Genomic DNA, 44,962 nt, shown 5'->3' on the forward strand with positions numbered 1-44,962 from the left:
GACGCCGCAGGATCCCCCACCAACAGGGACTCCACGCTCAACGGTGAATAGCCGGCTATGCCTTCTCGACCTGACACCACGACTGTTTCAAGCTCAGAGATCACCGGGGCGCTGTCCAGGGCGTGGTGATACGTCTCTGCCGACCAGTTCGTCAGTCCCAATACTCGCAGCCCTGTGGCGTGCAGTTCTCGGATGATCCCTGCGACGCCATGGACAGGCCCGGTCAGAGAGTCTTGGAAATGCTCGTAATAGTGCCGGATGAGTACGCCGTGCTGCAGGTTCTGCTCTTCGGCACGTTCAATGACGTCGTTGAGGGGAACACCGTGATCGGCCATCGTGTTGAGCCCGGCGAAATCTGCCTCCCGGATGAATTCCTGCCACTGAGTCCTGCTCATTCGGTCAGTGAAGGGGAGGTACGGATCCCAGCCCACCACGACGTTGCCGAGGTCGAAGATCACTGCGCTGATCGTTGATTCATCGGCTGCCGTCAATGCTGCGTTCCTTACCGAGGCTGTCATAGATTTGTGGAGCCTACGCTACCGGCTGACGTCTGGAGCTCAGGAGATCCGTCCCCCTCGGCCGCCGAGGCACTGTGCTGTCGCTGGCCCACCCTGGGCCGGGCTCCCGGCCCAGGGTTCAGGTTGCGGGGTCAGAGGGCGACGACAGCTTGGACGACGACGATCTTCACGATCATCCCCAGCGCAAAGACTGCCGAGTACCCTGAGCCGGCCCGGCTGTCGGCCAGCTGTGAGTTGACATGGGCGATGAGCACCGGCTGGCCGACGAATCCGGCCATCGCACCGGCTGTGCGGGCCGTTGAGAGTCCCAGCCCCCGGGCGCTAAGCCACAGCATCGGAAGGATCAGCAGCAATGTGGCGGCTGCAGTGAGTAGCACGAGCACCCCGGTCATCGTGAAGGCGGTCTGGGTGAACGCCTGCCCGCTGGAGAGCCCGACGGCGGCGAGGAACACGATGAGCCCGAGCTGACGGATGATGAGGTTCGCCGCCGTCGGCATCTTCCATACCAGCGGGCCGGTGCGTTCCATGCGTCCCAAGATCAGCCCGACGACCAACGGGCCCGCTGCCGCACCCAAGGCTACGCTTGCGCCCCCGACCGGCACACTGATCAGCCCCGCGGCCACGCCGAGGGCCAGGCCCAGACCCACCGGCAGGAAGTTCACCTGGGTGACCTCATTCTCGGAATCACCGACGGCGCTGCTGATCTCTTCGACACGTTCACGGGGGTAGACGATACGCAGACGATCCCCCAGCTGCAGGATGGATTCCCGCTGGGCGAGGAAATCATCGTCACCACGCCGGATACGGGTGACCAGCGCGCCGAACCGATCATGGAGGCCGAGCTCACCGATGCTGCGTCCGGCGGCGCTCCGGGCAGAGACTGTGAAACGCCGAAAGTCCACCACAGAACGATCATGGGCCAGGTGTCGGTCGATGCGCTCACCGAGGAACTCTGCGGCCTCTTCCACCGCCTCGGGGACTCCCACCAGGACCACTTGGTCTCCCTCGACCAGCCGCCCGGTCGGTGAGGCGACGGTGACCTCACCTTTGTGCAGCAGGTAGGAGACCCGCACAGTGCCGCCGGTGCCGCCAGTCTCGCCGTCGTCGCCGGTGGGGGAGGCGACACCGGGGATCTCGGCGATCGCGACGTCCCGATGGACCAGGACGCTGAAGTCCACCAGTCCCGAGGCGCTGACCGGGTCCGGATCCCGGTGTCCGGGGGAGGAGGTGCGGGTGACGTAGGTGAGCATGACCATAGTGAGGATCACACCCACCGGGTAGGCGATGGCGTAGCCGACCGCAGGCGTGGAGGAGCCGCCGAGTGCATCGCTGGCCGCGGCCAGCGCGGGCGTGGCGGTCAGTACACCGGCGAAGATGCCGCCACCGATGCCATGCTCGAGGTCCAAGAAGTGCTCAGCGAGGATGATGAGACCGCCGAAGAGGAGCAGCAGCACAGTGGCGATGATCATCAGCGGATACTGTCGGCGCAGATCGCCGAAGAACGTGGCACCGGCGGAGAGGCCGATCGTGTAGACGAACAGGGCGAGCCCCAGCGACTGCACCAGCTCCAGGCCTTCGCCGAGCCCCGGGTCCAGCGCGCCGACGGCGAGGCCGACGAACAGGGCGCCGGCCGGGCCGAACCGCAGCGGACCGAAGGGGACCACGCCCAGGGCCGCCCCGAGGGTGATGACCAGTGAGAGGGTCAGCAGCGGAGAGGACAACAGCACCTCGACCATGGATCCACGATAATCGGAACCGAGCCCGGGGTGAGGATAATGTGGTGCTATGCATATCAACACGGGCGCATCGGACGAGCAGCAGGCACGCCGAGGGGGCGTGCTGCTGAAAGCGGTGGGGGTCACAGTGGGAGTCACCGCGGTGGCGCAGCTGGTCGTCGCTGGGTCGCTCATCGCCCTGGACGCGGTGAAGAAGAAGGAACGGAAGCACCGTGAGGCCCCGCGTCCGGGGACGTTCCACACGGCGGTCGAAGACTCGCATCTGAGCATCTACACCTTAGGGGCTGAGCTCTATGACGATATGATCCTGGCCATCGATTCCGCGGAGCGTACGATCCAGATGGAAACCTTCATCTGGAAGGATGACGCGGTCGGTCGGCGGTTCATGGACGCGATCAACCGCGCGGCCGAACGCGGAGTGACCGTCCATGTGCTCTATGACGGTTTCGCCAATCTCGTCGTACCGCACAGCTTCTACCGCGGGTTCTCCGAGAAGGTCAACGTCTTCCGTATGCCGGTGCTCGGACGTCGCTTTTGGAAGGGACCGATCCGGCACAACGGGTTCAACCATTCCAAGATCCTCGTCGTCGATGAGACCGTTGGTTTCGTCGGTGGGTACAACATCGGTGAGACCTATGCGCGGCAGTGGCGGGACACCCACGTCCGCGAAGTGGGTCCGGCAGTGTGGGGGCTGCGGCATTCGGTGAAGCGGGTCTGGAACGACGTGTTCGAACGGGGAGAGAAGATTCCGTGGGTCGAGCCGGCGAACTGGGATCCGGAGGTGCAGGTCTCAGCGAATCTGCCCGTCCAGCTGGTGTACCCGATTCGGCAGATGTACCTCAACGCCATCGAGCGCGCCAGCGATCATATCTGGATCACCACCCCGTACTTCATCCCTGACCAGCAGATCCTCAAGGCTCTGCTGGCCGCGTCTGAACGTGGCGTCGATGTCCGAGTGATGGTGCCCAAAGACTCCAACCACATCGTCGCCGACTGGGTCTCTCGCGGTTTCTACGGTCAGATGCTCGATTCCGGGGTGACGATCCTGCTGTATTCGGCCTCGATGATCCACGCGAAGACCGCCACGATCGATGGTGTCTGGTCCACCGTCGGTACCGCGAATATCGACCGTCTCTCACTGTCGTTCAACTATGAGACGAATATCGAAATCATCGATGAGGGTTTCGCCACGGAGATGGAGAAGGTGTTCCGTTCTGATCTGCAGCACTGTGACGTGCTGACCTCACCGGAATGGCGTGACCGTAACCCCCTGGCCCGGGTTGCCGAGGTGATCCTGGTGCCGCTGCGATCCTTCCTGTGAATCCGGCGGTAAGCCCAGTGCAGAAACGAGCAGAGAGTGTCTGAGTACATGCGTGCGATGGTGATGGAGTCCATCCGGGGACCATTGAGTGTTCAGTCTGTGCCGGCTCCGGAGTCGCCGTCGGCCGGTGTGGTGATCGAAGTGCAGGCCACCGGCCTGTGCGGCAGTGATTGGCATGCCTGGGCCGGTCATGAGGACATCGCGTTGCCGCATGTGCCGGGACACGAGTTGGCGGGAGTCATCGCGGCTGTCGGTGAGGGAGTGCGCGAGTGGTCCGTGGGGGACCGGGTGACTGTACCTTTCGTCTGCGGGTGCGGTCAGTGCCGGTGGTGCCTGGCTGGGGAAGCTCAAGTGTGTCCGGATCAGCAGCAGCCCGGGTTTACCCACTGGGGCTCCTTCGCTGAGTACGTGCCGATCCACGCGGCTGACACGAACCTGGTGGCTGTCCCCGAGGGCGTGTCGGCTGAGGCGGCGGCTGCTCTGGGCTGTCGGTTCGCCACCGCTTATCGGGCCCTGACCGCCCGGGCGGGATTGGCGCGGGGGCAGTGGCTGACCGTGGTGGGGGCCGGCGGTCTGGGGCTGAGTTTGGTGATGATCGCCCGTGCCCTGGGAGCCCGGGTGATCGCTGTGGATCGGAGTGCCCAGGCGTTGTCCGCAGCCGAGCGGCTGGGTGCGGAGCACACGATTCTCGCGGACGGCGCAGACGTGCCCGCGGAGGTCCATCGATTGACCGGCGAGGGCAGCGATGTGGCAGTCGACGCCGTGGGCAGCGCACAGACCTGTGCGGACTCGGTGATGAGCCTGCGGCGGCGTGGCCGGCATGTACAGATCGGCTTGCTGCCCACTGAATCAGGGCTCTCGCCGGTGCCGATGGCTCGTGCCATCGCCTGGGAGCTGGATCTGCTGGGCAGCCACGGGATGGCTGCGGCCGATTACCCCGGCATGCTGGAGCTGATCCGGACCGGAGCGCTGCAGCCTGAGGCGTTGATCGAGCGGGTCGTCGGCCTGGAGGAGGCTGCCGAGCTGCTGCCTCATGCCTCCGGCGGTGCCGCCGGTGGCATGACGATGATCCGGCCGAGTTCATACCTGAGTCTGGAGGCTCTGCTCTATAGTTGAGCGCATGCCGCCGACTGCGTGTGATCCCTGCCACATATCCTGTGGAGGATTCTCATGACATGCCGGGTTTTCCACCGAACGGCCGCCGTCGTCGCGGTGGCCTCGGCGCTGTGCCATCTGCTGATGCTGGGACATGGGAACGTCCTGTGGGGTCTGCTGATGGCAGCGATGGCGGTGGTGTGCTTCCCCTGTGCCGGGCATCTGTGGCGACGCCCAACGATCAGCCTGTGGGTGGTGCTGGGGCTGATGAATGCGGCCATGGTGGCTGTCCACGCGATGCTCTGGCGGATGGGGGATGGCGGGCATGTCCACACCGCCGCCGGAGAAGCCGGGCCTCACGCGCCGGGTGTCTCGGGGGTGACGCACCAAGGGCACGAAGGGTTCGAGATTTCCGGGATCGTCAGCATGGATACGGTGTTCGTGTTCGCGACGGCTCTCGCCGTCCTGGAAGTTCTTCTCGCCGCAGCGGCTCTTGTGGTACTCACGCGCAGAACAAGCTCCGTGCCGCACGAGCATCACCATCGGCTTCGGTCAGCTCGACAACTTCAATAGGCTGAGTATCTCGCTGCCGCTCACTTGTGCTGACGCCATCGACCAGGCCAGCAGACAACGAAGTGGGAACAAGTCACGTCCGCTGATGCCGACTGTTCCGAGCACGAACATTGGGTGGGCCCTACCGGGATCGAACCGATGACACTCGCGGTGTAAACGCGATGCTCTACCAGCTGAGCTAAAGGCCCTCAGCGCGGGAAACTACTAGCGTCTCGTGCGCCAGCACAGCACTCTATCACCGTGGCGGGTCAGACATGCAGCCGAACCAGCGCGGCGATGCCTTCCCGATTCTGCCGCAGATCAGTCGACTGCGCCGTCGGCAAGAGCCTGTGAAGCGGCCTCCTGCTCCGCAGCGAAGAGCGCGGCCCCGACGATCCCGGCGTTGTTGCGCAGCGTCGCCGTCACCACCGGGGCACGTGTGTCGGTCACATAGGGGAGGAAGTCCTCGCTGCGCTTCGACACCCCACCGCCGATGATGAAAAGCCGCGGCGCGGTCAGCCGTTCCACGTGGAGGAGGAATCGGTTCAGCAGCTTTCCGTATTCATCCCAGGGCATGTCTGCGGCCTTCCGCGCCGCTGCCGAGGCCTTATGCTCGGCTACCTCGCCTTCGAACTCCAGGTGCCCCAGCTCCATATTCGGCACCAGCACTCCGTCATGGACGATCGCTGAACCGATCCCTGTGCCCAGGGTGATGGTCATGACCGACCCGCCCTGCCCCACACCGGCACCGAACCGGGCCTCGCCCAATCCCGCTCCGTCGGCATCGTTGAGGGTGCGTACGCGCCCGGGAAGATCGGAGAGCAGCGCGTCAAGATCGGTGTTCATCCAGGAGGGGTCGATATTCGCCGCCGAGTGGACCACTCCATCGACGACCACCCCGGGGATCAGCACTCCGACGCCGAGCGACTCCCGTTCGGGCGCCTCCTCGCGGGAGAGCAGCTCGTCGACGATCTCGGCGATGACGTCCCGCACGGCCGCCGGGGTTGCGGGCTTCGGCGTCTCGATGCGGAACCGTTCACCGATCAGCTCACCCTTCTCGAGATCCACGATGCCGCCCTTGATCCCGGTGCCCCCGACGTCGACGCCCAAGGCACGCCGAGGCAGACGATTCAGAGTCTCCCGGGAGATCCCGGCCGGACGGTGGGGCGAGGTGCTGTGGTCAGTCACGATGGGATGTCCTCTCAGGATGCCGGGTCATTCGCCGGTGGTCTCAGCGCTCGGCAGGGTCAGGATCTCAGCACCGGCGTCGGTGACGACCAATGTGTGCTCGAACTGCGCGGTGCGTTTGCGGTCCCGAGTCACGGCGGTCCAGCCGTCGGACCACATATCGAAGTGCCGGGTGCCCAAGGTCAGCATCGGCTCGATGGTGAAGACCATGCCCGGCTCCATCGGCTGCGAATAGTCAGGGGCGGCGTCATAGTGGGGGATGACCAGCCCGGTGTGGAAGGCCTTGCCGACTCCGTGGCCGATGAACTCCTGGACCACCCCGTAGTCGAAGCGTCTGGCGTAGGACTCGATCGCCCGGCCGATCACATTGATGGGGCGCCCGGGCTTGACCACTTTGATGCCCCGCATCATGGCCTCGTGCGTGCGCTCCACCAGCAGCCGTGACTCCTCATCCACCTCACCGACGAAGAAGGTGCGATTGTGATCGCCGTGGACGCCGTCCAGGTACGCAGTGATGTCCAAGTTCACGATGTCCCCGTCGTTCAGGACCGTCGAATCAGGAATTCCGTGACAGATGACTTCATTGATCGAGGTGCAGATCGCTTTGGGGAAACCGCGGTACCCCAAGCAGGAGGGGTAGGCGCCACGCGAGGTCAGATAGTCATGAGCGAAGGCATCGAGCTCATCAGTGGTCACACCAGGGCGGATGAGCTCAGCGGTGGCCACCATGCAGTCCGCGGCGAGCTGACCGGCCCGGCGGATCCGGGCAACCGTCTCGGCGTCGTAGGCGTCCTCGCCGGTGTATTTCGGCGGAGCCTCGAGCCCCACATAGTTCGGACGCTCGATCTCAGCCGGGACGGGCCTCTGCGGGGAAACGGTTCCTTTGGTGAGCGTGCCGATCGGGGCGTGGGAGGCAACAGCAGACATGCTGGTCATGGTAGTCAGCCCCATGCCCAGAGGGCCACCTCAGCATGAGCCATTCTCATCACCGCACCATCCGGACGAGAGATCACGCCGACGAGTCAGCGCGAGACTTGTGCTTCAGCACCGAGGCCAACCCGGTGATGGCGGTAACTGCCGTGAAGGCCACTGGAAGTGACGTCCAGGCGGCGAGCAGCACTCCCGTGGCGGCCGGCTAGACCCCGTGGGTGGCGACCCAGGCAATCACTCAGACGATCACTTAGACAGGAGGGGAGTCGCGCGGGTGAGCACCGGGACATCACCCTGGTCTGGGTCGACGTTCCGGCCTGAGTAGGATTGACCAGGCAAGCTGACGGCCGCCACATCAGAGGCAGGCCGACAACGCAAGCAGGGTGAGAGCGTAAGCAGGCCGAGAACGCAAGGAGGAGCTGTTATGGCTGAGTACTGGTACAACCTGCAGACCGGTGAAGTGGAGGAGGGCCAGCAGTCGAGTTGGTCGAAGCTGCTGGGACCGTACTCGACCCGCGAGGAGGCCTCCCGGGCGATGCAGCGCGTCGACGCCAACAACGAGGCCTGGGACGAGGCCGACGAGGACGCCTGACCCCGGAGTATCAGCCGCCGCCTTAGTAGCTGTGCTCCTGCGCCGGGAACGCCCCGGAGCGCACCTCATCGCGGTAGGTGCGCACTGCCTCCGACATCGTGGCGCGCAGTTCGGCGTACTGGCGGACGAAGCGCGGCACGCGCCCGGCGTTGAGCCCCAGCATGTCCTGCCACACCAGCACCTGGCCCGTCGTCGCAGCCCCGGCACCGATGCCCACAGTCGGTACCCGCAGCGCCGCATCGACCTCCGCGGCCACATCGGCCGGGACCATCTCCAGCAGCACACAGAAGGCCCCGGCCTCCTGCAGCGCCAGGGCATCGTTCATCACCGTCTGAGCAGCCTCACCCCGGCCCTGGATGCGGTATCCGCCCAGGGCGTGCTCCGACTGCGGGGTGAAGCCCACATGAGCCATGACAGGGATGCCAGCCGAGACCATGGCCCGGACGTGATCGGCCATGCTGGCGTCGGCCTCCACCTTCACCGCGTGGGCCCCGGACTTCTTCATCAGCCGGACCCCGCAGTGCACGGCCTGCTCCGCCGAGGCCTCATAGGTGCCGAAGGGTGCGTCCACCACGACCATCGCCCGCGACGCGGCCCGGGTGACCGCCGAGGCGAAGACCACCATCTCCTCCAGAGAGATCCGCAGTGTGGACTCCTGTCCCAGTACCACGTTCGCCGCAGAATCACCGACCAGCAGCACCTCGATGCCGGCCTCATCGAAGATCTGAGTGGTCATCGCGTCATACGAGGTCAGCATGGAGAACCGCTCACCGCGATCCTTGAACTGCTGCAGATGCACTGTGCGCACCCGCGAAGGCGTCAGCGCTGGCCTCTGAGCAGAGGGCTGGGAGGTCCCGGAGCTGGTACCCCCGTAGGGGGCTGGCTGGTCACTGGACATACCCTCAGGGTACCTGTGCTTCTCGTGCGTGCCGAAGGTGCCGGATGGGTAGAGTGGAGCCGACACGGCACGCGCGAGAAGGCATGACCGGAAGGCGGCATCAGCATGGACCGACAGCAGGAATTCGTACTGCGCACCATCGAGGAACGCGATGTGCGCTTCGTCCGGCTCTGGTTCACCGATGTGGTCGGGGCCCTGAAATCTGTGGCCCTGGCACCTGCTGAAGTCGAGGGGGTCTTCAGTGAGGGCCTCGGGTTCGACGGCTCCTCGATCGAGGGATTCTCCCGTGTGTTCGAGTCCGATATGCTCCTGCGCCCGGACCCCAGCACCTTCCAGATCCTGCCCTGGCGCAGTGAGGACGAACCGACCTCACGGATGTTCTGCGACATCCTCACTCCGGACCAGGAGATCTCCGCGGCCGACCCGCGCGCGGTGCTGCGCCGTCAGCTGGACCGCGCCGCTGACATGGGCTTCACCTGCTACACCCACCCGGAGATCGAGTTCTATCTCCTCGATTCGGAGAGGGCCGAGGGCGGCGTCCCCGTCCCGGTGGATCAGGCCGGATACTTCGATCACGTCACCGGCAGTGTGAGCCAGGATTTCCGCCGTCACGTGGTTTCCATGCTCGAGTCTGTGGGCATCTCCGTGGAGTTCAGCCATCATGAGGCCGGGCCCGGTCAGAATGAGATCGATCTGCGCTACGCAGACGCGCTGACCACCGCGGACAACATCATGACCTTCCGCACCGTGATCAAAGAGGTCGCGGTGATGCAGGGCAAATACGCCACCTTCATGCCTAAGCCGTTCACCGAGCATCCCGGCTCCGGCATGCACACCCACTTCGGGCTGTTCGAGGGTGATGCCAATGCGTTCTACGCGCCCAACGCTGAATACAACCTCTCGAAGATCGCCCGGCAGTTCATCGCCGGGGTGCTCGCCCACGCCGCGGAGTTCACCGCGGTGACCAATCAGTTCGTCAATTCCTATAAGCGGCTCTGGGGTGGCGGCGAGGCGCCCTCACACATCTCCTGGGGCCACAACAACCGCTCCGCACTGATGCGCGTGCCGCTGTATAAGCCCACGAAGGGTGGCTCCGCGCGGGTGGAGTTCCGCGGAGTGGACTCCGCAGCGAACCCCTACCTGGCCTACGCCATGGTGATTGGCGCCGGGCTGAAAGGTATCCAGGAGGAGTATGAGCTGCCCGAAGCTATCACTGAAGATGTGTGGTCGCTGACCACCGCTGAGCGCAAGGCAATGGGCATCAAGCCGCTTCCGGGTACCCTCCATGACGCGATCCGTCAGATGGAGGAATCCGAGCTGGTCGCCGAGGTCCTGGGCGAACAGGTCTTTGAGAACCTGCTGCGCAATAAGCAGGCCGAATGGGACGACTACCGGGTCAACGTCTCGCCGTTTGAGATCCAGCGGTATCTCGGCCAGATCTGAGGCAGCGATGGCGCAGAGCAGCGAGACCTCCCGCCGTGCCCTGATCTCTGCTGGCTTCCAGGAGCTGGAGCGAGCCGATGCGTTCCTGCAGGATCGCCAGCTCGCGGGTCTCGATACTGAGCGTCTGCTGGGTACGTTCCGTCAGGCGGCCAACCCCGACCAAGCCCTGCTGCTGCTGATCCGGCTGATCGAACGGGCCGAATCGGCACGCGAGGTTTTCAGCGATGCGGGGGAGCGGCATTACCAGGATGCGGTACCGCTGGTGCGTCTTTTGGGGGCTTCGCAGGCGTTGGGTGAGTTCCTGATCCGCCGCCCCGAGCACATCGACCTCATCACTCACGCCGACCCTCGCGCTCATGTCTCTGTGGTCGAGGACGGACATACCTATCGGATTCCAGAGTCGCTTGACGCCGAGGAACTGCGTCATCGGCTGCTGGACGCCGTTCGGGCTGAGCCTGCTGACGACGACCAGAGACCACCGCTGGCGAACCTCGACGGCGACTTCACCGTCAAGGACGCCACCGTCGCGCTGCGTATCGCCTACCGACGCGAACTCACCGCTCTGGCGCTGCGTGATCTCTGCGCGGAGGATCCGTTGATCTATCAGCCGGTGGTCTCCCGTCAGCTCTCGGATCTCGCGGCCGCCGCACTGGATGCCGCACTGGCTGTGGCCCGCGCCGAACGGCGTGACAAGGAATGCCACGGTACAGAACGCCACGGTACAGAACGCCATGGGATGGGACGCCATGGTACGGAACGTCACGGCGCGGAGACTGAGACTCTGACCCCGGCTGAGCAGGTTGAATTGGCCGTTATCGGAATGGGCAAATGCGGGGCCCGAGAGCTGAACTACATCTCCGACGTCGACGTCATCTACGTCCACCGGGCGCCCGAGGAACTCGACAGCAGCATCGCCTCCGAGACGGCCATCGCCTTGGCCGGAGGGCTCACCAGGATCATCGGCTCCGCAGCCCCTGAACCGGGGCTCTGGGAGGTCGATGCGAATCTGCGCCCCGAAGGCAAGGACGGCGCGCTGTCCCGGACTCTGGACTCACATCGGGAGTACTACCGTCGATGGGCACACGGCTGGGAGTTCCAGGCCTTGCTCAAGGCCCGGCCGGTGGCCGGAAGTCGCAGCCTGGGTGCCGACTATGTCGAGGCGATCTGGCCGCAGGTCTGGACCTCCTCCCAGCAGGAGGGATTCGTCGAGAACGTCCAGCGGATGCGGCAGCGGGTCTTCGCGCATATCCCGGACAGCGAGGTCGATCGGGAGATCAAACTGGGCTCCGGGGGGCTGCGGGACATCGAGTTCACCGTCCAGCTGCTCCAGCTGGTCCACGGCCGGATCGATGAGTCCTTACGGGTCCGGGACACACTCACCGCAGTGGAGGCGCTGGCCCGCGGAGAATATATGGCCACTAAGGATCAGCAGGCCATGTCAGCCTGTTACCGGCAGTTGCGGCTGTGGGAGCATCGGGTGCAGATGTCGCAGATGCGCCGCACACACCTGTTCCCGCAGCGGGAGAACGACCTTCGTGCGCTCGCGCTGGCCGCACAGCCTCCGGCCGTGCCGCGGCGCCCCTCGGCGGAGGACCTGCAGAAGGAATGGAAGCGGGTGCGCCGTGACGTCGCCTCCTTCCACGAGCAGATCTTCTACCGGCCGCTGCTCTCGACCACTGCCGTGCTCTCCGATGACGAGGTCCGGCTGTCCTCGGAGGCGGCTCAGGACCGGCTCGCAGCCCTCGGCTACGCCGATACCCGTTCGGCGATGCGTCATATCGAATCTCTGACCTCGGGGGTGACCCGCCGGGCCACGGTGCGCCGGAGGATCCTGCCGATGATGCTCGGCTGGTTCGCCGACGGCGTGGACCCCGACGCCGGCCTGTTGGCGTTCCGGAGGCTGAGCGAGTCACTGGGGAAGAGCCCGTGGTACCTGACCATGCTGCGGGATTCGGCGGTGGCCGCCCAACGGCTGTCCCATATCCTCTCCAGCTCCCGGTTCATCTCGGACCTGTTGGAGCACTCCCCGGAGTCAGCGCGGTGGCTCGGTGAGGACGCGGCGCTGACCCCGCGCAGCTTCGAACAGCTGTGGCAGGAGATCTCATCTCAGCTGGACCGGCATGAGAAGGACGATGCGCAGAACGCCATCCGTCTGACGCGGCTGGTCCGTCAGCGCGAGATCCTCCGGGTGGCGATCGCTGACGCCTCGGGCCTGCTGGATCAGAAGCAGGTCGGTGCCGCGTTGGCCGATATCGACCGCGCCGCTACTTTGGGAGCGTTGCGCGTGGCCGAGAACGAGATCTTCGCGCAGACAGGCCGTCTGATCGACTTCCTGGTGGTGGCGATGGGACGCCAGGGCGGAGCCGAGATCTCCTACGGCTCCGATATGGATGCCCTGTTCGTCCATCGTGCCCTCGAGGACACAGACGCCTCAGCCGCCGATGAGCAGGCCCAGAAGCTGGCCGCCCGGCTCACCGCCTTACTGCAACGGCCCACCAAACCGGCGGTGAAGGCCGAATATCCGCTGCAGGTCGATGCGGACCTGCGCCCCGAGGGCAAGCAGGGACCGTTGTCCCGGTCCTTGGAGTCCTACCGCGAGTACTACCGGCGCTGGATGGAGATCTGGGAGCGTCAGGCGTTGCTGCGCGCCCGCCCGGTGGCCGGCTCGGATGACCTGGCTGAGGAGTTCATGCGCACCGTCAACGAAGTGCGCTACGGGCCGGCCCCCACTGCCGGGCAGATCCGAGAGATCCGGCGGATCAAGGCCCGTGTCGAATCCGAACGTCTGCCCCGGGGAGCGGACCCGGCCCGGCATGTGAAGCTCGGACGCGGGGCGCTCTCCGACGTCGAATGGCTGGTCCAGCTCATCCAGCTGGAAGAGGCCTCACAGTACACGGAGCTGCACACCCCCTCGACGCTGCCGGCACTGGAGGCGATGGTGCAGATGGAGCTGCTCGCCGCCGAGGACGCACAGACACTCGCCGAGGCGTGGAGTCTGTGCACCCGGGTGCGCAGCGCGATCAAGATCTGGACCGGCCGATCCGCTGATGTGCTGCCGTCCTCTCGCCGCGATCTCGAGGCCATCGCCCGCTGGTGTGGCTTCGGCGCCGGGGGCGCCTCCGCCTTCGAGGAGCACTATCTGCGCACTACCCGCCGCAGCCGTCAGGTCTATGAGCGTCTCTTCTACGGCGAGGTCGACTGAGCCGGCTCGATCAGCCCGCCGAGCCGGAGGTGGGCCACGGGGCCAGCAGCTCCAAGGTTCGGTGCTTGGCGTCTTCTTCGGGCGCCAGGTTCACCAGCATCAGCTCGTCGGCCTCGACGCGGTCACCGAAACTGTCCAGCCAGTCGACGACCTGATCGGCGGTGCCGGCCACTGTCTCCGAGAGCATGCTCAGCACCTGCTGACCGGCAGGGTGGTCACGCAGGGCGGTGACGTCATCGTCGGTGAGGTGGCGTCCTCGGCCGAGCATGGCGCGGATCCAGCTGTTCTCAGCGAGATGCCGCTGCTGACGTGCGGTGGATTCCTCGTCGGCTGCAATGACATTGGCCGCGGCGATGAAATGCGGTTGGGCCTCCGGGCCGAGCAGGCTCTGTGCGGCGTCGAAATGCGCCCGGTAGGTCTGGGCGGCCTCGCCGAGCATCTGCGGAGCGAAGTGCGAGGCGAAGGCATAGGGAAGTCCCAGCTGGGCGGCGAGCTGGGCGCCGAAGAGTGAGGATCCCAGGATGTAGAGCGGCACATCGGTGCGGTAGCCGGGGTAGGCGTTGACGCCGGGGATCCGCGAGTAGCCGCGGAGGTAGCCGTTGAGTTCCAGGACGTCCTGCCGGAAGTGCTCTGCTTCTGAGCCGTCACGGCGCAGCGCGCGCATCGTATTCGGATCCGTCCCCGGGGCCCGGCCGAGACCGAGGTCGATCCGGTCGGGGAAGAGGGTCTCCAGAGTGCCGAACTGTTCGGCGATCGTCAGCGGCGCGTGGTTCGGCAGCATGATCCCGCCGGCGCCGACCCGCAGGTTCTCCGTGGCGGCGGCGATGTGCTGGATCATGACTGCCGTGGCCGAGGAAGCGATATGGGGCATGTTGTGGTGTTCGGCGAACCAGAGCCTGGTGTAGCCGAGCCCGTCAGCGGTCTGCGCGAGGCGGCGGCTGCGGGCGATGGCCTCAGCGATAGTGTCCTCAGAACGCACAGTGGCCAGGTCCAGCAGGGACAGCGGGCGGGATGCCGACACGGGGGATCACACTCCAGAACGAGCACGGGACGCCGTGGGCCGGCGTCGGGACTCTCCGTGCAACAGGCCGATGGCGTCGCTCATTCCGCAGCGGTGATGTACCTTGATGTGCCTTTGCCCAGCCGAGGTCCTGCCAACGCGCCTACCCTCTCACTGTAGAGTCACAGGTATGAGACGAGTGCGGCCGTTCGCTATTTCAGGTCTCATCACCGCAGTAGTCATGGCGGCGCTCTCATTCGTCATCGAAGATGCCGACCAGTCGAAGAGCACGTTGGTGGTGGGGCTGATCGCCGCGGTCACCATCACTGCGATACCGATTTACGGCATCAACTCGTGGTCTCTTGCGAAACGCTCGCTCGTACATTTTCTTGTGATGCTCGCGACGACATTTCCCCTGCTGCTCTACAGCGGATGGTTCACCCTGCCAGTGGCCATCGGTGTGTTTGTGCTGTTCGGAATCCTCGGCTGGACAATCGGTTACGTCGTCTACCGAGTCCAGGAGAGGAACCAACCCACGGTCACTCAGCGCCGAATGTCTCAGGGTTGACCGGTCGTTCGGCGGTGGGGAGCCCGGCGACGACGAGACAGTAGGAGTCGGTGACGAGTTCCTCGACGAGCTGCCGCTCCGTCGAATCTCCCGGAGCCACAGTGATCCAGTGCCGCTTATTCATGTGATAGCCGTGGCTGATCCCCGGATGCGAGGCACGCAGCGCCTCGGCGTCCTCCGGAGGCGTCTTCAGGACCAGCACCGGCTGACCCCGGGAGGAGGCCGTCACGCCGAAACCGGTGCTCGCCTCGGGAACCCGGGTCATGAGCATGAAGACCCTATTGCGTACCGAGGCGACCTCATAGTCGGGGCCGAAACGGAAATCGAAGCTACTTCCGGGAAGTGCCTCTGCACGTCTTCGCGCAGTGCTGTGCAGCTGTTCGCCGTCCATCATGTCTCCCTGAAAAGTCGCATCGAAAGTCGCATCACAGCAGACGACGGCATCGCCCGCCGATCATCCCACGAGGGTGGAGAGGATCGGCGGGCGATGCCGTGATGCTGCGTCAGTTCGGGTGCCGTGTCAGCTCGAGTGGATCAGAGTGAATCAGATTGAGTAGTAGAGCTCGAACTCGTAGGGGTTCGGGCGCAGGTTCAGCGGAAGGATCTCTTCCTCGCGCTTGTACTCGATCCAGGTGCGGATCAGGTCCTCGGTGAAGACGTCGCCTTCGAGGAGGAACTCGTAGTCGTTCTCCAGCGCCTCCAGCGCCTCATCCAGTGTGCCCGGAGCCTTCTGGATGTCAGCGGCCTCCTCCGGAGGCAGTTCGTAGAGGTCCTTATCGATCGGCTCCGCCGGCTCGATCCGATTGCGGATACCGTCCAGACCAGCCATCAGCTGTGCCGCGAAGGCCAGGTAGGGGTTGGAGGAGGGGTCCGGGGCGCGGAACTCCAGGCGCTTGGCCTTCGGGTTGGAGCCGGTGATCGGGATGCGGATCGCCGCCGAGCGGTTGCCCTGCGAGTACACCATGTTCACCGGGGCCTCGAAGCCCTTGACCAGGCGACGGTAGGAGTTCACGGTCGGGTTGGTGAAGGCCAGCACGGCGGAGGCGTGCTTGAGCAGACCGCCGATGTACCAGCGGGCGGTGTCGGAGAGGTTGGCGTAGCCCTTCTCATCGAAGAACAGCGGCTCGCCGTCGTTCCACAACGACTGGTGGCAGTGCATACCCGAGCCGTTGTCCCCGAAGACCGGCTTGGGCATGAAGGTGGCCGACTTGCCGTACTGCAGCGCGGTGTTCTTCACCACGTACTTGAACTTCTGCAGGTCATCCGCGGAGTGGACCAGAGTGTTGAACGTGTAGTTGATCTCCTGCTGGCCCGGCGCACCCACCTCGTGGTGCGAGCGCTCGACCTCCAAACCGGCACGGTCCAGAGCCATGCAGATCGCATCGCGGACCTCGGAGGACTTGTCCTGTGGGCTGACCGGGAAGTATCCGCCCTTGACGGCGAGCTTGTGACCCAGCCCCTGACCGGTCAGCTCCTCCTCCGGGGCGCCCTGGGTCTCCACGGAGCCGATCGAGTAGTAGGACTCCTGCGGCGAGGACTTCCACTGGATGTCGTCAAAGAGGAAGAACTCCGCCTCAGGCGCGAAGAAGGCGGTGTCGGCGATGCCGGAGGCTGCCAGGTACTCCTCGGCCTTCTGGGCCACACCGCGCGGGTCGCGGCGGTAGGGCTCGCCGGTGCGGGGGTTCACGATGGAGAAGTTCATCGCCAGAGTCTTCTCGGCCCGGTACTCGTCGACGAAGGCGGTGGCCACGTCCGGGATCAGCTGCATATCGGACTCGGCGATGCCCTGGAAACCGCGGATGGAAGAGCCGTCGAAGAGCTGTCCGTTCTCGAAGAAGTCCTCATCCACCGTCTTGGCGGGAACGTTGAAGTGGTGCTGGCTGCCGGGAAGGTCGGTGAACCGGACGTCCACGAACTTCACGTCTTCTTCCTGGATGAACGCCAGGACTTCCTCAGGGCTGCTGAACATGTGTTCTGCTCCTCGTATGCTCGTCATATCAGGCCGGTGTCTGTTCAAGCCCCGGCCGCTGCGCTTCAGCCTATCGAGAATCTGGTTTCGCAACGGTGACGTTCATGTTTCAGGCGTGTAACACCGCCTACTCACACCTCACCTCCGACGCCCAGTAGGGTGTAGTGCTGTGGCAGATCGTCAGGACAATGCGGGAGACCAGGGAGACACCGGCGGAGACCTCGGTGACGCCTGGCCAGGTCAGCGGCTCGGGCTTCCGCAGCAGGGGCCCGGAAGCATCGCCGGATTCGGGCGACGGGTGCTCGCCCTGCTCTTCGACTGGGGGATCGCCATGCTCATCTCCGCAGGCTTCTTCGGCGGCGACCCGTTGGCCACATTGATCCTGTTCGTCGCCATGCACGTCATCCTCATCGGTCTGCTCGGCATCACCATCGGCAAACGTCTGCTGCGGATCCAGGTGGTGCGCGGACATTCGGTGCCAGGCCCGCTCTGGGCGGCCGTGCGGACCGGACTGCTGCTGCTGGTCATCCCCGCGATCATCGCCGGCCCCGATGGCCGGTGCCTCCACGACCGGGCGGCGGGGACCGTGCAGATTCGCATGTGAGCGGCTGATCTGCGGTGCTGGGCACCCTGAGGGGGAGTGATTACACTCACATCCCATGAGATGCCGATCGGCGCGCAGCCCCGTGATCCCAGCGACGACGGCGGTGATGCTGCTCGCCCTGACGGCCTGCAGCGATGAGCCCTCCGGCCCGCCTGAGGGCGCGTCATCGTCTTCCTCGGAATCGGCGACGGACCAGAACGGAGGGTCCGGTGACACCTCTGAGGCGGCTGATGACGCGGATTCGGAACAGGGCGCCGACACGGAACAGGGCAGCGGCTCGGAGGAGGGTGCTGACCGGCCAGCTTCCGCCACCACAGAGATGGTGCACGTCGAGACGATCACCGGTGATATCAGCCCCAAGTCGGTCGTTGCCAGCGGTGAGGGACTCGTCCTGGCGAATAATATGATGTACCGGCACACGGTCACCTTCTACGATGCTGAGACCCATGAGCTGGTGCAGACCCTGGATGACACCGTCGACGCCGAGGCTCACGGACTCCAAGGCCAGTCCGGTGAGATCAGCGGAGCCCCCGTGGAGGCGGTCTGGACCAGTGATGGCCAGTACGCCTACGTCTCGCAGTACCAGCTCACCGACATCGGAGCCACGGCCGAGGACGACTGCGCCGCCGGCGAGGCCATCGCCGAGTCTGTGGTCTACCGGTATTCAGTAGCCGAAGAGGACTGGGACCAGGTGATCGAGGTTGGCCGAGTGCCGAAGTATGTGGCGCTGAGCCCTGACGATTCGACTCTGCTCGTCTCCAACTGGTGTGATCGTTCGCTGTCCGTAGTGGACACCGAAACGGCCGAGGAGAACGAACAGATCCCGCTGAACTCGATGCCGCGCGGGATCGTCGTCCTGCCCGATGGAGAGACCGCCTACGTCACCGCCATGTACTCCAACGAGGTCTACCGCGTGGACCTCAGCACCGGCGAGAGCGAGGTAGCCTTCACCACCGGAGCCCGCCCCCGGCACCTCGTGCTCGACGATGCCGGGGAGGCGATGTACCTCACCGTGGCCGGGGCTGATCAGCTGCTGAAGATCGACCCGGAATCCGGGGAGGTCATCGACGAGGTCACCACGGGTCAGGAACCGAGGTCCATGGCGATCTCCGAAGACGGCACGGCGCTCTACGTGGTCAACTACGACGAGAATACGGTTTCGAAATTCGACGCCGAGACCTTGGAAGAGCTGCAGCGCGAACCGACCGGCGGGATGCCGGTGGGCGTGACCTATGAGCCGAGTACCGGCTCAGTGTGGGTGGCCGACTACGCCGGAAGCCTCACCGTCTTCGACGATTCCGGTCAGTGACTGGCTTCAGCGGCTGGCTTCAGTGACTGGCCTCTGGGACTGGCCTCCGCCGCCCAACCCGAGGGTGACGTATCGGCTGCAGTACCGGTCCCAGACCAGTGTCGCGGTGATGATGACCAGTGCTGAGCCGAGCATGTGCAGCCACACCAGCAGCAGCGGCAGCCCGGTGAAGTGCTGGATATACCCCAGCGCCCCCTGAGCCAGCACGGCGGCCACGGTCAGCCAGACGGCTCTGCGCTGGCGGCCCGAGGTCTTCAGCCGCGTCTGGCGCAGCAGCAGCACCACCAGCGCGGCGCAGAGCACCCAGACCGGCACCACGTGCAGCCGGGTGACCAGTTCCGGGGCGAAGGCATGCCGGGGAGCGATCGGGTCCCCGGCATGCGGGCCGGTGCCGGTGACGATCGTTCCCAACACCACGGCCAGAGCGGCGGTGACCAGCACGGCGGTCGCCATCACACGGGAGAGCTCGTCGGTCTGCCCGTCGACGAGCCGGACACCGGTCCGGCCCTGCTCGCGCAGTTCCACGCTGATCCGCGCCCACAGCATAGTGGCGATCATCACCAATGCCGCGGAGGCGATGAAATGCAGCCCGACCACCCAGGGGTTGAGGTCCGTCCACACGGTGACACCGCCGATGAGCGCCTGGAGCGGAATCCCCGCGGCCACCAGCAGCGTCATCACCACTAGGCTGCGGTGGCTGGACCACAGCCGGACCACGGCGAGGAACATCAGCACAGAGATGACCACCAGGACGAAGGTCAGCATCCGGTTGCCGAATTCGATGGCGCCGTGCATGCCCATCTCCTGGGTGGAGGTCCACGAGTCCGGAGTGCAGCGAGGCCATTCCGGGCACCCCAGACCGGAGGCGGTGAGCCGCACGGCACCTCCGGTGAGGATGATGCCGGTGTTGCTGATCAGGGTCAGCAGCGCCATCAACCGTGCCCAGGGGGTGATCCGATCCGGCATCACCAGCTCCTGGAGCTGCTGAAGCCTCCCAGGCAACGTCCGGTCAGCCAGCGAGGCGCCGCCGGGGCTGGAGTCATCTAAGGTGCGGCGCCGGTCGGACGTCGATGCGGGATCAGGCGTGGAGTTCATCGCCATCGGAACCACCTTCGTGCAGCGAGGACGGCGAGCAGCGTCCAGCCCGCCAGGATGAGCAGAGGGATCAGGGCAGGCAACCCGGTCAGTGACGCCTGCCGCAGCGATTCGCCGAGTGCGGCGGAGGGCAGCAGCAGAAGCAGTGCGCCGGGCCCGTCATGGGAGAGCGGGAACACGCTTCCCCCGGCGGCCCCCAAGAGGACCCAGACCACATTGGTCACCGCCAGCGTGGCCTCGGCGCGGACTGTTCCGGCCAGCAGCAGACCCAGCGCGGTGAAAGCGGCCGCTCCGATGAGCACACCTAGCAGCAGCCAGGGCAATCCGGCGGGCTGGGGTGACCAGCCCAGGCTGAGACCCACGGCACCGATGACCAGCAGCTGGATGACCACCACCCCCATCACCGCCACCGCTTTGCCCAGGATCAGCCCGGCCGGGCCCAGAGGCGTGGTCGAGAGATAGGCCAGCACTCCGTACTGACGTTCGAAGCCGGTGGCGATGCCCTGTCCGGTGAAGGCCGAGGCCATCACCGCCAGCGCCAACACCCCGGGGGTGATGACGTCGATGCCGGGTACGCCGGTCCCGGAGAGCAGCTCGAGCCGATGTGCGCCGATGAGCACCAGCACCGGCAGGATGAGCGAGACCAGCAGCTGTTCCCCGTTGCGCAGAACGTTGCCGGTCTCATAGAGACCGTGGGCGAGGACGCGACGGGCAAGGGAAGCGGGGTAGGAGTGGGTAGGGCTGCTCATGAGGAGGACACCTCCCAGAACACGTCTTCGAGGGAGCGCGACTCGAAGCTGACCTCACCGGGCATCATGCCGATCTGCTCCCACCACCGGGCGATCGCGGAGAGGTCCTCGGGCGTTGCGACGTCATCGACGCTCCACCGCGCACCCGGGCGATTGCCGCCCTCGTGCGTCAGCGGCGTCGGCGCGCAGTCGAGCTCCTGGGTCGTCAACGTCCGCGGAGCGACGAAAATCAGGCGGCGGCCGTGCTCGTCCTCGGTCAGTTCGGCCACTGTGCCGCTGCGCACCACTCGGCCGTCTTTGAGGATGTGCACCGCATCGGCGAGCCGCTGGGCCTCTTCGAGCAGATGGGTGGTCAGGACGATCCCCAGTCCGCGGCGTCGCAGCTCGTCGACCAGGTCGAAGACGGTCTGGCGGGACTGGACATCCAGCCCGGCGGAGGGCTCGTCGAGGAAGACGACCTCAGGGTTGCCCACCAGGCTGGCGGCCAACGCGACGCGCTGACGCTGGCCGCCGGAGAGACGACGCGGTGCGGTGTCGACGAAGGAACCCATATCGAGTCGGTCGATGAGGTCATCCACCGGCCAGGGGTCCCGGTGCAGCCGCGCGACATGCCGCAGCAGAGTCCGCGGCCGGACGGACTGGGGGAGACCGCCGTCCTGAAGCATCACCCCCACCCGGGCGCGCAGCTCGGCCCCGCAGCGAAACGGCTCCTGGCCCAGCAGGCGCACCGTCCCCTGTGAGGGCTTCACCAGCCCCTGCGCGCAGCTCAGCGTGGTGGTCTTACCCGCCCCATTGGGCCCCAGCAGGACCGTCACCTCACCGGGGTGAGCCAGAAGGTCCACACCGCGGAGGATCTCCCGCACCCCGGAGGTGCCGCTTCCCATGGCATCGGAGGTGCCGCTTCCCACCGCATAACGCACGTCACGCATGCTCAGGCAGGGTGGAGTCAGGGGGTTCATGGGCACCGGCCCATCCTACATTTTAGGGCTGGACCCCCGGGCGCAGGGCAGGTGAACCTTACTAGTCACCCCCTGTGGGATTAGGACATCATGGAGTCATGTATTCGAGCGGTGCGGCCTCCACGGTGCGTTCAGGGTCTGAGGAGCCTGACCGGCAGCCGGACCGCGGTGAGACCTCCCGCGAGACCGAGCAGAGCACCCGGGAGCGCGTGCTCCAGCTCGTCGTCGAAGAGGGGCCGATTAGTGCGGCGGCCTTGGGACGGCGTCTGAGCATCACCGCAGCAGCGGTGCGGCGCCACCTCGACGCGATGACCCAGGAAGGCATCGTGGAGGTCAAGCAGGTCTCCTCTCGCAGCCGGGGGGCTGGCCGTCCCTCCCGCCGCTATGTCATCTCCCAGCGCGGCCAGGACGCCTTCGGCGATGACTACCTGGCCCTCGCCCGCAGTGCGCTGAAGCTGCTGGTCGGCAGCGGGTCCGGTGATGCACAGCCGGCAGACACCACGGCAGCGGATGTGCGCAACACGCCGCCAGGTCCCGCTGAGGACCATGCCGACGGCGCCGCCGTCGATCCCGGGGCGCGTCGGCTCGCCGAAGCCTATTTCGCGGACTTCGAAGCCACCCACGCTGAGAAGCTCCACGCGGTGGCCGATCTCGACGAGCGCACCGAGCTGTTGGCCGCACTGCTCGCTGAGGCCGGTTTCGCCGGCTTCACCCGGCAGGTCGGCCGCGATGCCCCGCAGTTGGCCATGCATTCCACCCAGCTGTGCCAGGGCCACTGCCCGATCCGAGAAATAGCAGAGGACCATCCGGTGTTCTGCGAGGTGGAGACCGAGATGCTGGCACGTCTGCTCGACGTCGACGTCAGGCGGCTCTCCACTCAGGCCGGTGGTGCCCACGTCTGCACCACACACGTGCCGGTGGGCCGCGAACGGCTCGCCGCCGAACAGCGGGAACGCCATGACAGCGGCGAACCTGCCGCATCAAAAGACCGCCGTGCCGGACTGGGCCGCCTGTCCGGCACCGGACGCCGACGAATCGTCATCTCCCCGCGTCAACAAGAGAGGTTGTCATGACCGAACAGATTCCGCGCACCGAGGATCCGGGCGTGATCTCAGAGATTCTGGAGAAGAACCCTGAGCTCAACGCCATCGGTGCCTATGAGTACGGCTGGCACGACAGCGACGAGGCCGGTTCCCAGGCCCAGCGCGGCCTGAACACCGACGTCGTCGAAGACATCTCCGGTAAGAAGGACGAGCCGGAGTGGATGCTGAAGATGCGCAAGAAGGGGCTGAAGTACTTCGAGCGCAAGCCGATGCCGACCTGGGGTGCTGACCTCTCCGACATCGACTTCGACAACATCAAGTACTTCGTCCGCTCCACTGAGGGGCAGGCCCGGACTTGGGAGGACCTGCCCGAGGACATCCGCAACACCTACGAGAAGCTGGGCATCCCGGAGGCCGAGCGCGAACGGCTGGTTGCCGGTGTAGCCGCCCAGTACGAGTCTGAGGTCGTCTACCACCAGATCCGCGAGGACCTGGAGGCCCAGGGCGTCATCTTCATGGACACCGACACTGCGCTGAAGGAGCACCCCGAGTTCTTCGAGGAGTACTTCGGCTCGGTGATCCCGGTCGGTGACAATAAGTTCGCCGCACTGAACACCGCGGTGTGGTCCGGCGGCTCCTTCGTCTACGTCCCCAAGGGCGTGCACGTGGAGATCCCCCTGCAGGCCTACTTCCGCATCAACACCGAGAACATGGGGCAGTTCGAGCGGACACTGATCATCGCCGATGAGGACTCCTACGTCCACTACATCGAAGGATGCACCGCCCCGATCTACGACTCCGACTCGCTGCACTCCGCGGTGGTGGAGATCGTGGTCAAGAAGAACGCCCGCGTGCGCTACACGACCATCCAGAACTGGTCCACCAACGTGTACAACCTGGTGACCAAGCGGGCCGTGGTCGACGCCGGCGGCACGATGGAGTGGATCGACGGAAACATCGGCTCCAAGGTCACCATGAAGTACCCGGCGGTCTACCTGACCGGCGAGCACGCCAAGGGCGAGACCCTCTCGGTGGCCTTCGCCGGGGCCGATCAGCACCAGGACACCGGTTCAAAGATGGTGCACATGGCTCCGCACACCTCCAGCTCCATCGTCTCCAAGTCCGTGGCACGCTCCGGCGGGCGGGCCTCCTACCGCGGGTTGGTGCAGGTCAACGAGAACGCTCCGGGCTCGGCGAACTCCGTGGTCTGTGACGCGCTGCTGGTGGACACCATCTCCAAGACCGACACCTACCCGTACATCGACATCCGTGAGGACGACGTCACCCTCGGCCACGAGGCCACGGTCTCCAAGGTCTCCGAGGAGCAGCTGTTCTACCTGATGTCGCGTGGCATGGCCGAGGACGAGGCCATGGCGATGATCGTGCGCGGCTTCATTGAGCCGATCGCCCGTGAGCTGCCCATGGAGTACGCCGTGGAGCTCAACCGGCTCATCGAACTGCAGATGGAAGGCTCCGTCGGCTGAGCCACCTCAGATCACGTGGTGCGCAGACCAGCAAGGGTCTGCGCACCACGTCTGAGCCTGGCCGGCGCCGTCAGTCTCCATAGGTCAGCACTGTTTCCATAGGCCAGCACTGTTTCCATAGGCCAGCACTGTTTCCATGGGCCAGCACTGTTTCCATAGGCCAGCACTGTCGAATGACTACGAACAGGGAAGAGAACATCACGATGACCGATACTCCGTCCACGGAGGAAGTCGCCGGGGTCGAGGTGGGCGAGAGCCGCATCTCCATCCCCGGGTTCACAGAAGAGGGCGAGAACCTCGCGGCCGAGATGAACACCGCGGCCGAGCACAGCCACGGAGGTCTCGGAGAGAGCGGGGAGCTCACCGCCGGAGCCGGCTCACGGGCGAACCGGCACACCGGATTCGACCTCGCCGGTTTCCCCGAGCCCACCGGCACGGAGGAGGAGTGGCGGTTCACTCCGCTGAAGAAGCTCAGCGCAGCGCTCAGTGATGAGCCCACCGACAGTGCAGACGGTGAGCCGGTGGCCTACCAGGTCTCCGAGGGCGTGGAGGGCCTGGAGGTCTCGACGCTCGCCGATGGCCAGGCGCCCCGGGGCACAGTCCTGCAGCCGGCCGACCGTGCCGCAGCAGTGGCCTACCGACACGTCGACGAGGCCCTGCACCTGAAGGTGGCCCAGGGTGTGGAGCTCTCGGAGCCGGTGCGCATCGACATCACCGGCACCCGCGCCGGTGCTCGGGTGAACAGCCACATCGTGCTGGAGGCTGAGCCGAACGCTCGCGCGGTGTTCGTCATCGAGCACCGAGGATCCGCGGCGTTCAACGGCAACGTGGAGACGAAGGTCGCCGACGGCGCCTCGGTGAGCGTGATCTCGCTGCAGCGCTGGGACGACGACGCCGTCCACCTGGGCCAGCACGACGCCGAAGTCGGCAAGGACGCCAGCTATAAGCACATCAGCGTGTCCCTCGGCGGTGAGGTGGTGCGGCTGAACACCAACTTCCGCTACGCCGCTGAGGGTGCTGAGGCCGAGATGTATGGCCTGTACTTCGCCGACTCCGGCCAGCACATCGAGCACCGCACCTTCGTTGACCACAACGCCCCGCGCAACACCTCGAACGTGCTGTACAAGGGCGCCCTCCAGGGAGAGACGGCTCGCACGGTGTGGGTCGGTGATGTGCTGATCCGCAAGGAGGCAGAGGGCACCGACTCCTATGAGAAGAACCAGAACCTGGTGCTCACCGACGGCGCGCGGGCCGACTCCGTGCCGAACCTGGAGATCGAGACCGGCCTCATCGAAGGCGCCGGCCACGCCTCATCCACGGGCCGGTTTGACGAGAACCACCTCTTCTATCTCATGGCTCGTGGCATCCCCGAGAAGCAGGCCCGCCAGCTGGTGGTCCGTGGCTTCCTCAATGAGATCGTCCAGAAGATCGCAGTGGAGTCCATCGAGGACTCGCTCACCGAGGCGCTGGAGGCCGAGCTGGAGATCTCCGGCCACTGAGCCGCCGCCCCGAGCAGCCCACAGACGCGCCGAGAAGCCGGCGCAGACGCTACGCATCAGCACTTCGCCATCAGCAAAGGATTCGACACAGACATGTCTACGCTTGAGATCAAGGACCTGCACGCGCAGATCGAGACCGAGAACGGCCCCAAGGAGATCCTCAAGGGCGTCTCACTGACCATCAACTCCGGTGAGATCCACGCCATCATGGGTCCCAACGGCTCCGGAAAGTCCACACTGGCCTCCACCATCGCCGGACATCCCGCCTACGAGGTGACCTCCGGGTCCATCACCCTCGACGGTGAGGACGTGCTGGAGATGGAGGTCGACGAGCGGGCCCGCGCCGGGCTCTTCCTGGCCATGCAGTACCCCGTCGAGGTACCGGGAGTGACCATGACGAACTTCCTGCGCACCGCCAAGACCGCCATCGACGGTGAGGCGCCGAAGCTGCGCACCTGGACCAAGGAGGTCCGGGAAGCCATGGAGAAGCTGAAGATCGACGCGGAGTTCGCCAACCGCAACGTCAACGAGGGCTTCTCCGGCGGTGAGAAGAAGCGCGTGGAGATCCTGCAGATGGAGCTCTTCAAGCCGAAGGTCGCCGTCCTTGACGAGACGGACTCCGGCCTGGACATCGATGCGCTGCGCGTGGTCTCCGAGGGTGTCAACCGTGCCCATGAGGCCAACGGAATGGGCACTCTGCTCATCACTCATTACACGCGCATCCTCAACTACATCAAGCCCGATGTGGTGCACGTCTTCGTCGACGGTCAGGTGGCCGAGCAGGGCGGTCCCGAGCTGGCTGACGAGCTCGAGGCCGACGGCTACGATCGTTTCCTGAACGCGGTGCGCGCCTGAGCCGGCCGCTGCCACCGGCTGCGGGCATATCCGCGGCCGATGTGCTGTTGTGCCGAGCAGGCAGGAAGGAGAGTCACTGATGACCGATGCGACCACGGCGGAGCAGACTCCGCTCGAAGACATCGAAGAGGCCCTCAAAGACGTGATCGACCCTGAGCTGGGGATCAATATCGTCGATCTCGGGCTGCTCTACGGGCTGAACTATTCCGAGGACGGGGCGCTCATCATCGATATGACGCTCACCACGGCAGCCTGCCCGCTGACTGACGTGCTCGAGGACCAGGTCGGCCAGCAGGTCGGGACCATGGTCGATGAGTGGCGTCTGAACTGGGTCTGGATGCCGCCCTGGGGGCCGGAGAAGATCACCGAGGACGGCCGCGAACAGATGCGAGCCCTCGGCTTCAACATCTGAGGTCCCTGACCGACGTTCATAGATCGAGCCTCGTCTCGGTCACCGGGGTCTCCCCCCGCCATCGCTAAGAGGTCCGGAAGCCTGTGTCAGGCTTCCGGACCTCTCCTGTGCCGCGTGCTGCCCACACCTACTGACCGGTACGTGTCAGGCTGAGGAAATACCTGTTACACTTTGTCATGAATGCAACTCTCCTCTCGGATGAAGGCTGTTGAGTGATGGACGCTTCTCATAAGTCGTCAAAATGTCTCTGGTTCGTCAGCTGAGGAGTTGTATCGGATGCCCTCTCGAGATGCGCTCATCGCTCGTGATGGCCTAGTGGCCTCTCTGCGACGCACCGCCGAGGAAGTCTCCGCGCGCCGCACACCACAGTGGGTGCTCCTGGAAGGTGCCATGGGAGTGGGCAAGACGGCGCTGCTGAATCAGATCGGCGGCGAGCTCGACTCTTGGCTGAGGTCCGGGATCTACCTGCAGGAACCCGACCAGTTCACCAAGGGCTTCCTCCTGACGGAGTTCTTCCGGCTCGACGGCGGCAGCCCTCCGGCGATGTCGGATGAGACGGAGTTCGTCGAGCAGCTGCTTCAGTGCCTCCGTCAGGCGCAGCGCCCCGCGGTCATCCTCATCGACGATCTCCACTGGGCCGATCCGTTCTCAGTGGAGATCCTCTTCCGTGCCATACGCAGCATCCAGAGCGGAGCGGTGCTCGGAATCGCCACGATGCAGGGCCGAAGCCGACCGGACCTGCGCAGGATGAGGCAGTTCCTCGACACGTCACTGGCCGGTCAGGTCTACCGGGTGAAGGCTCTGAGCGGAAAGGAGATCCAGCAGCACCTTCAGGGCCGGCTCGGGATCCCGGTGGAATACGCCATCGCTGAGATCATCCGTGAGGCCACCGACGGGCTGCCGCATTTCGTCTCCTTCGTCAGCGATCAGCTCACCCGCCACCCCGGAAGCTGGGGGAACCGGCTCTCCGATGCCTTGGGTGCCTTAGTCTCCCACTATGGTCCCGGTGCTGCCCATACGGAGTCTCTGCGTCAGATGCTGACGAGGTTCTCCCCTCAGGTGCGCGACGCGGTGGCGCTGGCGGTCAAGGCCCGTCAGCCTGTGTCTGTCGAACAGATCCGTGAGGCGCTGGGCCACGGAGAGCTTGAGGTGGAGGAGCTGCTGGACACTGGGCTTCTCGAATGGCACTCCGAATCAGGGCGGCTCAGCCTGGAGTACCCCGTCACGACGACTGCGGCGGCGACCTCGGCGCCGTCAGTGCTGTCCGGTGACCCACAGATCTCTGACTCACAGGTCTCGGGGACGGAGGTTTCTGGCCCGCACTTCCCCGGGGCGCCGGCGTCTGAGGGCCCTGAGGTCACCTCCGATATCAGGCGCGGCGTATGGGGCGGCAGCGCATCGATCTGGTCCCACACCCACGACCATCGCCTAGCACTGGGTACGCAGAACCCTTCACTGGTGGCCGAGGAACTGATGCACGGCGCCCAGCAGTATCTGCGCGAGGCAGACCCGGACCGGGCGCTGGCTCTGGCCCGGACGGCCTGCCACGTGAACCCGACCACTGAGCTGGCTGAGCAGTTCGCCTACCTGGCGCTATCGGTGCGGAACACGCCGATGATCCGGAGCCTCTCGGTGCTGCTGCCGCATCTGCGTGATGGCCTGCTCCGGCAGGCTGTCCGTGTGCACCAGGCGATGGCGATCGGAGACCTTAAAGGCGCGCGGGACATCCTGGCAGCGACTGAGGGTGCGGAGCAGGCCACGCCGAAGGCTCTGCTGGTCTTCGCCGAGGTGACCTCCGCAGTGGCGGCGGCGTATTCGATGTGCGGCATCGGCGACGACCTCTGCGATGTCCTCCGACCCGTGATCCAGGCGTTGGACTGTTCAGCGCAACGGTTACCTCACCCTGCCGGAGACGGTGAGGAGAGCACTGCGAAAGCCGAGTCCGCTCCGGACGACCGCCCGAACCAGGCGGGCGCTGCTGCCTGCTGTATCGACAGTCCCGTAGCACTGGCGCGCGACGGGCTCTTCCTGCGCAGCCTGCTGCAGATGTGGGATCTGCTCAGCCGTGTCGAGTCCAGAGACTTCGGCCAGACCCAGCAAGACCTGGACGACCTCATCCACGGGCTGCTCGGTATCCCGGGCAGCGACTACCCCCGGGCCATCATGCTGAACATGAAGAGCGTCGCCCTGTGCCGCGCGGGGGATCTGGCCAGCGGCTATCGCCTCGCCGAGGAGGTCCTTCGGCTTCCGCTACCTGCAGGTGCGGGAGTGTTCACTGCCTCGCGTGTGTGGATGGTCTACGCACTCTTCCACGCTGGCCGATGGGATGAGGCCCGCGATATGGCGCTGACAGCGGCCTCGAACAGCCTCACCCTCGGCCATGAACTCGACCTCCAGCTGCGTCACGCGGTGAACCTGGTGCCCGCCGCACGGGGCGAGGTCGTGGAGGACTCCGCCTGGTGTGCTGTTCCCGCCGAACCGGCTGAACCGGCTGAATCCGCTGAGGGTGCCCGGTGCCCGGAGTCGTTCCGGCTCTCGGAGGTCTCTCGCGCCTACGCTCAGGCGTGGTCGGCTATCGCTGAGGACGATCATGACCAGACGGCAGCGCTGCTGCTGAGAGTTCGGGGAGGCGGCGACCGGTGGACCGGTGGGATCTGGAGCACAATCCTGCTCGGGCGCGCCTATCTCTACAGTGGCCGGGGCTACCTCATCGGACCGCTGCTGGAGGAGGTGGCGCAGGACTCCAAGAGCCCTGAGTGGGTGACCCAGTGTGTCACTGAGGCGCTGCGCGGCCTGTGGTCACGAGCCTCCGGCGAGCTCCACCGGAGTTTCGCCTCCCTGCGCAGGGCATGGACGATGCTTGTGCCTACATCCACACCTGACGTCGGCGCCGACAGCGCTGGCGAGGCTGAGGGCGCCGCGGCTGCGGACAACGCTCCTGATGAACAGGACCGGAACTGGCCGCATCGGATCTACGCCGCCCTGATCGGCGTGGAGATGGCGCGGCTGGTCCTCTCCGGGGACTTCTCCGGTGATCCGCAGGATCGTGCCATCGCCGAATACGCCGCAGGCTGGGCTGCTTCGCTGTTCCATCTGTGCGGAGCGCAGCTGCTCTTCCGCCAGGCAGATGAACTCGCCCAGCGGCTCGCCCGCCCGACGGCGGCCCACCGGCGTCGACCGCAGTCGGCAGCACCGGGCACCCCTGGGACATCGGGTATCCCTGGGACACTGGGCGCGCTGGGTGCCGCGAGGGCCGGGCCTCCCGAGCCCGGCGGGCATCTTGTCGGCGTCCCCAGCGAACTTGCGGCCTCAGATGATGAGTCATTGACGGTACTGACTCCGAGGGAGAGGCAGATCGCCCTGCTGCTCCATCGCGGTGACAGTAACCGGGAGATCGCCGCTGAGCTGACGGTCTCGGTCCGCACCGTCGAATTCCACGTCGCCAACATCCTCTCCAAACTGCATCTGTCCTCCCGGCACGATCTGCGCGGCCGGTTTCGGCAGGGCTGAGAGCCGATGCCTCGGCAGCGCGTTCGGGCTGCCGAGGCCGGGCGGGTAGACTCATGGGCTGATCAACCCCGGGATACCGGGATGCCCCCGAGGCCCGGAAAGGCACGGCCCCACTGTGATCAGCGTTTCTGCCCTTGAGCTGCGCATCGGCGCGCGACTGCTCATGGACGAGGTGAGCTTCCGCGTAGACGCCGGCGATAAGATCGGTCTCGTCGGCCGCAACGGCGCCGGGAAGACGACGATGACCAAGATCCTCGCCGGCTACGGTCAGCCCACCGCCGGACATATCGAACGTACCGGTGCCATCGGCTACCTGCCTCAGGATCCGCGCGTCGAGGACATGACCCAACTGGCGCGCGATCGGATCCTCTCTGCCCGCGGACTCGATGACGTCATCACCAAGATGCGCACCGCCGAGGACGAGATGACCTCAGCAGACGACGCCGTCCGTGACCGGGCGATGCGGCGCTACTCCACCCTAGAGGCCCGCTTCCAGGCCAACGGCGGATACGCCGCCGAATCCGAGGCTGCCACCATCTGCGCCAACCTGGACCTTCCCGAACGGATCCTCGCCCAGCCGCTGGAGACGCTCTCCGGTGGTCAGCGGCGCCGCGTCGAGTTGGCTCGGATCCTGTTCTCCGATGCTCAGACACTGCTGCTCGACGAGCCCACCAACCACCTCGACCAAGACTCGATCGTATGGCTGCGGGACTACCTGCAACACTTCTCCGGCGGCTTCATCGTCATCTCCCACGACGTCGAGCTGGTGGAACGCACGGTCAACAAGGTGCTCTATCTGGACGCCAATCGGCAGTGCGTCGACGTCTACAACATGGGCTGGAAGCAGTATCTGGCCCAGCGCGATCAGGACGAAGCGCGGCGCCGTCGTGAGTACGCCAACGCGGAGAAGAAGGCCTCCGCGTTACGGGCCCAGGCAGAGAAGATGCGGGCTAAGGCCACGAAGGCCGTCGCTGCACAGAACATGCTCAAACGCGCGGACCGGATGATGCGCGGGTTGGAGGGGGAGCGGCAGACGGACCGGGTCGCCAACATCCGCTTCCCGGAGCCGGCACCGTGCGGAAAGACACCTCTGACAGCTCAGGGGCTCTCCAAGTCCTACGGCTCTCTGGAGATCTTCCGGGGCGTGGACTTGGCCGTGGACCGTGGCTCGCGCGTCGTCGTGTTGGGATACAACGGTGCAGGGAAGACGACGCTGCTGCGGATGCTGGCCGGCGTCGGCGAACCGGACTCCGGGCAGGTGCATGCCGGCCACGGCCTGAAGCTGGGTTACTACGCCCAGGAGCATGACACGCTGGACACCAGCCGCTCCGTGCTGGCGAACATGAAGTCCGCCGCCCCCGACCTCAGTGACACCGACCAGCGCAAAATCCTCGGCTCCTTCCTGTTCTCCGGCGACGACGTCGACAAGCCCGCCGCAGTGCTCTCCGGCGGAGAGAAGACTCGCTTGGCCCTGGCGACTCTGGTGGCCTCCAGCGCGAACGTGCTGCTGCTCGACGAGCCGACCAACAACCTCGACCCCGCCTCTCGTGAGGAGATCCTGTCCGCGCTGCGCACCTACCAGGGCGCGGTCGTGCTGGTGACCCATGACGAGGGGGCCGTCGAGGCCCTGGACCCTGAGCGCGTGGTTCTGCTGCCCGACGGCGTCGAAGACCTCTACACGGCCGAATACCAGGATCTGGTCACCCTGGCCTGAACCCAGCGGGCCTTGAGGGCTCAGCCGTCTGCTCACGGCGGCTCATCCCAGTACGGGGATCTACGGGGGAGCCCACCAGGATCTACGGGGATCTGCCCGTAGTTGCCGCGGGGATCGCCCGCACCACAGTTACCCCGCACCCCTGCGCCTTCCTACCATTCGATTCGCATCGCCATGACTGGCGATCGCGTCTCGACCCAGGGAGTATGCAGCCTCAGATGAGTAGTGACCTCAGATCCTCCGCGCCTGACCACCCGGAACTGGCCATCTTCGGCACTGCGGAGCCGCCGGAGCGACGAACCCTGGTGGATATCCTGCAGGCGACGATCGAGGAACACCGTGACGTCCTCGCCATCGATGCCGACGCGGCCCCGGCAGAACCCAGCGCAGCCTCCAGCGCTGTTGCCGGGCAGTCAGGGGGTTCAACCGTTGACACCGTGACCTACGGTGAGTTAGAGGAGCTCATCGAAGAGCATGTGCAACGGTTGTGGGACCTGGGGATCGGCCGTGGTGACCGGGTCGGTGTGCGGGTGCCCTCCGGCACGGTCGATCTCTACGTCGCGGTGCTGGCCACGCTGTTCGCGGGTGCGGCCTATGTGCCGGTGGACTGGGACGATCCCGATTCCCGGGCCGAGACGGTCTGGGCCGAAGCTGGAGCCGCCGCCGTCTTCGGAGAGAGCCTTCAGCTCACCGTCCGTGACGGGGTGGAACCCGGCGGAGACCTCAGCACCCCCGGTACGGCCGACGACGCGTGGATCATCTTCACCTCCGGCTCGACGGGGACGCCGAAGGGCGTGGCCATCACCCACCGCTCGGCAGCGGCGTTGGTGGACGCTGAAGCCGATCTGTATCTCACACGGCGGCCGCCGGGCCCCGGCGACCGTGTGATGGCCGGGCTTTCTGTGGCATTCGACGCCTCCTGCGAAGAGATGTGGCTGGCCTGGCGCTATGGCGCCACACTCATCCCGGCGCCGCGGGATGTGGTGCGTTCCGGCCCGGAGCTGGGCCGATGGATCGTGGACCACGCGATCACCGTGGTCTCCACAGTTCCCACGCTGGCCTCACTGTGGCCGGCCCAGGCGCTGGAATCGGTGCGGCTGCTGATCTTCGGCGGGGAGGCCTGTCCACAGGAGCTCGCTGCCCGGCTGGTCCGTCCGGGGAGAGAGGTGTGGAACACCTACGGGCCCACTGAGACCACGGTGATCGCCACCGGCCACCTGCTCACATCCGATCCGCCGGTCCGCATCGGCCGCCCGGTCCGTGGATGGGCCCTGGCCGTGGTGGACGGTGACGGAGCACCGGTGCGCTGGGGAGAGACCGGTGAGCTCGTCATCGGCGGTGTGGGCCTGGGCCGCTATCTGGATGCGCAGAAGGACCGGGAGAAATACGCGCCGCTGCCCAGTCTGGGATGGGATCGGGCCTACCGCACCGGAGATATGGTCCGCGCTGAACCGGAGGGCCTGATCTTCGGCGGCCGGGCCGATGACCAGATCAAACTCGGCGGTCGACGTCTGGAACTCGGTGAGATCGACGACCACCTCACCCAGATGCCCGGTGTCAGAGTCGGGGCGGCGGCCCTGCACCGCACCGCAGGGGACTCCGAGGTCCTCGTCGGCTATCTGGTCGCCGAGGAGGGGGCCGAGCTCGATATCGACGCGATCCGCTCGCAGATGCGCACCCGGCTGCCCGGAGGCATCACACCGGTGCTCCACGAACTGGAGAAGATGCCGCTGAAGACCTCCGGCAAAGTCGACCGGGGCGCGCTGCCCTGGCCGTTGTCGACGGGATCTGCACCGACAACGGGACTCGATCCTGAGCTGCAGTGGTTGGCGGAGCTGTGGGCCGATCAGCTCGGACCCCTGCCGCTGGAGGAAGACAGCGATTTCTTCGCCCTCGGCGGAGGGTCCGTGGCACTGGCTCGGTTAGTCGCGGAGATCCGCCGCAGTCGCCCGAGCGCAGAGATCGGAAAGCTCTATGCCCATCCAAGCCTGCGGGCCATGCATGATTACCTTGCCACCTTGCCGGAGATCTCCGAGCATCGGCCCTCACCACGGCCAGTGCCGCGCCGCGCCGGTGTGGTGCAGACCGGCTTCGTCGCCCTGCTCTATATGCTCAACGGCATCCGCTATGTCACCGGCGCGCTCATGGTGGTGTGGATCCTCTCCGTGGTCTTCGACGCCGGATGGGTGCCGCAGCCGCCCCTGCTGCCGCTGATCGTGGCATGGCTGCTGGTCGTCTCGCTGCCCGGGCGTCTTCTGGTGGCGGCGGCCGGTGCCCGGCTGCTGACCTGGCGGCTGACCCCTGGGCACTACCTCAGAGGAGGCCGTGAGCATCTCAGGCTCTGGGCTGCGGAGCGTCTGATTCAGCATCAGCGCCTGGAGGTGCTCTTCGGCACGCCTCTGGCGCCGATGATGCACCGGATGTTCGGCAACCGTGTCGGGACAGGGTCCGTGCTCTATCAGGCCCCGGCGGTCACCGGCCTGGTGGATATCGGCGATCACGTCTCGGTGGAGCATGAGGTCGACCTCGCCGGTCATTGGATCGATGGCGACACCGTGCACATCGGTCAGGTGTCGGTGGCCGACGGCGCGCGGGTGGGCACGCGCAGCATCGCCTCCCCGGACGCGCGTATCGGGGTGGGGGCCGAGGTGCTTCCCGGCTCCCACATCGACGGCGAGGTGCCCGATGGGCAGGTCTGGGGCGGATCGCCGATGTGTCATCGTGGAGCCGCCGGTGAGTCCTGGCCGGCGGGTCATCCCGGGCAGAGCCCCGAGCTCTCCGTCTGGGGCCGTCTGCGAAGTGTGCTGACCTACTCCGTCAGCGTCCTGCTGATCGGGGCGCTGCCGGTGATCGCTGTGGCGCCGGCGGTGGGGATGATCCTTCCGCAGGTGATCACGATGCAGGCCTACGAGGACGTCTTCGCGGTGCTGGCGGTGTGGGCTCCGCTGTTCGTCGTGCTCACCGCACTGACCTGGCTGCTGCTGGTCATCGCCGTGGTGCGCCTGGTGGCGGCGATGATGCCGCCCGGGTACTTCTCCCAGCACGGCAGCCAAGCGTGGGCGGCCTGGCTGACCCATACTCTGCTGCAGCGCACACTGATCTCCACCTATCCCGTCTACTCCTCGGTGATCACACCGGTGTTCCTGCGGATGCTGGGGGCCTCGGTGGGCCGCGGGGCGGAGATCTCCACAGTGGAGACCATTCCGCATCTGACCCGGCTGGAACGCGATTCCTTCGTCGCCGATCACGCGATGATCAATATGCCGCGGATGCGCGGCGGGTGGCTGCACCTGGGGACCACGGTGATCGGTGCGGGCAGTTTCGTCGGGAACTCCGCGATCGTGGGCCCGGACCGGGATCTGCCGGCTGATTCCCTGGTCGCGGTGTTGGCCTCCACTCCGCACCAGGCGCCCAAGAGCACCTCGTGGTTGGGCAACCGCGCCGAGTCGATCCCGCGGGTGAAGGTCGAAGCGGACCAGACGGGCACCTACCGTCCCAGCCGGCGGCTGCGTGCCGCACGCATCGCCGTGGAGTCTCTGCGCATCCTCCCGGCAGTCATCACCGCATGGTTGGACCTGATGGTGGTCTATGTGCTGACCATGATCTACCTTTCCGCCGGCAGCCCCGCTGAAGGGGTCCTTCTGGCCACGCTCTGGTCTGGTCCGGTGGTGCTGGGTGCCGGTGTACTCGCCAGCCTGGTTCCTGTGGCCATGAAATGGGCCATGCTCGGCGTCTTCCGGCGCACCGAACACCCGCTGTTCAGCACTTTCGTCTGGCGCAGCGAACTGGCCGACACCTTCGCCGAATCACTGGCGGTGCCGAGTCTGGTGCGGATGAGCATCGGCTCCCCGCTGTTCGTGTTCTGGGCACGGCTGATGGGTGCCCGTATCGGACGCGGCGTCTGGTGTGAGACCTGGTGGCTGCCCGAGTTCGATCTGATCACCCTGCATGATGCGGTGACCGTCAACCGTGGCACTGTGCTGCAGACGCATCTCTTCCACGATCGGGTCATGGGACTGGAGACGGTGACGATGGACGAGGGATCCACGCTGGGGCCCAACAGTTTCATGCTTCCCGGTTCCTGTGTGCGAGCACGCAGCACAGTGGGTCCCGGCTCACTGGTCCTGCGCGGAGAGATGGTGCCCTCCGACGGCGTCTGGGCCGGCAATCCGGTCGGTCACAGCAGCAGCCAGGGCAGCGGCCAAAGCAGCGGCCAGGGCAGTGCTCCGGGCAGTGTGCCGGGCGAGGGCAACAGCCCCGCAGAGCCCGTGCAGTCCCCAGAGACGCCCCACTCTTCAGAGAGGCCGTCAGCAGAGACAGCGGATCCAGCGGATCAGGGACATGAGCTGGTGAAGGAGGCGACGCAATCATGAGCACCATCAATGACAGCACTGACACGGCGGTGCGGCCGGCTCAGCAGGCGGCCGTGGACACCCCGACGTCCATCGGGGAGTCCACGGTGCAGGACATTCCTGAGGGGCATCTGCCGCCGGGTATCCGTCCGGCCCCGGGTGCCCGCGGACCGCGCCGCATCTGGACCGGGGAGGAGCAGGCTGCCCAGGAGAACGCTGAGGACCCGACCCGCCCGGTGGAGATTGTGGAGCATGCCGGTGGTCAGACGACCGGCGCAGCCGCATCCTGGCCGAGTCGACGTACAGTACGCCGCCGTGCCAGGCAGGGTGGGGCCGTCTATAAGCTCCAGACCCGCGACGGCCGGCGCACTCAGCGCCGAGTGATGGGGATCGATGTGGCCCGCGGGGTGGCACTGTTCGGGATGGTGGCCATCCATACGCTGCCGGCCTGGAGCGAGGCCGCACAGGGCCCCACGGTGACCTGGACCCTCTTCGCCGGGCACTCGGCGGCCCTCTTCGCTGTGCTGGCCGGGCTCAGCCTGGCCCTGCTGACCGGGGGACGGCGAGTTCAGACAGGGCGCCGAGGACTGCGCTCGCGGGTCGGGTTGGTGCTGCGAGCGGTGCTTCTGCTGGTGGCCGGGCTCGCGCTGAACCTGATGTGGTTTCCGGCGTACAACATCCTGCCCTACTACGGGCTGCTCTTCCTGCTGGCAGTGCCGCTGACCCTGATGCGAGCCGGCGGGCTCATCGTCTCTGCGGTGGTGCTGCTGGTGGGATCACCGTTTCTGACCTACCTGGTGGTCCGCTCCACAGGCGCAGAGAGCGTCATCAACCCCAGCCTGGTCGATCTCTTCGCCGATCCGCTCGGCGTCACGGTCAGCCTGCTGCTGACCGGCAGCTATCCGGCAGTGACCTGGATGGCGTTCATCTGTCTGGGCATGGCCCTGGGCCGGCTGCCCCTGCATCGAGAGAGAGTTCAGATCGGGCTTCTCATCAGCGGTGCCGTGCTGGCGGTATCCGCCTACGCCGCCTCAGCGCTGCTGATCTTCCGCCTGGGCGGGATGCAGGAGATCGTCAGCAGGACTCCGGGCGCGACACCGAGCAGCGTCGAGGATGTCATGATCTTCGGACCTGAGCCGACACTGCCGACCACGACGCTGTGGTGGCTGGCCATCGACGGCCCGCACACCAATACGCCGTTCGCTGTGGCGCTCAGTGGCGGAATCGCGCTGGCCGCATTGGGAACTTTGCTCTTGGTGAGTCGGCTGGCGGGCCGGTGGCTGCGACCGGTGGCGGCAGTGGGGTCGATGACGCTGACCTTCTACACTGCGCACCTGGTCTTCCTCTCCTGGGTCGACGTCGAGGCCACCCCGTGGTTCTGGTTCGGAATCCAGATGGCGGTGGCGATCATCGCCGCGATGGCCTGGCAACGGGCCTCGGGGCGCGGGCCCTTGGAACGCCTGCTGAGCCTGCTCTGCGCTGCTCCGGCCCGTCTGATCGTTCCCCGCAGCCAGGCCGAAGCAGCCAGGGCCGACGATGTAGGGTCACCGCCGGGTCAGTCGGACCAGCACACCGCGGCACAGCACCGGTCATGACCGAGCAGGTCACGGAGGTCCAGACTGGTGAGGCGGTACCCGGGAGGATCCACCGGATGCCGAGCGCTGCCCACCAGGTCTAGGGCAGGGTCACGGGCGAGTCCCAGTCCGTCAGCCTTCAGCCGCGCCTCTTTGCGAGTCCAGATCTCCGTGGCTGTGCGGGCCCGCTGACCGGGCAGACGACGCCGCAGCAGCCGCTGTTCTGCGGGGTGGAGCACCTGCTGGAGCTGACGGGCCTGTCGGGGTGTTTGTCGCTGCTCGATGTCGACTCCGATCGGCCGAGGGGCGGCAGCCATCAGGACGGCATCCTCAGCACGTGAGAGCGAGATGGCCAGCTGGGACCCTTCCAGGACAGGCGCCCGGTGTTCGTGCGTCTTCAGCCGCAGTGCTTCCGGGCTTTCCGGGCTGACACCCTCCAAGGCGGCGAGGAAGGCCCGAAGGCACAGATGTGATGCTGTCATGACGGCGGCCCGACGCCGATCACGCAGACGTGCGGCACGGGTCCGGACCGCGCTGTCGGCGCTCTGCTGTCGGCTGGCTGACCAGTCGAGCAGCTCCGGGGTGGGTACCAGCCGCACGCTGATATCGGCCGGGGCGCCGGTGAGGGTGACCGGCGTCCCCGGCAGTGGGTACCGCCGCTGCACCATAGTCAGTCGGTGACGCCTCAGCCCTGCCGCTGGTTCAGGAAGTCCTCGGCCCCGCCGACCAGCTCTAGATGCCCCTGTTCGAGGTCATCACGGCCGACCAGCGCGGCGATCTCGGCGGCGAACTCCTCCACGGAGTACAGCCGCCCTGCCGCTTCCCGGCGCGACTCCAGGGCTCCGGGCTCAGCACGTTCAAGCAGGGTGGCGGTGATGGTGCCCTCGATCATGTCCCCGGAGATGACGGCGAGGGTGATGCCGCGTTCGTCGAGTTCGGGCAGCATCTCCAGCAGGGCGTCCTCGCCGGCACGCTTGGACCGGGCCACCGGCTCGTAGGAGTCCATCGTCGACGTCTGGTGGATGAAGTGAGCCTGGTGGCTGGTGACGAAGATGACCTGGGAACCTGCGGGCATGACCTGCATCGCCGTGCGGAGCATCTGTACCTGGGCGTCGCGGTTCAGCATCAGCGCGTAGTCCTCCCCACGGTCAGACTCCATACCGCCTGAGGCGTTGAGGATCAGCAGGTTCAGCCCGCCGAACTCCTCGATGGCGGCGTCGACCAGTGACTGCGCACCAGCCTGCTCCGTGAGGTCCGCGCCGACGGCAACGGCGCGCCCGCCAGCCTCCTCCACCGTCTTGACGACCTTATTGGCACGGGGAGCCTTCTGCCGGTAGTTGACCACGACCCCGGCGCCGCGGGCACCGAGAAGTGCGGCCGTCGCGGCACCGATCCCGCGGGAGGAGCCGGTGATGATCGCGCCGGCGCCGGCGAGATCCTGCTGTGTCTGACTGTCGGTCATCGCTGGTGTCTCGCCTTTCGGAAGGGTGCTGCGGGGGAGAAACGATCAGGGGGAGGAGACGTATGTACGGAGAAGGTGTCTCTGGAGGACGCCGATCCCAGGGGTTCAGTGCCCCATGCCCAGGCCGCCGTCGACGGGGATCACCGCACCGGAGATATACGCGGCCTCCTCGGAGGAGATCCAGCGCACCACCCGGGCGACCTCCTCGGTCTCGGCAAAGCGACCCGCCGGAATCGAGTCCAGGTACTTCGCCTGGGTGGACTCGTCCAGGGCATCGGTCATATCCGAGCGCACGAACCCGGGAGCCACCACGTTGGCAGTGATGCCCCGGCCGCCGAGCTCGCGGGTCAGGGAACGGGCCATACCGACCAGCCCAGACTTCGAGGCCGCGTAGTTGATCTGCCCCGGGGAACCGTAGAGCCCGACGACGGAGGAGATCAGCACGACTCGTCCGCGCTTGAGCCGCAACATGCCCTTGGACGCGCGCTTGAGCACGCGGAACGCGCCGGTGAGATTGGTGTCGAGCACATCGGTGAAGTCCTCTTCGCTCATGCGCAGCAGCAGGGTGTCGCGGGTGATGCCGGCATTGGCCACCAGCACCTCCACCGGACCGTGGGCTTCCTCCACACGGGTGAAGGCCGCACCCACAGAGGCGGCATCAGTGACATCGGCGGCCACACCCAGCGCACCCTCGGGGGCCTCACCGGTGCGGGTGGTCACGGCGACCTTGTCTCCTGCGGCCAGGAACTCCTCGGCGATGGCGCGGCCGATCCCGCGATTGCCGCCGGTGATCAGTACGCTGCGTCCGCTCATCGTTCTCCCTTAAGTGCTCGTCAGTCATCGTCATGGCACGACTGCGTGTGCTTCGCCTCCCCACACTATGCCAGGGCCCGGGTGACCGTCTCGTCACATGCCGTGTCACCGCAGGCAGCACCCGGGTTCACGTGCATCGTCCCAGGTGAGACGACGGCGTACTCAGATGAGAGGACTAGAATGGTTCGGATGAGCGAACCCGTCCACTCGCTGACCGATGCGCCCGAGCGGCATAGCGCGGAGCAGACACGTCGGATGGTGCGCTATGCGGTGTCCATGGGCATCCGTATCCTCTGTTTCATCCTTGCGGTCGTCCTGCAGAACTGGATGAGCTGGGTGCTGCTCGCTGCGGCGGTGATCCTGCCCTACGTGGCCGTTGTCGCGGCCAACGCCGGGGCGGATCGCTATGCCCGGGGCCGCGATGCCGGCTCGTTCGTGGACCGTGACCCGCTGCTGACATCGGGTTCCCCCTCCGGGGCATCCGGGCCTGCCGCGGAATCGGCGGCCTCATCCGCCTCAGATCAGCAGCCACCCCGTCAATGGTGGGAGGATGAAGAGGACGAGACGCCGTCCGGCACGGAACCGCCCCGGGTGATCCCCGGTGTGCTGGAGTCCACGCTGGACGAGGAGCAACAGCCGGAGGAACACCGCCGGAGGGAAGAAGGCTGACAGCAATGGACCTGCTGCGATCCTTGGAGTCCGAGGAGCCCAGTGCAGGGCCCACGGCACCTCAGTGCTCGCGCAAGGGGTGCCGGGCGGCGGCTGCCTGGCAGATCCTCTGGAACAATCCCAAGATCCACGCTCCGGAGCGTCGTAAGGTCTGGCTCGCCTGTGAGGAGCATCGTCAATGGCTCGAGCATTTCCTCCGCCAGCGCCTGTTCTGGCGCTCCACCGAGCCGATGGTTGAGGCTACACAGGCCGAAGGCACACAGCCAGACGGCCCCAGGGCCGAAGGTGCACAGACAGAAGGTGCACAGACAGAAGGCAACAGCGCAGAGGATGACCGCCCAGGGGGCAGCCGGGCAGAGGGCGCAGAGACCGGGCTGACGGGTGATGCCGGAAAGGCGGACCCTCGGTGAGCCGCTACCGTTTCCTGCTGACTCCCACCTGGCTCGGGTGGCTCGCCCTATGTGTGCTCTTCGCAGTGGCCTGCGCCTTCCTCGCCCAGTGGCAGATCGATCGACGCGAGCAGGCCCTGGAGGAGATCAACCGGGTGGTCTCCAACTATGACGAGGACCCCGTGCCCTACGCGGAGGTGCGCGATCTCTACGACTCGCCCTCGGCCGCCGACGAGTGGACGGTGACCACGGTGACCGGCGAGTATCTCGCTGACGACACCAAACTGGTGCGCAATCGTGCCCACGCCGGCTCGATCGGTTACGAGCAGCTGGTGCCCTTCGCCGTCTCCGGCAGTGAGGACATCGTCGTGGTCAGCCGCGGATGGCTGCCCACGGACTCGGCCGACGGCTCCTTGCCCGCCTATATGCCCCAGCCGCCCGAGGGTGAGGTGGAACTGATCATGCGGCTGAAACCGGCTGAACCGGCGATCGACCGGGACGCCCCGGAGGGCCAGCTAGCCTCAGTGGACACCGCCGAGTACTCCGCTGAGATCGGGGAGGACCTCATGCCGGGAGCCTACGGGCTGATGTCCTCAGAAGATCCCGCACCTGAGCAGGCCCCGCAGCAGCTGACTCGTCCGGAGCTCGACGAAGGACCCCATCTCTCCTATTCCATGCAGTGGTACGCCTTCGGCCTGCTCGGCTTCCTCGGGTGGGGATACGCCGCCCGGATCCACGCCCGTGACCAAGACCTGGCCGAGGCGGAGGACACGCAGGGCAGCGAGGAGATCGTCCACCGTGCCGCCGGGGTTTCCACCCAAGACCGGATCCGGGAGGCTCGACGGCGTCGCCGTCTGCGCAGCGGACAGCTCAGCGATGAGGACATCGAGGACGCCTGGAGCGAGGAGCACCTGCGTGAAACCCCAGAGGCGGGTGGGGAGCAACAACCCGGTGATCGGAACCTACGCGATCAGGAACTGCGCGCCACCCGCTGACGGACGCCGCTGACCCGCAGTAGCGGCGGCATAGCGGACACCTCACCTAGGTGTTCCTGAGCCCGCAGCTCTTCGAGAGTATCCAGCGGGATCGGCCAGCTCTGCCAAGGACGGGTCGCATCCGAGAGCTCAGCCCAGATCACACCGCGCTGGTGATGGTGCCGCAGCAGGGCTGAGAGGCCGTCGCTGGCGCGCCGGTAGGGCGAATCCTGCGGCAGGGAGCCGGCATGACGGGCGGCATCCGGTGCCAACCCGCGGATCTCAGCGGCCTCCTCGGCGCTGAGATGTGCTCGCTGGACCGGTTCCCGGCGTCTGCGCCGTGCCGCCGTATACACGGGGATCTCGCAGGGCAATGACGGTTCCGCCTCGGTCGCGTACTGCGCACTGATCTGGCGCAGCCGCTCGGAGGAGACCCCGCAGACCTCGGCCAGATATTTCGCCGGCCACCGCTGCGCCCGCAGCGCGGCGAGGAGATCAGCGAATTCTGCTCCGCGGGTCTCACGGTCCGCACCACGGGCGCGGGCGGTCTGGGCATAGGCCGTATACGCGGCGGCCAGCGCCTCACGGAGCGGTTCCGGCAGCTCAGAGGTCTCTGTACTCATGGTTCCATTGTCCACGGGTCTATCATGCAGGCCTCTCTCTACGGTCCACCGTCCATGTTCCACGGTCCATCGTCCACCGCGGCATTGGAAAGCCGGTGCATACTCTGGCGGCCTGCCCTGACCGCCTGACCTGACCGCCTGCTCAGACCAGCACCAGCAGCAGCGTCGGCACCAGAAGCAGCGCCAGGGCCCCGGTGATGATGCCCGCCCGCTGGGCCCACGGCATCGGCCTCGGAGCCTGCAGCAGGCGGCGCAGCCGCGCGGCAGTGACGTCGAGGTCATCGGAGTGTGCGGTGCTCAGATCATCGCCCGGAGTCTGGCTGCCTGTGTCCTGCCGCTGCGCCGAGTCCAGCGCTCGGCTACGTGATGCTCCAGTGCCGGAACTCAGCGCCAGGGCGCGGATCAATGCCTCGCGGGAATGGTCCCGCAGGGCGCCGTCATCGGCGAGCATCTCAGTGAGCTCGAGCACCGCCTCACGGCCGTATCGGGTGGTCGGCAACCAGGGCAGTGCGCGGTACCAGGCCTCGAAAGCCATGGTGAGCAGATGATGGCGCTGAGCCAGATGCGTGTGCTCATGAGCGACCACGGCCTCGAGGTCCTGCTCGCCCACCGCCTCGATCATGCCGCGAGAGAGCACAGTGACCGAGCGGGCCGCGGTGATCCCCGGAAGACAGTAGGCCAGCGGCGTCTCATGCTCGATGATCAGCGCCCCCGGATGCCTGACTGGCCGAGCCGCGGCGGGCTCTGGACTTCGGTGAGGCTGGTGATCCACGCGCGGGTCAGCGGGATAGCCGGTGTGGTCCGGCCCCGACTGCGCCCGCGGAGAGGAGAGCAGCCGAACGAGATCACGATGCCGCCGCCGCGCGGCCATGGTCCGTACAGAGATGCGCAGCAGAGTCAGCAGCAGGTGCACGGCCAGCAGCAGCGCCGCACAGAGCGAGAAGATATGCCAGGCGGTGACGTGGTGCTGAGCCAACGCACCGCCATCGGCGGTGGACGCCAGGCCGAACACGGTGGAGAGTGCCTCGGGGACGGACTCACCGAAGGGGAGCAGCCCGTAGACCAACGGCGCACCGATCAGCGCGAGCCCCCCGGCGAGGGCGACGGACTGCCACAGCAGCATCGTCGTCCACGGCGACCGGACCCGCCACTGGGCACGGCTGAGCAGCCGGGGCAGCGGAACGGCCAGCACGAACGCCAATACGGCGAGGAACGCGGCGAGCCAGATCACCGGGCCAGTCTACGGGTCCGCACGGTGCGGACCTGTAAGGGTGGTCAGGGTGGGTTCTCGGCGGAAGCGCCACAGCGCACTCAGCCGGTCTGGAGCACGCGGCGCAGCGTCTCAGCCTCGGAGTCGGAGATACCACCGATGAAACGGGCCAGCACAGCCTCGCGGTCTGCGGCCGTGCCCAACACCTCATTGAGCAGCTCGACGGTGTGCTCCTCGCGGGAGGCCGCCGCCGAGTACCGGTGCGGACGCAGTCCGCGGTCCCGCACGACCAGGCCCTTCTTCTCCAGGCGGGAGAGCACAGTGAGCACAGTGGTGACGGCGAGGTCCTCGCCGAGCTGGTGACGCAGCTCGTTGGCGCTCAACGCCTGCGGCTCATCCCAGAGCCGAGACATCACCGAGCGTTCCAGCTCTCCCAGGGTTGCCATATTCAGGGGCACCTTCTCCCGGTCATCCGAAAGTCGTGAAGACAGACATGCACATGTCCTCCGGGACAGAGGGGTGGTGCTGTGCGTGAGCAGCACCCCTCTGTCCCGGACTCATCGATTCTACCGGTGAGGAGCCGGTTTCTACAGCCGGCGACGAGACTCACGGAAGATGCCCGCGAAACGCCTTCGGTGCCTCAACTGAGAA

Annotated in this window: 38 protein-coding genes and 1 tRNA gene; 21 read left to right on the forward strand and 18 right to left on the reverse strand. The window is 66.2% G+C overall.

All coding sequences use genetic code 11. From position 1 onward, the window contains the following. Together RIL96_RS11670 and RIL96_RS11675 are read right to left on the reverse strand one after the other, a co-directional pair. On the reverse strand, positions 1 to 491 hold a 491-nt coding region (locus RIL96_RS11670; protein ID WP_310549198.1), incomplete at its 3' end, for an HAD family hydrolase. A 158-nt stretch (positions 492 to 649) separates the two neighbouring features. Beyond that, positions 650 to 2,254 carry an aspartate-alanine antiporter-like transporter gene (locus RIL96_RS11675; RefSeq protein WP_310549199.1) on the reverse strand — a complete coding sequence of 535 codons (1,605 nt, stop codon included), beginning with the start codon at positions 2,252 to 2,254 and terminating at the stop codon, positions 650 to 652. Between the two features lie 49 nt (positions 2,255 to 2,303). Here RIL96_RS11675 and RIL96_RS11680 point away from each other — a divergent pair, with 49 nt between their 5' ends. The 3 genes from RIL96_RS11680 to RIL96_RS11690 are packed head-to-tail and all read left to right on the forward strand — an operon-like array spanning position 2,304 to position 5,243. Continuing rightward, positions 2,304 to 3,575 carry a phospholipase D-like domain-containing protein gene (locus tag RIL96_RS11680; RefSeq protein WP_310549200.1) on the forward strand — a complete coding sequence of 424 codons (1,272 nt, stop codon included), beginning with the start codon at positions 2,304 to 2,306 and terminating at the stop codon, positions 3,573 to 3,575. Between the two features lie 48 nt (positions 3,576 to 3,623). Then, the gene (locus RIL96_RS11685; protein WP_310549234.1) at positions 3,624 to 4,691 is read left to right on the forward strand and encodes a zinc-dependent alcohol dehydrogenase family protein; all 1,068 of its coding nucleotides are present in this window, start codon (positions 3,624 to 3,626) and stop codon (positions 4,689 to 4,691) included. A 54-nt stretch (positions 4,692 to 4,745) separates the two neighbouring features. Beyond that, positions 4,746 to 5,243 (forward strand): hypothetical protein, encoded by a 498-nt coding sequence (locus RIL96_RS11690; protein ID WP_310549201.1) that lies wholly within the window; start codon positions 4,746 to 4,748, stop codon positions 5,241 to 5,243. Between the two features lie 115 nt (positions 5,244 to 5,358). Here the strand turns inward: RIL96_RS11690 and RIL96_RS11695 are convergent. The 3 genes from RIL96_RS11695 to map all read right to left on the reverse strand — a co-directional run bounded on the left by RIL96_RS11695 (position 5,359) and on the right by map (position 7,337). Continuing rightward, positions 5,359 to 5,431: transfer RNA gene (locus RIL96_RS11695), tRNA-Val, on the reverse strand. 112 nt (positions 5,432 to 5,543) lie between these two features. Continuing rightward, a complete protein-coding gene (gene ppgK / locus RIL96_RS11700) occupies positions 5,544 to 6,371 on the reverse strand; it encodes a polyphosphate--glucose phosphotransferase (RefSeq protein WP_310549235.1) in 828 nt (275 codons plus the stop codon). A 66-nt stretch (positions 6,372 to 6,437) separates the two neighbouring features. Beyond that, positions 6,438 to 7,337: a type I methionyl aminopeptidase gene (gene map / locus RIL96_RS11705; RefSeq protein WP_310549202.1), complete on the reverse strand. Its 900-nt coding sequence runs from the start codon at positions 7,335 to 7,337 to the stop codon at positions 6,438 to 6,440. Positions 7,338 to 7,764: 427 nt separating this feature from the next. Here map and RIL96_RS11710 point away from each other — a divergent pair, with 427 nt between their 5' ends. Beyond that, the gene (locus tag RIL96_RS11710) at positions 7,765 to 7,932 is read left to right on the forward strand and encodes an SPOR domain-containing protein (protein WP_310549203.1); all 168 of its coding nucleotides are present in this window, start codon (positions 7,765 to 7,767) and stop codon (positions 7,930 to 7,932) included. Between the two features lie 22 nt (positions 7,933 to 7,954). Here RIL96_RS11710 and panB read toward each other — a convergent pair whose 3' ends face one another. Continuing rightward, positions 7,955 to 8,830: a 3-methyl-2-oxobutanoate hydroxymethyltransferase gene (gene panB / locus RIL96_RS11715; protein WP_310549204.1), complete on the reverse strand. Its 876-nt coding sequence runs from the start codon at positions 8,828 to 8,830 to the stop codon at positions 7,955 to 7,957. A 105-nt stretch (positions 8,831 to 8,935) separates the two neighbouring features. Here panB and RIL96_RS11720 point away from each other — a divergent pair, with 105 nt between their 5' ends. Together RIL96_RS11720 and RIL96_RS11725 are read left to right on the forward strand one after the other, a co-directional pair. Continuing rightward, positions 8,936 to 10,273, forward strand: a complete 1,338-nt coding sequence (locus RIL96_RS11720; RefSeq protein WP_310549205.1) for a glutamine synthetase family protein — start codon at positions 8,936 to 8,938, stop codon at positions 10,271 to 10,273. A 7-nt stretch (positions 10,274 to 10,280) separates the two neighbouring features. Further along, positions 10,281 to 13,475 (forward strand): bifunctional [glutamine synthetase] adenylyltransferase/[glutamine synthetase]-adenylyl-L-tyrosine phosphorylase, encoded by a 3,195-nt coding sequence (locus RIL96_RS11725; RefSeq protein ID WP_310549206.1) that lies wholly within the window; start codon positions 10,281 to 10,283, stop codon positions 13,473 to 13,475. Between the two features lie 10 nt (positions 13,476 to 13,485). Here the strand turns inward: RIL96_RS11725 and RIL96_RS11730 are convergent, their stop codons facing one another. After that, on the reverse strand, positions 13,486 to 14,496 hold the full coding sequence (locus RIL96_RS11730) for an LLM class flavin-dependent oxidoreductase (RefSeq protein WP_310549207.1): 1,011 nt from the start codon (positions 14,494 to 14,496) through the stop codon (positions 13,486 to 13,488). A gap of 169 nt (positions 14,497 to 14,665) precedes the next feature. Here RIL96_RS11730 and RIL96_RS11735 point away from each other — a divergent pair, with 169 nt between their 5' ends. Then, positions 14,666 to 15,043, forward strand: a complete 378-nt coding sequence (locus RIL96_RS11735; RefSeq protein ID WP_310549208.1) for a DUF3021 family protein — start codon at positions 14,666 to 14,668, stop codon at positions 15,041 to 15,043. Here the strand turns inward: RIL96_RS11735 and RIL96_RS11740 are convergent. Both RIL96_RS11740 and glnA read right to left on the reverse strand, forming a co-directional pair. Next, entirely contained in the window at positions 15,015 to 15,434 is a 420-nt protein-coding gene (locus RIL96_RS11740) for an MmcQ/YjbR family DNA-binding protein (protein ID WP_310549209.1), read from the reverse strand. The two genes, RIL96_RS11735 and RIL96_RS11740, sit on opposite strands and share 29 nt — an antisense overlap. 153 nt (positions 15,435 to 15,587) lie before the next feature. Beyond that, positions 15,588 to 17,012, reverse strand: coding sequence for a type I glutamate--ammonia ligase (gene glnA, locus RIL96_RS11745; RefSeq protein WP_310549210.1), 1,425 nt, complete (start codon positions 17,010 to 17,012; stop codon positions 15,588 to 15,590). A 169-nt stretch (positions 17,013 to 17,181) separates the two neighbouring features. Between glnA and RIL96_RS11750 the strand changes: the two genes are divergently transcribed. Both RIL96_RS11750 and RIL96_RS11755 read left to right on the forward strand, forming a co-directional pair. After that, positions 17,182 to 17,616 carry an RDD family protein gene (locus RIL96_RS11750; RefSeq protein ID WP_310549211.1) on the forward strand — a complete coding sequence of 145 codons (435 nt, stop codon included), beginning with the start codon at positions 17,182 to 17,184 and terminating at the stop codon, positions 17,614 to 17,616. Positions 17,617 to 17,671: 55 nt separating this feature from the next. Then, positions 17,672 to 18,925, forward strand: coding sequence for a YncE family protein (locus RIL96_RS11755; RefSeq protein ID WP_310549212.1), 1,254 nt, complete (start codon positions 17,672 to 17,674; stop codon positions 18,923 to 18,925). Between the two features lie 6 nt (positions 18,926 to 18,931). Here the strand turns inward: RIL96_RS11755 and RIL96_RS11760 are convergent, their stop codons facing one another. Genes RIL96_RS11760 through RIL96_RS11770 form a run of 3 tightly spaced genes read right to left on the reverse strand, consistent with a single transcriptional unit; the run spans position 18,932 to position 21,698 of the window. Further along, positions 18,932 to 20,026 carry a COX15/CtaA family protein gene (locus tag RIL96_RS11760; RefSeq protein WP_310549213.1) on the reverse strand — a complete coding sequence of 365 codons (1,095 nt, stop codon included), beginning with the start codon at positions 20,024 to 20,026 and terminating at the stop codon, positions 18,932 to 18,934. Next, entirely contained in the window at positions 20,017 to 20,769 is a 753-nt protein-coding gene (locus tag RIL96_RS11765) for an ABC transporter permease (protein ID WP_310549214.1), read from the reverse strand. The genes RIL96_RS11760 and RIL96_RS11765 overlap by 10 nt, the downstream gene beginning before the upstream one ends. Then, positions 20,766 to 21,698 carry an ABC transporter ATP-binding protein gene (locus RIL96_RS11770; RefSeq protein WP_310549215.1) on the reverse strand — a complete coding sequence of 311 codons (933 nt, stop codon included), beginning with the start codon at positions 21,696 to 21,698 and terminating at the stop codon, positions 20,766 to 20,768. Before RIL96_RS11770 ends, RIL96_RS11765 begins: the two co-directional genes overlap by 4 nt. 128 nt (positions 21,699 to 21,826) lie before the next feature. Here RIL96_RS11770 and RIL96_RS11775 point away from each other — a divergent pair, with 128 nt between their 5' ends. The 9 genes from RIL96_RS11775 (at position 21,827) to RIL96_RS11815 (ending at position 38,192) form a co-directional block, all read left to right on the forward strand. Continuing rightward, positions 21,827 to 22,801, forward strand: coding sequence for a helix-turn-helix transcriptional regulator (locus RIL96_RS11775; protein ID WP_310549216.1), 975 nt, complete (start codon positions 21,827 to 21,829; stop codon positions 22,799 to 22,801). Beyond that, positions 22,798 to 24,255: a Fe-S cluster assembly protein SufB gene (gene sufB / locus RIL96_RS11780; protein WP_310549217.1), complete on the forward strand. Its 1,458-nt coding sequence runs from the start codon at positions 22,798 to 22,800 to the stop codon at positions 24,253 to 24,255. The genes RIL96_RS11775 and sufB overlap by 4 nt, the downstream gene beginning before the upstream one ends. A 203-nt stretch (positions 24,256 to 24,458) precedes the next feature. After that, entirely contained in the window at positions 24,459 to 25,754 is a 1,296-nt protein-coding gene (gene sufD, locus RIL96_RS11785) for a Fe-S cluster assembly protein SufD (RefSeq protein ID WP_310549218.1), read from the forward strand. 93 nt (positions 25,755 to 25,847) lie between these two features. Continuing rightward, positions 25,848 to 26,609 carry a Fe-S cluster assembly ATPase SufC gene (gene sufC, locus RIL96_RS11790; protein ID WP_310549219.1) on the forward strand — a complete coding sequence of 254 codons (762 nt, stop codon included), beginning with the start codon at positions 25,848 to 25,850 and terminating at the stop codon, positions 26,607 to 26,609. A gap of 79 nt (positions 26,610 to 26,688) precedes the next feature. After that, positions 26,689 to 27,021: a metal-sulfur cluster assembly factor gene (locus tag RIL96_RS11795; RefSeq protein WP_310549220.1), complete on the forward strand. Its 333-nt coding sequence runs from the start codon at positions 26,689 to 26,691 to the stop codon at positions 27,019 to 27,021. 276 nt (positions 27,022 to 27,297) lie between these two features. Next, a complete protein-coding gene (locus RIL96_RS11800) occupies positions 27,298 to 30,531 on the forward strand; it encodes a LuxR C-terminal-related transcriptional regulator (RefSeq protein WP_310549221.1) in 3,234 nt (1,077 codons plus the stop codon). Between the two features lie 115 nt (positions 30,532 to 30,646). Beyond that, positions 30,647 to 32,245: an ABC-F family ATP-binding cassette domain-containing protein gene (locus RIL96_RS11805; protein WP_310549222.1), complete on the forward strand. Its 1,599-nt coding sequence runs from the start codon at positions 30,647 to 30,649 to the stop codon at positions 32,243 to 32,245. Positions 32,246 to 32,463: 218 nt separating this feature from the next. After that, a complete protein-coding gene (locus RIL96_RS11810) occupies positions 32,464 to 36,618 on the forward strand; it encodes a Pls/PosA family non-ribosomal peptide synthetase (RefSeq protein ID WP_310549223.1) in 4,155 nt (1,384 codons plus the stop codon). After that, positions 36,615 to 38,192, forward strand: coding sequence for a heparan-alpha-glucosaminide N-acetyltransferase domain-containing protein (locus RIL96_RS11815; protein WP_310549224.1), 1,578 nt, complete (start codon positions 36,615 to 36,617; stop codon positions 38,190 to 38,192). Before RIL96_RS11810 ends, RIL96_RS11815 begins: the two co-directional genes overlap by 4 nt. On the opposite strand, the gene RIL96_RS11820 is transcribed toward RIL96_RS11815, so the two are convergent. From RIL96_RS11820 to fabG, 3 genes are all read right to left on the reverse strand, one after another. Further along, positions 38,153 to 38,839 carry a 4'-phosphopantetheinyl transferase family protein gene (locus tag RIL96_RS11820; RefSeq protein WP_310549225.1) on the reverse strand — a complete coding sequence of 229 codons (687 nt, stop codon included), beginning with the start codon at positions 38,837 to 38,839 and terminating at the stop codon, positions 38,153 to 38,155. The two genes, RIL96_RS11815 and RIL96_RS11820, sit on opposite strands and share 40 nt — an antisense overlap. A gap of 17 nt (positions 38,840 to 38,856) precedes the next feature. Beyond that, positions 38,857 to 39,633, reverse strand: coding sequence for an SDR family oxidoreductase (locus tag RIL96_RS11825; RefSeq protein ID WP_310549226.1), 777 nt, complete (start codon positions 39,631 to 39,633; stop codon positions 38,857 to 38,859). A gap of 105 nt (positions 39,634 to 39,738) precedes the next feature. Continuing rightward, the gene (gene fabG, locus RIL96_RS11830) at positions 39,739 to 40,446 is read right to left on the reverse strand and encodes a 3-oxoacyl-ACP reductase FabG (protein ID WP_310549227.1); all 708 of its coding nucleotides are present in this window, start codon (positions 40,444 to 40,446) and stop codon (positions 39,739 to 39,741) included. A gap of 189 nt (positions 40,447 to 40,635) precedes the next feature. Here fabG and RIL96_RS11835 point away from each other — a divergent pair, with 189 nt between their 5' ends. The 3 genes from RIL96_RS11835 to RIL96_RS11845 are packed head-to-tail and all read left to right on the forward strand — an operon-like array spanning position 40,636 to position 42,499. Next, entirely contained in the window at positions 40,636 to 41,115 is a 480-nt protein-coding gene (locus RIL96_RS11835) for a DUF3099 domain-containing protein (protein ID WP_310549228.1), read from the forward strand. Between the two features lie 5 nt (positions 41,116 to 41,120). Further along, positions 41,121 to 41,525, forward strand: coding sequence for a hypothetical protein (locus tag RIL96_RS11840; RefSeq protein ID WP_310549229.1), 405 nt, complete (start codon positions 41,121 to 41,123; stop codon positions 41,523 to 41,525). After that, positions 41,522 to 42,499, forward strand: coding sequence for an SURF1 family cytochrome oxidase biogenesis protein (locus RIL96_RS11845; protein WP_310549230.1), 978 nt, complete (start codon positions 41,522 to 41,524; stop codon positions 42,497 to 42,499). The genes RIL96_RS11840 and RIL96_RS11845 overlap by 4 nt, the downstream gene beginning before the upstream one ends. On the opposite strand, the gene RIL96_RS11850 is transcribed toward RIL96_RS11845, so the two are convergent. From RIL96_RS11850 to RIL96_RS11860, 3 genes are all read right to left on the reverse strand, one after another. Further along, a complete protein-coding gene (locus tag RIL96_RS11850; protein WP_310549231.1) occupies positions 42,475 to 43,101 on the reverse strand; it encodes a hypothetical protein in 627 nt (208 codons plus the stop codon). The two genes, RIL96_RS11845 and RIL96_RS11850, sit on opposite strands and share 25 nt — an antisense overlap. A 142-nt stretch (positions 43,102 to 43,243) precedes the next feature. After that, the gene (locus RIL96_RS11855; RefSeq protein WP_310549232.1) at positions 43,244 to 44,332 is read right to left on the reverse strand and encodes a M56 family metallopeptidase; all 1,089 of its coding nucleotides are present in this window, start codon (positions 44,330 to 44,332) and stop codon (positions 43,244 to 43,246) included. Positions 44,333 to 44,412: 80 nt separating this feature from the next. Continuing rightward, positions 44,413 to 44,757, reverse strand: coding sequence for a BlaI/MecI/CopY family transcriptional regulator (locus tag RIL96_RS11860; protein ID WP_310549233.1), 345 nt, complete (start codon positions 44,755 to 44,757; stop codon positions 44,413 to 44,415). Positions 44,758 to 44,962 lie beyond the last annotated feature (205 nt).

The organism is Nesterenkonia aerolata, from assembly GCF_031470965.1.
Classification (GTDB): Bacteria; Actinomycetota; Actinomycetes; order Actinomycetales; family Micrococcaceae; genus Nesterenkonia; species Nesterenkonia aerolata.

Excerpts from the sequence above, each read along its gene's own strand:
- RIL96_RS11680 (WP_310549200.1), top strand. The coding sequence starts at position 2,304 with ATGCATATCAACACGGGCGCATCGGACGAGCAGCAGGCACGCCGAGGG.
- panB (WP_310549204.1), bottom strand. The coding sequence starts at position 8,830 with ATGTCCAGTGACCAGCCAGCCCCCTACGGGGGTACCAGCTCCGGGACC.
- RIL96_RS11815 (WP_310549224.1), top strand. The coding sequence starts at position 36,615 with ATGAGCACCATCAATGACAGCACTGACACGGCGGTGCGGCCGGCTCAG.
- RIL96_RS11710 (WP_310549203.1), top strand. The coding sequence starts at position 7,765 with ATGGCTGAGTACTGGTACAACCTGCAGACCGGTGAAGTGGAGGAGGGC.
- RIL96_RS11690 (WP_310549201.1), top strand. The coding sequence starts at position 4,746 with ATGACATGCCGGGTTTTCCACCGAACGGCCGCCGTCGTCGCGGTGGCC.
- RIL96_RS11735 (WP_310549208.1), top strand. The coding sequence starts at position 14,666 with ATGAGACGAGTGCGGCCGTTCGCTATTTCAGGTCTCATCACCGCAGTA.
- RIL96_RS11725 (WP_310549206.1), top strand. The coding sequence starts at position 10,281 with ATGGCGCAGAGCAGCGAGACCTCCCGCCGTGCCCTGATCTCTGCTGGC.
- RIL96_RS11810 (WP_310549223.1), top strand. The coding sequence starts at position 32,464 with ATGAGTAGTGACCTCAGATCCTCCGCGCCTGACCACCCGGAACTGGCC.
- fabG (WP_310549227.1), bottom strand. The coding sequence starts at position 40,446 with ATGAGCGGACGCAGCGTACTGATCACCGGCGGCAATCGCGGGATCGGC.
- RIL96_RS11835 (WP_310549228.1), top strand. The coding sequence starts at position 40,636 with ATGAGCGAACCCGTCCACTCGCTGACCGATGCGCCCGAGCGGCATAGC.
- RIL96_RS11720 (WP_310549205.1), top strand. The coding sequence starts at position 8,936 with ATGGACCGACAGCAGGAATTCGTACTGCGCACCATCGAGGAACGCGAT.
- glnA (WP_310549210.1), bottom strand. The coding sequence starts at position 17,012 with ATGTTCAGCAGCCCTGAGGAAGTCCTGGCGTTCATCCAGGAAGAAGAC.
- RIL96_RS11760 (WP_310549213.1), bottom strand. The coding sequence starts at position 20,026 with ATGGCGATGAACTCCACGCCTGATCCCGCATCGACGTCCGACCGGCGC.
- RIL96_RS11820 (WP_310549225.1), bottom strand. The coding sequence starts at position 38,839 with ATGGTGCAGCGGCGGTACCCACTGCCGGGGACGCCGGTCACCCTCACC.
- RIL96_RS11675 (WP_310549199.1), bottom strand. The coding sequence starts at position 2,254 with ATGGTCGAGGTGCTGTTGTCCTCTCCGCTGCTGACCCTCTCACTGGTC.
- map (WP_310549202.1), bottom strand. The coding sequence starts at position 7,337 with ATGTCTGCTGTTGCCTCCCACGCCCCGATCGGCACGCTCACCAAAGGA.
- RIL96_RS11795 (WP_310549220.1), top strand. The coding sequence starts at position 26,689 with ATGACCGATGCGACCACGGCGGAGCAGACTCCGCTCGAAGACATCGAA.
- RIL96_RS11740 (WP_310549209.1), bottom strand. The coding sequence starts at position 15,434 with ATGGACGGCGAACAGCTGCACAGCACTGCGCGAAGACGTGCAGAGGCA.
- RIL96_RS11825 (WP_310549226.1), bottom strand. The coding sequence starts at position 39,633 with ATGACCGACAGTCAGACACAGCAGGATCTCGCCGGCGCCGGCGCGATC.
- sufB (WP_310549217.1), top strand. The coding sequence starts at position 22,798 with ATGACCGAACAGATTCCGCGCACCGAGGATCCGGGCGTGATCTCAGAG.
- RIL96_RS11850 (WP_310549231.1), bottom strand. The coding sequence starts at position 43,101 with ATGAGTACAGAGACCTCTGAGCTGCCGGAACCGCTCCGTGAGGCGCTG.
- RIL96_RS11755 (WP_310549212.1), top strand. The coding sequence starts at position 17,672 with ATGAGATGCCGATCGGCGCGCAGCCCCGTGATCCCAGCGACGACGGCG.
- RIL96_RS11770 (WP_310549215.1), bottom strand. The coding sequence starts at position 21,698 with ATGCGTGACGTGCGTTATGCGGTGGGAAGCGGCACCTCCGATGCCATG.
- RIL96_RS11800 (WP_310549221.1), top strand. The coding sequence starts at position 27,298 with ATGCCCTCTCGAGATGCGCTCATCGCTCGTGATGGCCTAGTGGCCTCT.
- RIL96_RS11685 (WP_310549234.1), top strand. The coding sequence starts at position 3,624 with ATGCGTGCGATGGTGATGGAGTCCATCCGGGGACCATTGAGTGTTCAG.
- sufC (WP_310549219.1), top strand. The coding sequence starts at position 25,848 with ATGTCTACGCTTGAGATCAAGGACCTGCACGCGCAGATCGAGACCGAG.
- RIL96_RS11860 (WP_310549233.1), bottom strand. The coding sequence starts at position 44,757 with ATGGCAACCCTGGGAGAGCTGGAACGCTCGGTGATGTCTCGGCTCTGG.
- sufD (WP_310549218.1), top strand. The coding sequence starts at position 24,459 with ATGACCGATACTCCGTCCACGGAGGAAGTCGCCGGGGTCGAGGTGGGC.
- RIL96_RS11840 (WP_310549229.1), top strand. The coding sequence starts at position 41,121 with ATGGACCTGCTGCGATCCTTGGAGTCCGAGGAGCCCAGTGCAGGGCCC.
- RIL96_RS11775 (WP_310549216.1), top strand. The coding sequence starts at position 21,827 with ATGTATTCGAGCGGTGCGGCCTCCACGGTGCGTTCAGGGTCTGAGGAG.
- RIL96_RS11765 (WP_310549214.1), bottom strand. The coding sequence starts at position 20,769 with ATGAGCAGCCCTACCCACTCCTACCCCGCTTCCCTTGCCCGTCGCGTC.